This is a genomic window from Brevibacterium sp. UCMA 11752 (assembly GCF_021532235.1).
Taxonomy (GTDB): domain Bacteria; phylum Actinomycetota; class Actinomycetes; order Actinomycetales; family Brevibacteriaceae; genus Brevibacterium; species Brevibacterium antiquum.
On record NZ_JACBOS010000003.1, the window covers coordinates 3740096 to 3797230 of the forward strand.

At 63.4% G+C, this 57135-nt stretch carries 53 protein-coding genes, 4 tRNA genes and 1 pseudogene (2 of these 58 only partly in view); 17 read left to right on the forward strand and 41 right to left on the reverse strand.

Features of this window, described 5'->3' with window-relative positions:
- The 7 genes from HU144_RS16850 to HU144_RS16880 all read right to left on the reverse strand — a co-directional run.
- On the reverse strand, positions 1–199 hold the 5' portion of the coding sequence (locus HU144_RS16850; RefSeq protein WP_235352277.1) for a hypothetical protein. 149 nt of this gene lie to the left of the window's left edge; only the first 199 of its 348 coding nucleotides appear in the window; its start codon is at positions 197–199; the stop codon falls past the left edge of the window.
- A gap of 89 nt (positions 200–288) precedes the next feature.
- Complete coding sequence (locus HU144_RS16855) at positions 289–663, reverse strand: hypothetical protein (RefSeq protein ID WP_235352278.1); 375 nt, start codon at positions 661–663, stop codon at positions 289–291.
- Between the two features lie 253 nt (positions 664–916).
- Positions 917–1243: a hypothetical protein gene (locus HU144_RS16860; RefSeq protein WP_235352279.1), complete on the reverse strand. Its 327-nt coding sequence runs from the start codon at positions 1241–1243 to the stop codon at positions 917–919.
- Positions 1219–1758 (reverse strand): hypothetical protein, encoded by a 540-nt coding sequence (locus tag HU144_RS16865; RefSeq protein ID WP_235352280.1) that lies wholly within the window; start codon positions 1756–1758, stop codon positions 1219–1221. Before HU144_RS16865 ends, HU144_RS16860 begins: the two co-directional genes overlap by 25 nt.
- 280 nt (positions 1759–2038) lie before the next feature.
- Positions 2039–2112: transfer RNA gene (locus HU144_RS16870), tRNA-Met, on the reverse strand.
- A gap of 26 nt (positions 2113–2138) precedes the next feature.
- Positions 2139–2211: transfer RNA gene (locus HU144_RS16875), tRNA-Thr, on the reverse strand.
- Between the two features lie 78 nt (positions 2212–2289).
- Positions 2290–3090, reverse strand: a complete 801-nt coding sequence (locus HU144_RS16880) for a glycerophosphodiester phosphodiesterase (protein WP_235352281.1) — start codon at positions 3088–3090, stop codon at positions 2290–2292.
- Positions 3091–3325: 235 nt separating this feature from the next.
- Between HU144_RS16880 and HU144_RS16885 the strand changes: the two genes are divergently transcribed.
- Both HU144_RS16885 and HU144_RS16890 read left to right on the forward strand, forming a co-directional pair.
- Complete coding sequence (locus HU144_RS16885) at positions 3326–4498, forward strand: hypothetical protein (protein WP_235352282.1); 1173 nt, start codon at positions 3326–3328, stop codon at positions 4496–4498.
- Positions 4495–5700, forward strand: a complete 1206-nt coding sequence (locus tag HU144_RS16890) for a M20 metallopeptidase family protein (protein ID WP_235352283.1) — start codon at positions 4495–4497, stop codon at positions 5698–5700. Before HU144_RS16885 ends, HU144_RS16890 begins: the two co-directional genes overlap by 4 nt.
- Here HU144_RS16890 and HU144_RS16895 read toward each other — a convergent pair.
- Positions 5697–6212, reverse strand: a complete 516-nt coding sequence (locus HU144_RS16895) for a J-domain-containing protein (protein WP_235352284.1) — start codon at positions 6210–6212, stop codon at positions 5697–5699. The two genes, HU144_RS16890 and HU144_RS16895, sit on opposite strands and share 4 nt — an antisense overlap.
- 116 nt (positions 6213–6328) lie before the next feature.
- Positions 6329–6410, reverse strand: a tRNA-Tyr gene (locus tag HU144_RS16900).
- 145 nt (positions 6411–6555) lie between these two features.
- On the opposite strand from HU144_RS16900, the gene HU144_RS16905 reads away from it, so the two are divergent.
- On the forward strand, positions 6556–7047 hold the full coding sequence (locus tag HU144_RS16905) for a YajQ family cyclic di-GMP-binding protein (RefSeq protein ID WP_186293020.1): 492 nt from the start codon (positions 6556–6558) through the stop codon (positions 7045–7047).
- A 257-nt stretch (positions 7048–7304) separates the two neighbouring features.
- On the forward strand, positions 7305–8720 hold the full coding sequence (locus HU144_RS16910; RefSeq protein WP_235352285.1) for a hypothetical protein: 1416 nt from the start codon (positions 7305–7307) through the stop codon (positions 8718–8720).
- Positions 8721–8894: 174 nt separating this feature from the next.
- On the opposite strand, the pseudogene HU144_RS19500 reads toward HU144_RS16910, so the two are convergent.
- The 3 genes and pseudogenes from HU144_RS19500 to HU144_RS16925 form a co-directional block, all read right to left on the reverse strand.
- Positions 8895–9095, reverse strand: a pseudogene (locus tag HU144_RS19500) (TetR/AcrR family transcriptional regulator); the annotation flags it as partial.
- 51 nt (positions 9096–9146) lie between these two features.
- The gene (locus HU144_RS16920) at positions 9147–10061 is read right to left on the reverse strand and encodes a GTP pyrophosphokinase (protein ID WP_235352286.1); all 915 of its coding nucleotides are present in this window, start codon (positions 10059–10061) and stop codon (positions 9147–9149) included.
- A 135-nt stretch (positions 10062–10196) separates the two neighbouring features.
- A complete protein-coding gene (locus HU144_RS16925; RefSeq protein WP_235352287.1) occupies positions 10197–11615 on the reverse strand; it encodes an FAD-dependent oxidoreductase in 1419 nt (472 codons plus the stop codon).
- 151 nt (positions 11616–11766) lie between these two features.
- Here HU144_RS16925 and rarD (HU144_RS16930) point away from each other — a divergent pair, with 151 nt between their 5' ends.
- Positions 11767–12687 carry an EamA family transporter RarD gene (rarD, locus tag HU144_RS16930; protein ID WP_235352288.1) on the forward strand — a complete coding sequence of 307 codons (921 nt, stop codon included), beginning with the start codon at positions 11767–11769 and terminating at the stop codon, positions 12685–12687.
- Positions 12688–12773: 86 nt separating this feature from the next.
- Positions 12774–13688, forward strand: a complete 915-nt coding sequence (rarD, locus tag HU144_RS16935) for an EamA family transporter RarD (protein WP_235352289.1) — start codon at positions 12774–12776, stop codon at positions 13686–13688.
- Positions 13689–13717: 29 nt separating this feature from the next.
- Here rarD (HU144_RS16935) and HU144_RS16940 read toward each other — a convergent pair whose 3' ends face one another.
- Genes HU144_RS16940 through HU144_RS16955 form a run of 4 tightly spaced genes read right to left on the reverse strand, consistent with a single transcriptional unit; the run spans position 13718 to position 17857 of the window.
- The gene (locus HU144_RS16940; RefSeq protein ID WP_235352290.1) at positions 13718–14782 is read right to left on the reverse strand and encodes a permease; all 1065 of its coding nucleotides are present in this window, start codon (positions 14780–14782) and stop codon (positions 13718–13720) included.
- Positions 14783–14793: 11 nt separating this feature from the next.
- The gene (locus HU144_RS16945; protein ID WP_235352291.1) at positions 14794–15819 is read right to left on the reverse strand and encodes a polyprenyl synthetase family protein; all 1026 of its coding nucleotides are present in this window, start codon (positions 15817–15819) and stop codon (positions 14794–14796) included.
- 29 nt (positions 15820–15848) lie between these two features.
- Complete coding sequence (locus tag HU144_RS16950) at positions 15849–17150, reverse strand: geranylgeranyl reductase family protein (protein ID WP_235352292.1); 1302 nt, start codon at positions 17148–17150, stop codon at positions 15849–15851.
- A gap of 2 nt (positions 17151–17152) precedes the next feature.
- Entirely contained in the window at positions 17153–17857 is a 705-nt protein-coding gene (locus HU144_RS16955) for a demethylmenaquinone methyltransferase (RefSeq protein ID WP_235352293.1), read from the reverse strand.
- A 126-nt stretch (positions 17858–17983) separates the two neighbouring features.
- On the opposite strand from HU144_RS16955, the gene HU144_RS16960 reads away from it, so the two are divergent.
- Together HU144_RS16960 and HU144_RS16965 are read left to right on the forward strand one after the other, a co-directional pair.
- Positions 17984–19348 (forward strand): isochorismate synthase, encoded by a 1365-nt coding sequence (locus tag HU144_RS16960; protein WP_235352294.1) that lies wholly within the window; start codon positions 17984–17986, stop codon positions 19346–19348.
- 129 nt (positions 19349–19477) lie between these two features.
- The gene (locus HU144_RS16965; RefSeq protein ID WP_235352295.1) at positions 19478–20983 is read left to right on the forward strand and encodes an HNH endonuclease; all 1506 of its coding nucleotides are present in this window, start codon (positions 19478–19480) and stop codon (positions 20981–20983) included.
- A gap of 179 nt (positions 20984–21162) precedes the next feature.
- Here HU144_RS16965 and HU144_RS16970 read toward each other — a convergent pair whose 3' ends face one another.
- The gene (locus tag HU144_RS16970) at positions 21163–23121 is read right to left on the reverse strand and encodes a thiamine pyrophosphate-binding protein (protein ID WP_235352296.1); all 1959 of its coding nucleotides are present in this window, start codon (positions 23119–23121) and stop codon (positions 21163–21165) included.
- A 59-nt stretch (positions 23122–23180) separates the two neighbouring features.
- On the opposite strand from HU144_RS16970, the gene HU144_RS16975 reads away from it, so the two are divergent.
- Positions 23181–24824 (forward strand): alpha/beta hydrolase, encoded by a 1644-nt coding sequence (locus tag HU144_RS16975; RefSeq protein ID WP_235352297.1) that lies wholly within the window; start codon positions 23181–23183, stop codon positions 24822–24824.
- A gap of 23 nt (positions 24825–24847) precedes the next feature.
- Positions 24848–25558 (forward strand): hypothetical protein, encoded by a 711-nt coding sequence (locus HU144_RS16980; RefSeq protein ID WP_235352298.1) that lies wholly within the window; start codon positions 24848–24850, stop codon positions 25556–25558.
- A 6-nt stretch (positions 25559–25564) separates the two neighbouring features.
- Here HU144_RS16980 and HU144_RS16985 read toward each other — a convergent pair whose 3' ends face one another.
- On the reverse strand, positions 25565–26674 hold the full coding sequence (locus tag HU144_RS16985) for an o-succinylbenzoate synthase (RefSeq protein ID WP_235352299.1): 1110 nt from the start codon (positions 26672–26674) through the stop codon (positions 25565–25567).
- 44 nt (positions 26675–26718) lie between these two features.
- Here HU144_RS16985 and HU144_RS16990 point away from each other — a divergent pair, with 44 nt between their 5' ends.
- Genes HU144_RS16990 through HU144_RS17000 form a run of 3 tightly spaced genes read left to right on the forward strand, consistent with a single transcriptional unit; the run spans position 26719 to position 29880 of the window.
- Entirely contained in the window at positions 26719–27636 is a 918-nt protein-coding gene (locus HU144_RS16990; RefSeq protein ID WP_235352300.1) for a 1,4-dihydroxy-2-naphthoyl-CoA synthase, read from the forward strand.
- A 13-nt stretch (positions 27637–27649) separates the two neighbouring features.
- Positions 27650–28894, forward strand: a complete 1245-nt coding sequence (locus tag HU144_RS16995; RefSeq protein ID WP_235352301.1) for an AMP-binding protein — start codon at positions 27650–27652, stop codon at positions 28892–28894.
- 53 nt (positions 28895–28947) lie between these two features.
- Positions 28948–29880 carry a 1,4-dihydroxy-2-naphthoate polyprenyltransferase gene (locus HU144_RS17000; RefSeq protein ID WP_198397660.1) on the forward strand — a complete coding sequence of 311 codons (933 nt, stop codon included), beginning with the start codon at positions 28948–28950 and terminating at the stop codon, positions 29878–29880.
- Between the two features lie 23 nt (positions 29881–29903).
- Here HU144_RS17000 and HU144_RS17005 read toward each other — a convergent pair whose 3' ends face one another.
- Entirely contained in the window at positions 29904–30170 is a 267-nt protein-coding gene (locus HU144_RS17005; RefSeq protein ID WP_235352302.1) for a DUF4229 domain-containing protein, read from the reverse strand.
- A gap of 84 nt (positions 30171–30254) precedes the next feature.
- Here HU144_RS17005 and HU144_RS17010 point away from each other — a divergent pair, with 84 nt between their 5' ends.
- Complete coding sequence (locus tag HU144_RS17010; RefSeq protein ID WP_235352303.1) at positions 30255–30695, forward strand: PLD nuclease N-terminal domain-containing protein; 441 nt, start codon at positions 30255–30257, stop codon at positions 30693–30695.
- A gap of 391 nt (positions 30696–31086) precedes the next feature.
- Here the strand turns inward: HU144_RS17010 and ccsB are convergent, their stop codons facing one another.
- From ccsB to HU144_RS17080, 14 genes are all read right to left on the reverse strand, one after another.
- A complete protein-coding gene (gene ccsB, locus HU144_RS17015) occupies positions 31087–32094 on the reverse strand; it encodes a c-type cytochrome biogenesis protein CcsB (protein WP_235352304.1) in 1008 nt (335 codons plus the stop codon).
- 256 nt (positions 32095–32350) lie between these two features.
- Complete coding sequence (gene resB / locus HU144_RS17020; RefSeq protein WP_235352305.1) at positions 32351–34000, reverse strand: cytochrome c biogenesis protein ResB; 1650 nt, start codon at positions 33998–34000, stop codon at positions 32351–32353.
- Positions 34000–34755 carry a cytochrome c biogenesis CcdA family protein gene (locus HU144_RS17025; protein WP_235352725.1) on the reverse strand — a complete coding sequence of 252 codons (756 nt, stop codon included), beginning with the start codon at positions 34753–34755 and terminating at the stop codon, positions 34000–34002. The genes resB and HU144_RS17025 overlap by 1 nt, the downstream gene beginning before the upstream one ends.
- A 5-nt stretch (positions 34756–34760) precedes the next feature.
- A complete protein-coding gene (locus HU144_RS17030; protein ID WP_235352306.1) occupies positions 34761–35375 on the reverse strand; it encodes a TlpA family protein disulfide reductase in 615 nt (204 codons plus the stop codon).
- Positions 35372–36013, reverse strand: coding sequence for a histidine phosphatase family protein (locus HU144_RS17035; protein WP_235352307.1), 642 nt, complete (start codon positions 36011–36013; stop codon positions 35372–35374). The genes HU144_RS17030 and HU144_RS17035 overlap by 4 nt, the downstream gene beginning before the upstream one ends.
- Positions 36013–37350 (reverse strand): glutamate-1-semialdehyde 2,1-aminomutase, encoded by a 1338-nt coding sequence (gene hemL, locus HU144_RS17040; RefSeq protein WP_235352308.1) that lies wholly within the window; start codon positions 37348–37350, stop codon positions 36013–36015. Before hemL ends, HU144_RS17035 begins: the two co-directional genes overlap by 1 nt.
- 62 nt (positions 37351–37412) lie before the next feature.
- Positions 37413–37928 (reverse strand): MarR family winged helix-turn-helix transcriptional regulator, encoded by a 516-nt coding sequence (locus HU144_RS17045; protein ID WP_235352309.1) that lies wholly within the window; start codon positions 37926–37928, stop codon positions 37413–37415.
- The gene (hemB, locus tag HU144_RS17050; protein ID WP_235352310.1) at positions 37928–38932 is read right to left on the reverse strand and encodes a porphobilinogen synthase; all 1005 of its coding nucleotides are present in this window, start codon (positions 38930–38932) and stop codon (positions 37928–37930) included. Before hemB ends, HU144_RS17045 begins: the two co-directional genes overlap by 1 nt.
- Before the next feature lies 1 nt (position 38933).
- Entirely contained in the window at positions 38934–40526 is a 1593-nt protein-coding gene (locus HU144_RS17055; protein ID WP_235352311.1) for a uroporphyrinogen-III synthase, read from the reverse strand.
- Positions 40523–43000, reverse strand: coding sequence for a glutamyl-tRNA reductase (hemA, locus tag HU144_RS17060; RefSeq protein WP_235352312.1), 2478 nt, complete (start codon positions 42998–43000; stop codon positions 40523–40525). The genes HU144_RS17055 and hemA overlap by 4 nt, the downstream gene beginning before the upstream one ends.
- On the reverse strand, positions 42997–43692 hold the full coding sequence (locus HU144_RS17065) for a redox-sensing transcriptional repressor Rex (protein ID WP_235352313.1): 696 nt from the start codon (positions 43690–43692) through the stop codon (positions 42997–42999). Before HU144_RS17065 ends, hemA begins: the two co-directional genes overlap by 4 nt.
- Positions 43693–43719: 27 nt before the next feature.
- Complete coding sequence (locus tag HU144_RS17070; RefSeq protein WP_143922017.1) at positions 43720–43965, reverse strand: glutaredoxin family protein; 246 nt, start codon at positions 43963–43965, stop codon at positions 43720–43722.
- 75 nt (positions 43966–44040) lie between these two features.
- Positions 44041–44139 (reverse strand): 30S ribosomal protein bS22, encoded by a 99-nt coding sequence (locus HU144_RS17075; protein WP_009882927.1) that lies wholly within the window; start codon positions 44137–44139, stop codon positions 44041–44043.
- Positions 44140–44357: 218 nt separating this feature from the next.
- On the reverse strand, positions 44358–45563 hold the full coding sequence (locus tag HU144_RS17080) for an acetoin utilization protein AcuC (protein ID WP_235352726.1): 1206 nt from the start codon (positions 45561–45563) through the stop codon (positions 44358–44360).
- A gap of 59 nt (positions 45564–45622) precedes the next feature.
- Between HU144_RS17080 and HU144_RS17085 the strand changes: the two genes are divergently transcribed.
- Together HU144_RS17085 and HU144_RS17090 are read left to right on the forward strand one after the other, a co-directional pair.
- A complete protein-coding gene (locus HU144_RS17085) occupies positions 45623–47032 on the forward strand; it encodes a TrkH family potassium uptake protein (protein ID WP_235352314.1) in 1410 nt (469 codons plus the stop codon).
- Positions 47025–47687: a potassium channel family protein gene (locus HU144_RS17090; RefSeq protein WP_193072196.1), complete on the forward strand. Its 663-nt coding sequence runs from the start codon at positions 47025–47027 to the stop codon at positions 47685–47687. Before HU144_RS17085 ends, HU144_RS17090 begins: the two co-directional genes overlap by 8 nt.
- 206 nt (positions 47688–47893) lie before the next feature.
- Here HU144_RS17090 and HU144_RS17095 read toward each other — a convergent pair whose 3' ends face one another.
- The 4 genes from HU144_RS17095 to HU144_RS17110 all read right to left on the reverse strand — a co-directional run bounded on the left by HU144_RS17095 (position 47894) and on the right by HU144_RS17110 (position 51706).
- On the reverse strand, positions 47894–48949 hold the full coding sequence (locus HU144_RS17095) for a hypothetical protein (RefSeq protein WP_235352315.1): 1056 nt from the start codon (positions 48947–48949) through the stop codon (positions 47894–47896).
- 436 nt (positions 48950–49385) lie between these two features.
- Positions 49386–49456 (reverse strand) — tRNA-Gly (locus tag HU144_RS17100).
- A 265-nt stretch (positions 49457–49721) separates the two neighbouring features.
- On the reverse strand, positions 49722–51368 hold the full coding sequence (locus HU144_RS17105) for a solute symporter family protein (protein WP_235352316.1): 1647 nt from the start codon (positions 51366–51368) through the stop codon (positions 49722–49724).
- Positions 51365–51706 carry a DUF485 domain-containing protein gene (locus HU144_RS17110; RefSeq protein WP_101583976.1) on the reverse strand — a complete coding sequence of 114 codons (342 nt, stop codon included), beginning with the start codon at positions 51704–51706 and terminating at the stop codon, positions 51365–51367. Before HU144_RS17110 ends, HU144_RS17105 begins: the two co-directional genes overlap by 4 nt.
- Before the next feature lie 111 nt (positions 51707–51817).
- Between HU144_RS17110 and HU144_RS17115 the strand changes: the two genes are divergently transcribed.
- Positions 51818–52699 (forward strand): LuxR C-terminal-related transcriptional regulator, encoded by an 882-nt coding sequence (locus HU144_RS17115; protein ID WP_235352317.1) that lies wholly within the window; start codon positions 51818–51820, stop codon positions 52697–52699.
- A gap of 45 nt (positions 52700–52744) precedes the next feature.
- On the opposite strand, the gene proC is transcribed toward HU144_RS17115, so the two are convergent.
- The 4 genes from proC to HU144_RS17135 form a co-directional block, all read right to left on the reverse strand.
- Positions 52745–53581 (reverse strand): pyrroline-5-carboxylate reductase, encoded by an 837-nt coding sequence (proC, locus tag HU144_RS17120; protein ID WP_235352318.1) that lies wholly within the window; start codon positions 53579–53581, stop codon positions 52745–52747.
- A 47-nt stretch (positions 53582–53628) separates the two neighbouring features.
- Positions 53629–54627, reverse strand: coding sequence for a sugar phosphate isomerase/epimerase family protein (locus HU144_RS17125; protein ID WP_235352319.1), 999 nt, complete (start codon positions 54625–54627; stop codon positions 53629–53631).
- 253 nt (positions 54628–54880) lie between these two features.
- Positions 54881–56413 (reverse strand): glycerol kinase GlpK, encoded by a 1533-nt coding sequence (gene glpK / locus HU144_RS17130; RefSeq protein WP_235352320.1) that lies wholly within the window; start codon positions 56411–56413, stop codon positions 54881–54883.
- A gap of 103 nt (positions 56414–56516) precedes the next feature.
- Positions 56517–57135, reverse strand: partial view of an MIP/aquaporin family protein gene (locus tag HU144_RS17135; protein ID WP_235352321.1) — the 3' portion only. Its footprint extends 104 nt past the window's final position; 619 of the gene's 723 nt are visible here — the last part of the coding sequence; its start codon lies beyond the right edge, outside the window; it ends in the stop codon at positions 56517–56519.

The window sequence follows — 57135 nt, forward strand, 5'->3', positions numbered from 1 at the left end:
TTGCGAGAACGTTCTCGCCGTCGAGGGGGTCACAGCAGGCGTGCGCAGGGTCGGAGTCCCACGCCTCGCCTACCCTTTGGATGGACAGACTTGCGTAGGTGTCTCCCCACGCTTCGTCCTCTTCTTTCGCCCAGGGCCCTTCTGTTGCTGCGTCGTGGATGCGTCGGCGTTCCTTGATCCACTCGGTCAGGTCAGTCATCGTTCTCGCCTCCGAACGCCCAGTGGCACCAGCATTCGCAATCGTCGTGGTGCACATAGTTTCCGTTCTTGTCGTACTCGATGCATTCGTCAGCAGTCATCGCTCTCGCCTCCCGGTGCCTTCACGCCAGCCCGCACTAGAGCTTCAGCCAATGCCTGCGGTTCGGAGTTGTAGGTGTACTCGCTGATGATCTCCGCCAGCTTCTCAGCCTCAGTCGGCTCCGGGACGACGGTGATGCCGAGGCGTTTAGCGAAGTTGTCAATGTAAACAACCGCCGTGTCATCGATCCTGCATTCGTCAGCGATCTTGTCTAGCTCGCCCTCCGTGATTGTTCGTCCGGGCACATGTTCGGGGTGACTATCCAGGAACCGCAGTGCATCACAGATCCCTGCACGGCGTTCTTGTCCCGGGATCGTGCCGTAGTAGTCGGAGATTTGCGGTTCCAGGTCGATGTAGTTGCTCATGGTCATAGCTTCCTTTCACTTACGGGACTTTTCCCAGCCCTGACACGCGGTTGGTGAGGTTCAGTTTCTACCCCAACGTTTGGTGAGGTTGCGTGAGGTTCGGGCTTAGGATTGCTGGTGTTTGAGGTTCCGCCGGAGTCTCTGTGCGCCTCGCTGAGCCGTTTTCGTGTCGCCCATGACTCCACGTGTGGTTCGAGGATGATTGCGGCCACGACGGCGACCGGAATGAGCGCGGCGGTGACGATGAGGGCGATCATGATGCCCTCCTGTTCTGGAATCGCAGTTCCGGTGGGCACGGCACCCGCTGGGGATTCGCTTCGAGTTGCACACGGTTGGCTCCGATGCGTCGGTCGCGGATCCGCTTGGCTTCGGCGAGGATGTCGCCGGGCCGCGCTCGTGTTGCTCCTTCTGCGGCGTAGTGCTTGGAGATGGCTGCTCGCCAGTCGTCGGCGAGGATCGTCGGGTTATCCGCGACGGGGAACACCCATGCGTCGAGGTCGTCCTCGGTGAGTGTGCGGCCGTCGTGTGCGGCGATGAACCGTAGCAGGTCCATGGTCAGGCTCCGAGCTGTCTTTGCCATGGGTCGTCTCCTTCTTCTTCAGCTTTGACTCGTGACCAGAGTTCAAGGTTCTGGTCGTGGCGCATTTGGTCGAACGTGCGGGGTGAGTCCCGCTTCGCTGGTCGGTTGGTGGTTGGGGTGCCGAACTTGAGTGCGTTGTTGAGCCAGGTGTGGAAGCCGCGGGACCAATCGACGAAGGTTTTGCCGTTGGCGATGGCGTGGTTTCGGAATCGTTCGGCTTCGGCGTCAAGGTCGATGCCGAGCTCTCGAGCCTTCTCCCTGTGGGAGTCGTTCGGTACCCAGTCGTCTGGGATTCGGGACTTGCGAGCGGGTTTTGGTTTGGCGGGCGCGTCCCCCACACCGTTAGGTGTGGGTTGGGGACGGGCCGGGACGGTGGGACCGTGTGGGGACACGTCCGGGGCTCCCCCGTTTGTCCCTCGGGAGTCCCCATAATGTCCCTCGGGGACATGCCCCTGACCTGCGAATTTGCCCGTCGTGTCTCGGCGCTGCTTGCGCTTCTTCTCACGCTCATACACGCGCCGTTCCTCGACTTCGGCCTTCGTGGGCTGGTATTCGGGACTGGCGACGACGATCTACGGTGCCGATGGCCTCGATAACGCGTCTAAGCAGCTCGGGCATTCGGAGGTTGGAGTGACGGCGAGCACTACGTGCAGAAGCTCAACATTGGGCCGACTTGCGTGGTGGGCGTGCTCGATAAGTGGTTCCAAAGCGCATCGTAACCGCATTATTGGTCCGGTTTAGGGCATGAAAAAGTCCCCCACCATGACCGTTTGGCCTGGTGAGGGACTTAGAGCGTAGCGGGAGGGGGGCTCGATCCCCCGACCTCACGATTATGAGTCGTGCGCTCTAACCAGCTGAGCTACCCCGCCCCAGCACCGCATTTAAGCGGCACGAGAGCCCCGAAAGGGATTCGAACCCTTGACCTTCTCCTTACCATGGAGATGCTCTACCGACTGAGCTATCGGGGCAACAGGTAAGAATTTACACGGCTTCGCGCAGCGAGGGCAAATCGGCGTTCAGTGACGTCACTCACAGACTGCAGGAGTTCACTTCACCGGGTCGAATCGACCCGCCAGGAATCCCTGCAGACGGCCGGGCTGGTTGGTGATGATGCCATCGACCTCGGCATCGAGGAGCTCACGCCATTCGTCCATGGAATCAGCCGTCCACACGAATACGCCCAGGTCATTGTCACGGAACTCGGTGACAACGGATCTGCGCATGGAGAAGCCCTTGAAGGAGGGATTGATCGCGACGGCGCCCAGGGCCCGTGCCACCTCGATGTCTTCAGGGCGCGGGACCATGCGCAGAAGGAACCGTGAGACCATCGGCAGCATGTCTCTGCAGGCTGCCAGAGTCTCGGTGTTGAAGGACTGTACGACCATCCGGTCAGCGGTCCCGGTCGCAACGACGAGTTCGGAGATCTGAGCCACCGCACCGGAGGACCACTCCCCTTTGAGTTCGAGCAGGAGTTCACCGCCTCGGTGCTGGATATCTCGCATCACGGCTGCCAGTGTGGGAATCCGGACACCGGTGAATCCCGGACCCATCCAGGAGCCGGCGTCGACGAAGGAGAGTTCCTCCGCCGTCAGGTTCGCCACCGGCCCTTTCCGATTCGTGGTCCGATCCAGATCCGGATCATGGAGGATGACAGGGACCCCATCGGCGCTCGTCGAGGTGTCGACTTCGATGAAGTCCACGTCGAGGGCACGTGCCGCATCCACTGCGGCGAGGCTGTTCTCCGGGGCCACTGCGGAATAGCCGCGGTGCGCGATCACCAGTGGACGCTTCGAGGAACCAGGTCGCTCGGCGATGCCTCGTTCGTGCAGGAACTGCAGAAAACTCATACGCCCAGACTATGCCCTGCCCCGGCCCTCGCCTCAATCCGGGCACACTCCGTCTCCCCTCATCGCACGGTCACACTGGACCTGAATCGTCTTCATTATCTTGAATGCTGAGAAAGGCATAGGCACTATCCGAAAACAGGCAATAACGTACTCTCTGTGAGCTGCTTCATATCCTCGCCGTTGTGGATGTGACGACCGAGCCCACACGACACTCACCACCTTCGAAAGGATCGCTATGGAAGGCATCTATGCTGCCGCGATCGTGCTCGGCTTCATCGCCATCGGCGAATTGGTCTCGATCTGGTCCAAGGCCCGCGTCCCCAGCCTCCTCGTGGCGATGCTGGGGATCTTCATCTTCGCCAAGATCGGCATCGTCCCGGAGACCGTCATCGATGACTCGATGCTTGTCCAGGTCTACACGATTCTCGTCGCTCCGCTGCTCTTCCACATGGGCACGCTCATTCCGCTCCGAGTGATGCTCAAGCAATGGCGTTCGGTCGTCATCGCGCTCTCCGGGATGGTCGTCGCCGTCGGACTCGTCTTCCTCATCATCGCGCCCATCTTCGGGTTCGAGACCTCCGTGGCAGGCTCCGGCCCTCTGGCCGGCGGCATCGTCGCCACCAGCCTCACAACCGAGGGTCTGACAGCGTCCGGAGCCGCCTCGGCGATCATCGTACTTCCGGCTCTCGTGCTCATGCTGCAGTCGCTGCCGTCGATGCCGATGACGAATTTCCTGCTCCGCCGCTACGCCAAGAACCTGCGCGACAGCGGAGAGCTCCATGAACTCGCCGCCGCTCACACCGAGGACGAGGCAGAAGCCGCCACGAAGAAAAAGCTCGTGACGCTTCCGGCGTTCCTGGTCGACAACCAGCTGTTCATGCTCTTCCTCATCCTCGTCGGCGGTTCCATCGCGACTCTGTTGGCCGTCCCGACGCACATTCCGTCGTCGATCCTCGCGCTCATCCTCGGTATCGCCGCCACCGCGATCGGCCTGTCGCCCGACAAAGCGATGGAACGGTCGAACTCCTTCGGCGTCGCCATGTCCGGCGTGATCGCGATCGTCATGGCTCCCCTGGTCTCGGCCTCGGTTCAGGACGTCATCAACGCGTTCCTGCCCACCATCTCGATCCTCATCGTCGGCGGCATCGGCATCGTCGCCGGCGGCTACATCGCCACGAAGCTGCTGAGGTGGAAGGCCCCGCTGGGAATGTCGGTGGCACTGACGGCCATGTACGGCTTCCCCGCCGACTACCTGCTGACCAACGAGGTCGCTCGCTCCATCGCCCGTGACGAAGACGAGAAGGAAGCCCTTCTCAACGTCATGCTGCCACCGATGCTCGTCGGCGGCTTCACCTCGGTCAGCTCCGGCTCCGTCATCATCGCCAGCGTCCTCGTGGGAATGCTGTGAGCACCCTTCTGAGCGAGGCGAATGCCCTCCTGCCACAGCTGCAGGAATTCCGTCGTCGGCTCCATACCCACCCCGAGGTCGGGCTCGACCTGCCGCACACCCAGGTTGCGGTTCTCACCGCTTTGGAAGGGCTCGATCTGGAAGTGAGCACGGGCGTTGAGACCACCTCGGTGGTGGCAGTCCTGCGTGGAACCCACCCCGGGCGGCCCGCGCATGCTCCGGCTGTCCTCCTCCGCGGCGACATGGACGCGCTGCCCGTCGAAGAGCTCACCGACGAACCGTTCAGGTCAACGAATGGGAACATGCACGCCTGTGGCCATGATCTGCACACCGCGGGACTCGTGGGGGCTGTTCTGCTGCTCCATGCGCACCGGGAAGAGCTCGCAGGCGACGTCGTCTTCATGTTCCAGCCCGGCGAGGAGGGATACAACGGCGCCTCAGTGATGATCAACGAGGGTGTCCTCGACGCTGCGGGGCCCCGGGTGGTCGCCGCTTTCGGAGCCCATGTCCACATGGGCCCCAGAGGAGTCGTCTCGACGAAGCCCGGAACTCTGCAGGCCGGTTCCAATGTCCTCCACATCACCCTGCACGGACGCGGCGGCCACGGATCCCAGCCGCAGTCGGCGATCGACCCGGTCCCGGCCCTGGCCGAACTCGTGACCGCGCTGCAGAATATGGTCAGCCGACGCATCAGCACCTTCGACCCGATCGCCCTGTCCGTGACCCAGCTGACGGCGGGTGAGGCGATCAACGTCATCCCCGCCTCGGCGAGCCTCGGTGCCACGGTCCGCACCCTGTCCCAGGAGTCATTGGACACGGTGCGGGCGCAATCGAAGCAGTTGGCTCGAGGAATCGCGGAGGCCCACGGATGCACTGCCGAGGTGGACTTCCAGGTTCAGTATCCGGTGACCGTCAACGACGAAGCTGAGACCGCATGGACCATAGACCAGGTCCGCGGCCTGCTGGGCGAAGACCGGGTGGAGGTCTCACCGCACCCGATCATGCCCAGTGAGGACTTCTCGTTCGTCCTTCAGGAGGTTCCGGGCACCTACATGATGTTCGGCGCCAAACGCACGGATGTGCCCGAGGAACGGCAGGGCGACAACCACTCTCCGTTCGTCATCTTCGACGACACCGTGCTCGGCGATCAGGCGGCAATGCTGTCTCACCTGGCCCTCGAACGTCTGCGCGCGGAGATCTAACTCCGTTTCCTCTGCCACCACCGCCGAGGCTGTTCCCGCTCCTCGCCCTGACCTGCGGTCGGGGCCGGGGGCGGGTTTGTCGTCGGCGCAGCTTTCGCAGCTCGGCGCCGGCGCCAGGCCGCGACCTCATCCTCGACTTTCCGGGGCGGAGTGAACACGGGCGGCCCCTCGCGCAGATCCATGATGGCGTCACGGACACGATCGTTGAACCCGGCGAGATAGCTGCGCACGTCGGACTCCTTCGAAAAGGCATCGAGCGTGTCCTCGACGACGGCGTTCTCCTTGCGCAGCTGGAAGGCGGCGGGAGCTACGCCGCTCATGTCTTCCTGATCCATCTTCGCCTTGACCCACCAGTCGGGATCCTCCGAGTTGTGGAGACCGGACAGGGGCTTGCCCAGACCGGGCAGGTCGTCGAAATCGCCGCGTCTGATCGCCTTGTCCAGAGCGGATTCGACGATCGCGTTGCGATCCTCGAGCGAACCGATGCGGCGGGGAGGCTGTTCTTCGTTCATGACGACGATTCCATTCGGCTTTTCTTCCACAGTAGAGAAGCGCCGGGGGCCGCGCAATAGGGGTGGATGCGAAGAAGCCCCATGATCCGAAGATCACGGGGCTTCTCACTTCTGCGTGGCAGATGAAGGATTCGAACCTTCGAAGGCAATGCCGGCTGATTTACAGTCAGCTCCCTTTGGCCGCTCGGGCAATCTGCCGCAGTGTGTGCTCGATGAGCACTTGAAAATACTACAAGCACCCACCCCGAATCACCAACTCGATAGACGCAGGTCACAATTATGCGTCTCGACTACACTCGGTGACCAGATACTCGTCCATCTTCTCACCACACAAGGAGCATTCATGGCCAGCGAATCCTCATTCGACGTCGTCAGCAAGGTCGACCGGCAGGAGGCCGACAACGCGTTGAACCAGGCTGCCAAGGAGATCAACTCACGCTATGATTTCCGCGGCACCGACGCTTCGATCGCCTGGACCGGAGAAGCGATCCAGATGAAGGCCGTCAGCGAGGATCGCGTCAAGGCGATCCTCGACGTCTTCCAGTCGAAGCTGGTCAAGCGCGGCATCTCGCTGAAGTCCCTCGAAGACGGCGAACCTTATCCTTCGGGTAAGGAATACCGTATCGATGCCAGCCTCAAAGAGGGCATCGACAAGGACAATGCGAAGAAGATCTCGAAGTACATCCGAGACGAGGGCCCCAAGGGCGTCAAGGCACAGATCCAGGGCGAGGAGCTGCGGGTGAGCTCGAAGAAGCGCGACGACCTGCAGGAAGTCATCGCCCTACTCAAGGGCAAGGATCTCGACCTCGACCTGCAGTTCGTCAACTACCGCTGAGCCGCAACGATCGGTTCGCAGCACTCCCCTCACCCACATCCCCGCTTGCACCCGCCACCGGCCGTCGCTTCGGTCGGCATATCTCAATGAGACTCCGTCTGACAGTTCAAGACTTTGTCCGACGGTTCGAGGCGTTGTCTGACGGTTCGAGACGTTGCCTGACGGTTCGAGACGTTAACTGATCTGGTCATGACGGCAGGTGTCGGCGATAGTCGCCTGCCCCACCGCCTCCCCGAGGCCGACGGCAGGATGGCTGCATGTCCAGCACATTCCCCACAGCCACCGTTATCGGCTATCCGCACATCGGCCCGAATCGCGAGCAGGCGAAGGCCCTCGAGGACTATTGGGCAGGCCGCATCGATGCCGAGGCCTTCTCACAGTCCATGCGCTCCCTGCGGCTGAACACCTACAGTCGCCTGCGAGAGCTTGGCTTGGACGAGGACTATTCGATCCCTGCCTCCTACAGCCACTGCGACCATGTCCTCGACACTGCCCTGAGCATCGGACTCATCGAGTCGGAGCCCACCGGTACCGACTTCGACCTCGATGAATACTTCTCCGTGGCACGTGCCACTGGGCAGCGAACGCCTTTGGGCATCGACAGGTGGTTGGATGCCGACTACCGCCATCTGGTGCCGGAACTTAGGTATCCCACCCGGTTCAGGGCCCGCCCGCAGCACCTTCTCTCGCTGGTGTCGGAGGCACGAGCCGCCGGTCACACCATCCGACCTGTCCTCGTCGGCCCCGTGACCATGCTGGCACTGGCGAAGACCAGCCCCGATACAAGCACCTCGACGTTCGACCAGCTCGACGAACTCACTGTCGCCTACCTCGACGTCATCAGCATTCTCGCTGCGGCCGGAGTCGACTGGGTTCAGTTGGACGAACCTGCTCTCGTGACCGACTTCGACGAACACTCCGATTCCGAGCTCGCCGAGGCGGCCTCCCGTGCTTACACCGCACTGAGCGGGTCGAACACGCGACCACAGATCTTCGTCACCGCCCCCCGCGGAAGACTGCGAGCAGGGTTGTCCGCGCTGGCGCACTCTGGCATCGAGGCCCTCGGGGTCGATGTCTCCGCCGCCACCCGCGCGTCCGACCCGGGCTGCATTGCCCGCATTGCCGCGGAGACTCCAGCCTCGGTCCACCTCGTCGCCGGTGTCATCGACGGCCGCGATGCTATGGCCGACAACCTGTCCACCAGCTTGTCGGTTTTGCAGGACTGCGATCGCGAATCGCTCAGCGTCTCCACCTCGACGTCGGTGCTGGATACTCCTCACACGGTGTCGGCCGAGACCGATCTGAACGTACAGGAGGCTTCCTGGCCCTCTTTCGCGGAGGAGAAGGTGACCGCGGTGAAGACCCTCGCAATCGCGTTCGCCGACCGGCCCGATGACACAAGGTTGAGCTCACCTCGAGTATGTCGACCACATGGCCCTCTGGGAGAAATCGGAGATCCGCAGCAGCTCGTTGCGTCTGACACCGTGCTTCGCCTGGACAGCCAGACCATGCCAGATCGCCTGCACAAAGCCGGCGACGACATCGCCGTCGGTTCCGCCCAGGATCTCGCCCTCGTCGATCGCCCGGGTGAGGCGAGTTCGGAGAAGTCGTTCATTCGTCGTCAACATAGTGGATATGTCTCCGCGCGCCTTGCGCGTCGCCGGTACCTCTGACATGACTGCACTGGTGATGAGACAACCTGGGTGCGAATCCGGAGGTTGAGTGAACTCGATGACCGAGGATCTCAGCAGCTCATCGACGACGGTCCGGATGGACTGCGCGGCTACTGCCTTTTCGTACAGAGCGGTGTACCGCCGGGCGTAGACGCGAACGGTCTCGTCGAACAATCCGGACTTGCTGCCGAATGCCGCGTACAGGCTCGACGTCGAGATACCGATCACCGAGCTCAGGTGCCGAGTCGACGTTCCGCTGTAGCCGAGGCGCCAGAACAATCGGGCGGCGTCGAGCACGGCCCGAGATCGATCGAACTCGAGCGGCCGACCGCGGTTATTCGCTTCCACTCTCGCATTGTAGAGCGTCTGCTCCACAAATGTTTATAGAGCAGACGCTCCAGAAGTGAGCTGAGGCCGAATCTGGACTCAGGCCAGTTCCCTTGGGATGTAGTACAGGCCCTTTGAATCCTCTTCGACGGTGACTCGCAGGCGGTCGTCGACGCTGACGAAGTCGTTGACCTTGATCGTGCCCTTGGAGTCGCTGAGTTTGCGGACGGCGAAGGCGGGGATGAGACCTTGGCGACCATCGCCGTCGACCGCCAACGCGTACTTCGGGCCCGTGGCCCTGACCTTCACCTCGATCGTGTCGTCGGTGGCTGAGGGCACACCGGTGTCGAGGTCGGGGTTCGTCAGGGCAGAGAGTTCGACCGCGAGAGTATCGGCCATATCATCGACAGTTGCGAGCATGTTCGCCATCGCCCGTGCGAACTCACCGTGCAGCTCACTGGGCTTCATCGCCGCGCCGGGTTTGTACATATCCTCGTGAGTCAGCTCGCCCCAGGCGTCTTGGAGCCTGGTCTTGACTTGGATCTCTGCGAAGACCGGATCACCCTGGTCGGAGGGAATCTGCAGGGTCACGTGGCAGGCCCGGTACCCGCTGGGCTTGGGTGGGTCAACGTAGTTCTTCTGCTCGATGAGAACGAAGGCGCCCAGCTGCTCCGGATCTCTGAGCGAGTCGAACATCATCTTCTGGTCGCGCGGTGATTTGCACAGCACCTTGACTCCGACGATGTCTCGGATGTGATCCTCAACGTCATGTGGAGAGGAAATCCGCAGCTCCGGGTCGTCGGCGGTCTTTTCGACGAGCTTGGCGATGGTGCGAGCCGGATCCTTGATGCGATGCCCGTCGACGTCAAGGCGGGAGATGTCCTTGTCCTTCAGGAGACCCTTCTGCTGCTGTTTGAGCCAGTGTTTGATTCGCACGGCGGCAGATTCCCAGGCGTCGCGCCGTTGCGCATAGGCCTGCGAGACCACTTCCCTCATCGCCGAATCCGCGCTCACCGTACCTCCTCTGTCACAGGGTCCTCACTGCTCCCATCAAACCACGAGCGCGCCACCGATACGGTGACGCGCTCGCATATTTCTGGATTGAGTTGTCGAACTCAGTGCCTTGTCTGACTCAGTGGCTTGTCGAAGTCAGTGGCCCGATGCGGGCTGGCTGGCAGCTTCCGCCTGCAGGTGGCTGCGGGCCTCGGAGAGCATTCCCTCGCGAGTTGCGATCTTCACTCGCTCACGACCTTCGGCTTCGCCGAGCGCCTTCTCTGCTGTCTCCACGCGGTGGTAGCCTTCCCAATCCACGTAGTCGACGCCCTTGGACTCAAGCAGTTCGACGATCGCAGAGTCATCCGGATACACGGGCTCCGTCAGGACACCCGCGGCACGATCGTCGAGGATATGACTGATCGTCTCCAGGGCATCACCCTTCGTGTGACCGATCAGGCCGACAGGACCACGCTTGATCCAACCAGTCGCATACACGCCCTGCACCACGTCTGCATCGGCAGAGACCTTCTGGTCATCTGCGTCGACGACCCGACCCTCATGGTTCGGGATGACTCCCCGGCCGGAGTCGAAGGGCAGCTGCGGAAGTGCTGTGCCGGCATAGCCGACGGCGCGGTACACGGCGTCGATCTCCCAATCATGGAAGGTGCCGGTGCCGTTGACTCCACCGGACCCGTCGAGTTCCATCCGCTCCGTGCGCAGCCCCGTGACCTTGTCCTCGCCGAGGATGGCGACCGGGGAATGGAGGAAGTGCAGGTGCAGTCGGCGCTTGGCCCCCACCGGCTCACGCATAGTGAAGTCGGTCAGTGTCTTCGCAACCTGCTTGGTCTGATTGTTCGACTCGATCGCGGCCAGAGAGCCTTCGTCGAACTCATAGTCCTCGGGGTAGACGATGATGTCGACGTCCTTGACATGCCCCAGCTCACGCAGCTCCAAGGGGGTGAACTTCGCCTGCGCAGGACCACGCCGACCGAACACGTGCACGTCGGTGACCCGCGAGGACTTCAAACCCTCGTAGACATGATCAGGGATCTCGGTCGTGTGCATATCGTCAGGCTGCTTCGCCAGCACACGTGCCACATCCAAAGCGACGTTGCCGTTGCCGATGACCGCAACCTTCTCCGCATCCAACGGCCACGTCTGGGCAACATCCGGATGCGAGTCATACCAGTTGACGAAGTCAGCAGCACCGTAGGAGCCAGGCAGATCCACTCCGGGCAGGTTCAACGAGGCATCGATGAAACAGCCGGTGGAGAAGATCACCGCGTCATAGCGATCCGTCAGCTCGCCCAAAGCGATGTCCGCACCGTACTCGACGTTCGAGAACAGGCGGATGTCACCGCGATCGAGGACCTTAATGAGGGCATTGATGATGCCCTTGATGCGTGGGTGATCGGGAGCCACTCCGTACCGGACCAGTCCGAACGGTGTCGGCAAGCGCTCGAAGAGGTCAATGCTGACCTCGAAGTCACGCTCGGCTTTGGTCAGAAGGTCGGCCGCATAGATGCCGGCAGGGCCGGCACCCACAATAGCCACACGGAAGGGACGCGTCATTCTCACACCTCTCTAGTAAGTCATCTCCCATCATATCGGCAAAGAAGGCCCTCCTAACAAACACGTGACGAAGCTCGCATCCCCACCTTCGGCTTCATCTCAGGCATCAGTCGGAATCGCCAGCTTCCTGTGCGTTGCCTAGACTCGGCCTGTGAACGCCTCTGCACTCGAAGAATCTGCCTTCCGACGCGTCGGACTGGGATATGGAACCACTGCCTACATCATCTGGGGTCTCATTCCCCTGCTCTTCGCCGCTGCGGCTCCGACGGGCGCGCTCGAGATCGTCGCCCATCGGATCATCTGGTCGCTGATCTTCTGCGCCATCCTCCTCTTCTTCGCCAAGGGCTTTGTCCGCACCTGGCTGGTGATGCGCTCGGGGAAGGTCTTCTGGCTGCTTGCTCTGGCATCCGTGCTCATCGCAGTGAACTGGACAACCTACGTCTACGGCATCGAAACCGGCCGCCTCGTCGAAATCTCGCTTGGCTATTACCTCAACCCACTCATCTCGATCGGGCTGGGCGTCATCCTCCTCAAGGAGAAGCTGCGCCCGCTGCAGTGGGCCGCGGTGGGCTTCGGAGCGGCAGCAGTGATCGTGGTCGGCATCGGGATCGGCCGCTTTCCCTATCTTGCGCTCACGGTGGCGCTGTCCTTCGGCCTCTACGGCCTGGTGAAGAACAAGGTCGGCGGGAAGGTCGGTGCGCTCGAAGGCATGACCGTCGAAACCGCCGTACTCACCATTCCCAGCCTCGCCTTCCTCGCCTACCTCGCTGTGCAGGGCAATGGGACTTTCATCGGATTCGGGCCTTGGCACGTTATCCTGCTCCTGGCCACAGGACCGCTGACGGCGATCCCGCTCATCCTCTTCGGCGCAGCCGCCCGGAGAATTCCACTGTCCTGGGTGGGAATGCTGCAGTACATTGCACCGACGATGCAGTTCGTCCTCGGCGTCGCAATCTTCGGTGAGGCTATGTCGACGACAAGATGGATCGGGTTCCTCATCATCTGGATCGCCGTGATCCTGCTGTGCACGGACATGGTCCGGCAGAACCGACGACGACCGCATTTGGACTGAGTCCCGATCACTGGTGGTCCCACGTCACAGGCAGTCCGGCGCCACCAGTGGTCCGACAGGCTGCTGCGACTCACTAGACTCTGTGTGTGATCGCAGATTCAGCCCCCGATGAGAACGCCTTCCGCCGTGCAGGGCTGATCAACGGACTCTCCGCCTACCTTCTGTGGGGGCTCATCCCCCTGCTCTTCGCAGCTGCAGCCCCGACCGGGGCCCTGGAGCTCGTCTCGCATCGGGTCGTCTGGTCGCTGCTCTTCTGCGCAATCCTGCTGACGTTCACCGGCGGCTTCAGACGCACCTGGGTTGTGGTGCGTTCAGGTCGGACCTTCTGGCTGCTCACGCTGGCCTCGGTGCTCATCGCGATCAACTGGACGACGTTCATCTATGGAGTCGAGACGGGCCGCCTCGTCGAGGTGTCACTTGGCTACTACCTCAATCCGCTCATCTCGATCGGCCTGGGCGTGATCTTCCTCGGCGAGAAGCTGCGTCCGCTGCAATGGACTGCTGTGGGCTTCGGCCTCATCGCCGTCCTCATCGTCGGCATCGGCCTCGGTCGGATGCCCTACCTCTCCTTCACCGTTGCCATCTCATTCGGTCTCTACGGACTCGTGAAGAACAAGGTCGGCAATCGGGTCGGAGCCCTCGAAGGCATGACGATCGAGAGTGCCGTGCTGTCCGTGCCCAGTCTGATCTTCCTCATCGTCCTCGGCGCACAGGGCCTCTCCACGTTCACCGGGTTCGGTGCCAGCCACGTCATCATCATCCTCATCACCGGCCCGGCCACGGCGATTCCACTCATCCTCTTCAGCGCTGCGGCGAGAAGAATTCCGCTGTCGTGGGTCGGGATGCTGCAGTACATCACCCCGACGATGCAGTTCATCACCGGCGTCTTCATCCTCGGTGAGATGATGTCGACGACCCGTTGGATCGGATTCTTCGTCATCTGGATCGCCGTCGTCCTGCTGAGTATCGACATGATCCGCCACAGCCGCCGCAGACTCTAGCCGCGCCGGCGCCAGCCAGCAGGCCAGCCTCAGCCCACGAGCATGAGCACGACCCCGGAGAGCACCCCTCCAAGGGCGACAGCACAACCCATTGCGGTGGTGGTGCGCCAGCCGAGGGACTTTCCGACCATCACCATCGACGGGATGCTCAGTGCCGGAAGTGCGATCAGCAGGGCTCCGGTGACGCCCGCTCCCACCCCTGCTGCGAGCAGCGCAATGATGATGGGAATCTCGCCCCCGGTCGGGATCACCAGGAGTGTGCCCACAACAGCAGCGATGAGCACTGCGAGGGCACCGACCTGAGCCTCGAGCCCGTACACCCCCGACAGCCATGGACTGATGAGTCCGATGACGAAGACCAGGGCGAGGTGCTCGGGCACGAGGATGAGCGTGAATTTCGACAGCGATCGCAGGTAACGCTGGGAAAGAGACGACATCCTCGGCGGCTCCGGACTCTGCTCGGGAACCACCTCGGCGCGCCCCTTGATCCACCGGCCGATGAGCGCGCTGGCACCGACAGCGATGAGGATTCCGAACACAAGTCGGGTGAAAGCGTACTGCCAGGGCAGGACGAGCGCGAGGAAGATCAGAACTGCAGGGTTGAGGAGCGGATTGCCCACCCAGTAGGCCAAGGCGGCGCTTCGCATCACGCCCGAACTCCGCAGGCCTGCAGCCACCGGGGCCGCGCAGCAGGTGCACATCATCGACGGCAGCGACATCGCCGCGCCGACGAGTGACTGGCTGGTGTGGGTCCGACGATTCATCACCTGCAGCAGCCAATCTCGCGGCACCAGCGCATCGATGGCCGCAGCCACCACCAGAGCCACGAGCAGTGCCTTCCACACCGCGATGAAGTACACCAGTGTGAAGTCCCAGGCTCCGGCCAAGGAGAACGTGTCCCCCGCGGCTTCGAAGAGCGGACTGCCGTCCCAGACGGAAGTCTGGCTCATCGTCCAGGCCTTGTCCCAATAGGGCATCCACTTCGACCAGCTCAGGCCGATGATGAGGAAGACCACGAGCACGCCGAGTCCGACCCAGTCGACCGTGGTCAGTCGCCGTCGACGTCCTGCCTCAGCAGTCGCTTTGATCGTCAAGGATCAGATCCTCACGCTGTGCGTGAGACCACCGAATCGGCGAACGCGAACAGGGACTCCTTGACCAGTCCTTCGGGGACCGGAGCCAGCGCTGCCTTCGCGTCCTCGGCCCAGCGAGTCGCCTCGTCGCGTGCACGGGCCGTCACCGGGTGAGCGGCCAGAGCCGCACGGGCGGACTCGAGCGCTTCGTCGGAGGTCAGATCCGCGTCGAGGAGGTCGACAACCTCGGCGGCGGCTTTGTCACCGTCGGCCGCAGCGGCCCGGACATAGAGCACCGGCAAGGTCGGAACGCGTTCGCGCAAATCAGTGCCGGGGGTCTTGCCTGACACCGAGGAGGCCGCCGTCAGATCGATGATGTCATCGGCGAGCTGGAAGGCGATGCCGACACGTTCGCCGAATACCCGCACGGGCTCGGCCAGCGCCTGATCCGCGCGTGAGAACATGACCCCGAACTGCGCCGAGGTGGCGATGAGAGATCCTGTCTTGTCCGCGAGCACCTGGATGTAGTGATCGATCGCGTCCGCGTCCTCGGGCGGGCCTGCGAATTCGTTGAGCTGGCCCAGGACGAGCCGTTCGAAGGTCTCGGATTGAACCGTGACGGCATCGGGGCCGAGCTTCGCCGTCACTCCTGAAGCCTTCGAGAACAGGAGATCGCCGGTGAGGATGGCAACGGAATTGCCCCACACCTCGTGTGCGGCCGGAGCACCTCGGCGAACCGGGGCATCGTCCATCACATCATCGTGATACAGGGAGGCTAAGTGGATGAGTTCCACGGCGACGGCAGCGTCGATGATCTCCTCTCGATCGGCCTCACCGAGGCGGGCCGTGAGCAGCAGAAGATTGGGCCGGGCACGCTTGCCACCAGCTGCGAGGAGATGTTTGGACGTGGTGTCCGGCAGCTTCCGCGTCTGCGCGGTCACTTCGTAGAGCCTGCGCTCGACGGCTTCCAACTGAGTGGAGATATCCGCCGCGAGCTGGGCATCGGCACCGATAAAAGTCGCCGGAGAGGCTAGGTGGCTCATGTCCTCGTCATTCATCGTAGTCAGTGTTGTAGTCGCTGGTGAGCTCAGGCATTGCTGGTCGCCGGCACGATTCGGGTGAGAGCTGCAATCACCCGGTCGATGAGATCGGCCTCAGAGACCTTCGGGTCGCGGTAGAGGTTCGCCAGCAATTTCACGACGAACTCCATCACAACCTCAACACCCATACCGTACTTGATTCCGAACTGCATGAGTGCAGGGTGGCCGATAATGGCGGAGAAAACGCGCCCCAGGGTGAAGTAGCCGCCCAGGGACTCACCCACCAGCGCGGGGTATTCCTGCAGCTTCTCCCGCATCACGCGCTGCGGGTAGCGGGAATAGGTGGAGATCACCTCGGCGGCCAGTCGAGCGGACTCAAGGGCATAGTCGATGCCCTCCCCGTTGAAGGGATTGACCATCCCACCCGAATCGCCGACGAGCAGGAGCCCCTTGTGGAAGTGCGGGGTGCGGTTGAAGGCCATCGGCAGCGCCGCGGATTTGATCGGGCCCAACGAGGTGGACTCGTCGATTCCCCATTCGTGTCCCATATCCGCAATCCACTGCCCCATCATCGCTCGGAAGTCCACGGAACCGAACTGAGGTGAGGAGTCCAGCAGGCCGGCACCGATGTTGATCGTGCCGTCGCCCAGCGGGAAGAGCCATCCGTACCCGGGCAGAACCTCGGATTCGCCCGCCGAATTGCTCGAACGCATCTCGACCCAGCTCTCGATGTAGTCATCGGCATGCCTCGGCGAGGAATGGTAGGCGCGCACGGCCACACCCATCGGGCGATCATCGCGCTTCTCCAACCCCATCGCCACGGCCAGGCGTGAAGACACACCGTCGGCGGCGATGACGATCGGGGCACTGAAATGAGCCTCAGGTCCGATCCGACGGCCACGATGGTCGGTTCCGGAGGCGTGGATGCCTTTGATCCAGCCATCCTCGCCGACGTCCGGGGACATGGCCTTGACCTGCTCGAACAGCCTGGCACCGCTGCGCTGAGCGTGGCGGGCGAAGGCCTCGTCCATACCCATCCGCGGCTTTGTGAGCCCATAGTTCGGAGTGCCACCGATGTCGGGCCAATCGAGCTCCAAGCGGTGCCCGCCGCCGATGAGGCGCAGTCCTCTGTTCTTGTGCCACCCCTCGGATTCGGGGGTCTCCATCCCCAGGAACCCGACTTCCTTGACCGCACGCGGGGTCAGCGCATCGCCGCAGATCTTATCCCGAGGGAACCCGGACTTCTCCAGGATGATGACCTCATGGCCGGCCTGCGCCAGGTAGGTGCCGATGGCCGATCCGGCAGGGCCGGCCCCGACGACGATTACCTCGGCCTCGAAGTTATTCATGGTCAGCGTTCGGCGCCCGGCTTGAGCGCGTGGTGGACGGCGACGATTCCGCCCGTGAGGTTGCGGTGCTTGACCTGGTCGAAGCCGGCGCCGAGGATCTGGTGGGCGAATTCGTCCTGGTCAGGCCAGGCACGGATCGATTCGGCCAGGTAGACGTAGGCCTCGGGGTTCGAGGACACGGCTTTGGCCACGGCGGGCAGTGCCCGCATCAGGTATTCCTTGTAGACGAGGCTGAAGGGGTCGAACGTCGGTGTCGAGAACTCGCAGATGATGAGTCGGCCACCGGGTTTGAGCACGCGCAGCATCTCTGCCAACGCGATGTCGACGTCGTTGACGTTGCGGATGCCGAAGGAGATGGTGACGACGTCGAAGCTGGCGTCGGAGAACGGCAGATCCATCGCATCGGCGTAGATGAAGTCGATCTTCGGGTGGCGACGACGCCCCTCGGTGAGCATGCCCTGTGAGATGTCACCGGCGACCACCTCGGCGCCGTGATGGGTGAACGTCATCGACGACGTCCCCGTACCAGCAGCGAGATCGAGGACGCGTTCGCCGGGTCCGGCAGCCACGGAGTGCGCAACCGTCCGGCGCCAGGTGCGCGCCAGACCGAAGGTGAGCACGTCGTTGGTGAGGTCGTAACGGGAGGCGACGTCATCGAACATCGATGCGACATCGTCGGGCTGCTTGTCCAGCTGAGCACGGTTCATGCCACTATTCTCTCAACACCTGATGCCGGGGGCGAATTCGCGGACTCGTTTCCAAGCTCTTCACGGTGTGGAACTGGCCACAGTCATCATCGTCGTGTCGAAATCCTCGACTAGAGTGGGCCTGAAATGACTACGACCTTCGATACCTCTGACATCCGCACAGCGCCCCCGCGCCTGCACGTGCGATCTCGCTTCGTCGACGACGTCGAACCAGGGCCCGGATTCCCCTTCGAATCCGGACTGCCCACGACCGTCGAGCAGACGCTGGAGCTTTTGCCCACCTCGGCGTTCTCCTGCTGGGTCCGCGACACCTCGGGCCTCATCGGCTTCGGTCGCACGCTGCGCATCCGTGCCCGCGGCCGCGATCGCTTCACCGAGCTCTCCGACGCATGGAAGGCCATCACGGGCGCCGCGACCATCGAGGACGAGGTCGATCTGCTCGGCTCCGGGCTGATGTGCTTCGCCACCGTCGCCTACTCGGGCGAATCAGAGGTCGATTCCCTTATCCACGTCCCCGAATTCGTGCTCGGACGCCGAGGCGGTCGCGTGTGGATGACGTCGATCATCGCCGAGGGCACCACCCCAACCCCGCCCGTGCTGAAGTCCGAACCGCTGCGCCGCGTCACCTCGGCGACGGCCTCCCCCGGTGACCTCGACAGCGATTCCTGGGCGGATCTGGTCGCGAAGGTCTCGCATATGCTCACGCCCGTCGGAGACTCCGCCGAGGTGGACGCCTTCGCCGACGATTCCACGCTGCGCAAGATCGTGCTGGCCCGTGACGAGCTTGTCACCACCGACGATGACATCGATGTTCGGTCCGTGCTCGGTGCACTCAACCGCAGCTACCCCAGCTGCTGGACCTTCGATGTCGCCGGCCTGATCGGTTCCACGCCGGAGCTGCTCATCGGCGTCGAGAACAACCGGGTGACCTCGCGTGTGCTCGCGGGCACGTATCGGGTGGAGAACGACCCGACGGCCGAGATGCCCGCTGCCAGGAAGCTGTTGAGCGCGCACAAGGACAGCACCGAACATGCCTTCGCGATCGCCTCGCTCCAACGCAGCCTCGGACTCGTCGCTGATGATGTCACCGTCGACGAGCGGCCGCACCTGCTGCCCCTGGCCAACGTCATCCACTCGGCATCTGATGCTTCGGCCCACCTGCCGGGGGACTCGTGCCTCAATGCCCTCGACATCGCGGCCGCTGTGCATCCGACCGCGGCCGTCGGCGGATACCCGCAGGCCAGCGCGGTTGCCCACGTGGACGAGTTGGAGCCGCTGGATCGTGGCCGGTATTCGGGCCCCGTGGGCTGGATGGACGACCGCGGCAACGGTCAGTTCGGAATCGCCCTGCGCTGCGGACAGCTCGAGGACCGCAATCGGATCCGCCTGTTCGCCGGCGCCGGCATCATGCCCGATTCGGATCCCCTCGCCGAGGTGGCCGAGACCGAAGCCAAATTCGCTCCGATGCGCCGTGCGCTGGGGTTGGAATAGGACTTGGGCGCGATGCCCCTGAGCTGAGCCTCGTAGCCCCTGAGCTGAGCCTCGTAGCCTTGACACGTTGTCAAGGTCTTCAAGGCTCGTGTCAGTGGCTGTGTCAGTGGCTCGGCATAGTCTCTTCACATGTTCACGCATCCCGCGGATGACCCGGACCACCCCGATTATCGGGGTCCCGGATCGTGGGCCCGGCTTCCGGGCATCACCACCGATATCGATCGGTGGTGCACGACTCTGCGTGACCTCGAACCAGCAGAAAATGCGTGGGAGGCCCAGACCCGCATCCGTGCCCTGGAGGAGCTCACGTCTGCTGCCGCCGCCGCTCAGGCCCGTGAAGCCGTCGCCTTCCATGGGCACCGCCAGCGCGAAGATGCTGCCAACGACGTGCCCAAACGCGAACAGGGAAAGTACGCAGGCAACGAGATCGCATTGGCCAAACGGGTCTCGCCGGCGACGGGGCGCAAGTTTCTCTCAACTTCCAAAGCCGTCGTCAACGATCTGCCTCGCACCTACGAGGCGCTGGCCGACGGTTCCATCTCCGAAGCCAAAGCTCGCATCATCGCCGATGAGACGGCCTGGCTCACTCCCGACGAGCGTCTCTTCGTCGACGAGGAGCTCAAAGACCGTGCCTCCGTTGCCGGCAGTCGCCGGTTACGCACCGAGGCCCGCTCCCTGGCGGCCAATGTGTCCTCCGACAATGCGCATGAAAGGGCCGAAGCCGCGAGTGCGAATCGCCATGTGTCCTTGAGCGCACTGAACAACGGCATGGCGATGCTCAGCGCCACGCTGCCATTGCAGCAAGCCGTTGCTGCGTATGAAAGTCTGGACGCCGCTGCCGCCGAGCACAAGCTCAACGGCCAGGACTTCGACCGCGGCCGCAACCAGCTGATGGCCGATATCTTCGTCGAACGGCTTACGGGACAGGACTCTGCCGGTGATGTGCCCACTGAGGTCCATCTAGTGATGGAGGCCGAAAGCCTGTTCTCTGACGGACAGGTTCCTGCGTGGATTCCGAGCTATGGGCCATTACCGGCCAAGACGGCCCGGAATTTCCTTGCGGCAGATCGGGCCCGGTCCTTCATCCGCCGCATGTTCACTTCACCGGACACAGGGCAGTTAGTCGGTATGGACTCACGCAGGCGAACATTCGGCGGCCTGCTGCGACGAATGGTCGTCTTCCGCGACGACGTGTGTCGGACCCCGTGGTGTGACGCCCCGATCAAGCACGCCGACCATGCGAACCCTGTAGCCGAAGGCGGAGAGACCCAGTGGTCCAACGCCTCCGGACTGTGCGCGGCCTGCAACTATGCCAAGGAGCACCCCGGTTGGAAGCACGAGGGGACTGCCGACGACCTCACCGTCTCTACCCCCACCGGTGAAGAGTACGAGACGGCCACTCCCCCGTTCGTCACCAAGCTCAGTCATCCACCGCCGAGAAAGTACACCGCTTCGGGAGACGCTGATGAACCCGCAGACTCTGACGAACCAGGCTGCTGCGGCAGTTCCGGCGCAGCAGGTAGTCACCCCGGCGGCGAATCCGCGCCGGAAGCGAACGAAGACGTCGTCGACTTCCCCCGGCTGAGCTCGGTAGAAGCACTCTTCGAGGAGCTGATGCTGCGGGACACCGGGTGACTAACCGCCGCGGCAACTGAGCCGCCGATGGTTGCGATGGCTGAAGTTCTTTCCCCTGAACGGTCCCCGGGTCAGTCCCTCTGCGCTATCCCTCTGTCTTGTCCTTCCGCTCAGGTCCTTCTGCTCAGGTCCGATTGCTCTGGTGAATTGCTCAGGTCACAGTGCTCAAATCAGATTGATCAGGCCAGATCCACTTCGATGATCCGACGGCCGTGCGTCCTCGTTTGTGGGCTGTCCGCTACTTTGTCGCCCTCTACGCCGCAGACAGCTTTCTCAAACTCTGCGATGAAGTCGTTGAGCAGGCTTGACTCGTCATGAGGTCCCACCCATGAATATTCCCACCCATAGGCTGTCGCGAGATCGTTGAAGTCCCGACCGTGAGGAACCGTGAAGTATCTTTCGAGATACGGTGCCACGTGCTCCTGCGAGTGTTCGAGCCCGGAGAAGATCGCACCCCCATCGTCGTTGAGGACGACGATGAGTACGTTCCCGGCCTCTTCGGCGCTCGGCGTGAGCAGGCCACCCACGTCGTGGAGCATTGCAACGTCACCGATGACCAGTACGACCTGTTCTTCGAGTGCAAGGGAGAGCCCCGTGGCGGTCGAAATCAGACCGTCGATGCCGGCCAGCCCGCGTGAGGCGTGGATTCGCGCTCGCACGTCGGTGGCCTCACTGAGATAACGGATCGTATTTGAACTCGCCGCAAAAAGGTTGATTGTGCGGGCGGCCAGATGTTCAGTGATCGCCCGGGCGATCGTCGGCTTCGACACGCCTGCACGCTCGCGCTCACGCCGAGACGCGGCAATGATCGCTTCGCCGGCTTTCACCCACTCGTCGCGCCACGTCGTGTCTTCGCTCGCGGGCGAGAATGTATCGCTGGGGCCGTCCTCGCCGCCGACCCGATCTCCGTGGCGGGTGCTGTCGTTGGTTTCCTTGACTTCCGGCCCGGAGAGCAACACGGATAGCGGCACCGCGTCGACGTCATCGGGCAACCGCTGAACCAACACCTTAGAATCGGCAAGGAGCGCGGCAACAGGCCTGGTCAGAGTCGGCTTCCCGTGCACGATCACAGTGCGGATCGCTGATCGCAGGTCCTCGCGTTCGCTGAGCACACTGGCATGCGCCGGAACCGCAGCAGGTGAGTTCCGCATCGCAGAGGTGAGAGGGCTCGAGGGCTCAGCCAGGACTGGGATTGCGTAAGCCTCAGCCAAGGACTTCAGAGCCTGGGCCGAGCAGCCGCCGGCATCTCCGGCCACGATGACCGTGCCAGGAAGAATTCGGACCAACGAGCTCCTCAAAGCATTCGTGGCGCGGCGCGCAGCATCCGCGGGGCTGCTCGCGGCATCGCGTGCCTCCGCAGGGATGAGATGATCTGCGGAGGCGGGCTCCGTCGTGTTGCTCGCTGACTCCAGTGACTCCAGTGACTCCGCTGACTCCGCTGCCAGCGTCTGCACCGTGGCTTTCCAATCGGCGAGCTCCGTCACAGTCGGCACGAGCGGCACATCGAATTGCACGTTGAATTGGACAGGGCCGGCTCTACCGGTGTCCGTGCCCAGCGAGAGCTCAACCGCCTCGGCGAGCAAGTGCTGTGCATCGGCACTTCCGGCAGGCACATCGACTCGAGCGCGCACATCGCTGAGCACCTGCGACTGGTCGTCGATGGTCTGATTTGCACCAGTCCCCCGCATCCGAGCAGGACGATCTGCCGTGATCGCCACGAGCGGAAGGTGACCGTAGGAGGCCTCAAGCACCGCAGGATGCAGGTTGGCCACAGCCGAACCCGATGTTGTCACCAGCGCCACGGCGCCGGCAGCAGCACCCTCGGTGCCAGCCGTACCGTCACCAGTGCCAGCCGTACCGTCACCAGTGCCAGCGGTACCGTCACCAGCGCCTGCAGCAGCACCGGCACCTGCAGCGGCCTGTTTACTGCGCAGTCCTCGTGCCAGGCCAAGCGCCAGGAACCCGGCATCACGCTCATCGATGCGCACGTGCGTACGGATCACGCCCGCCTCGGCGAGAGGGGCGAGCGCATAGATCAACGGTGCGGAACGGGACCCGGGTGCGATGACGACCTCGGTGACTCCCGACGACGCCAACCCACAGGCAATCTGCTGCGCCACTGCGCTCGAATTCAACATCACCTGATATTCAACCACTAACCCACCTGCGGTTCACATTGACTCCCTACGATTGACCCATGCGCCGATCGATTCTCTTCGCGGTTGGGGCGCGTGCAATCCGTTCGCTGACCGCCGCGCGCTCCCACAGAGGACGCTTCCCCACCCTCGACCAGAACAGCTCATTCCTCGGCCCTGAACCTCGCGGCAAGGACGCGAGGAAATGGCACATCCGAGACAAACGCAAACTCTCGAACCGACTGCGGGAGTTCTTCATCTACTCCCCCGCGCTCGGTCGAACCGTCGGAGTACGCGTGCTGCTGCCGGGAATTCCGCAGGAGGTCAGCCCGGTCATCCATCTCTATCACGGCGGCGGGGACGACTTCCGATCATGGACGGATTTCGGGTCCGCCGAGGAGCTCACACTCGACTCGCCCTACCTGGTCGTCATGCCGGATGCGGGGGCCGGCACCTACTCTCGCGTGGCAGTCGGCAGCGAGGTCCACGACTGGCCGACCTTCCACACCAAGGAGATCCCGGACTTCCTGCGCAAGAACTTCTCCGTGGACTTCGCACCGGAGAACCAACTCCTGGCGGGACTGTCCATGGGCGGATACGGGGCGATGAAATACGCAGCCTGGCACCCGGACCGCTACAGCTGGGCAGCGGCCTTCTCCTCCCCACTCGACCCTCTGTCTGCGATCCCTGCCTTCGACATCATCGCCATGCGGGAGGGCGCGAAGTCGATGACGCTGTTCGGCGATCCCGTCACCGACCGCAGCGAATGGATCGCCAACTCCCCCTACGGCCTCGCGGAGAACCTGCACGGCCTGAACCTGTGGCTCAGTGCAGGGTCCGGAAGTCTCGAAGAGTCAAAAGATCGTGACCTCCTCGAATCGATGGTCAACCAGCAGGGCGAGCGCTTCTCCGCGCGATTGAACTCGCTGGGCATCCGCCATTCGTGGTTTCCCCGCACGACGGGCCTGCACAACTGGAACAGTTGGGAGCGAGAGCTGGGCGCTTGGCTGAAGACCCTGCGACGTCAGCGTGACTATGCCAGCTCCAATCACCGCAGCATCGAGCGCCGAAGTGGCAACGTCGAAGGCCGCCGAGGTGGTCCCCGCGTCGCGGACGGTGGTGAATTCTCATATCTCACCGGGCACGCCCTCTTCGACATCCACGGATGGCGGGTCGAGATCTCGCGACGCAGAGCTCAGATCGTGTGTTTCGGCTCTGTCAGCACAGCTGGCTTCTCCCTGACTGGAACCGGAAGCTTCCGGGTACGCACACCGGGCCTGTACGAACCCGGTCGCCGATACGACATCTCCGTCACCGGGCCGACAGGCACGAACGACTATCCGCAGCGGGCCGACAAGAAGGGGCGTCTGACGTTCACCGGGCGCTTGGCTGCAGCCATGCACGACCCGATCATTCCGGGCAAGCGCACTCAGCACTTCACGACGGTGGGGCAGTCCGAGATCACGACGGTGCGCATCGCGTCGACGCCGGATGAATCGTCCGCACCGGCACGAGCCACCGAATCAGACGCCTCCCCACGAGTTGCCTCAGCCGACGTCCAGCTGCGAGCCGCAAGGTCATCCGAAGACGCAGAGGAAACAACAGATGTGTCGGAATCGGCACATGTCGATGACGGATCTCAGACGGCTGTTATCTATGGTTATAAAGGTCACACCATCGTGACCGACTTTCCTCCATCTGATTGAACCTTGACTTCGAGAGGTCACCCATGAAACGCGTACTCCCAGCCATCGCTCTCATCGCCGGACTGGCACTGACTGGCTGCTCAGGAGCTGACTCCCAGGACAGTCAGGCCAAGGAAGCAGGCGGCGCACAGCCCGCCGCAGAAGAGACTCCCGAAGTACAGCAGCTCGACGAGAATCAGCTCAAGAAGATCATCGAATCCACAGATGTCGATGGTCAGTCGTTCAAGTCCGTCGATATCGGAGCGGCCTCCGGCAGCGAAGCGATCAAGGCCCTCGAAAGCGCCGAATACGAACCTGCTGAGTGCAAGGACCTCGCAATGTCTGCTCTCAACGCCACCGAGGCGAGCAACGGCACCACACTCGCTGGAACCTCAGCGGACAACACTATGAGCGTCGCGCTCATGAGCCTGGCCGACGAAGATGCCGCCGGTTCACAGCTGAGGAACTCGACCAAGGTCGCCGAGAAGTGCAGCGACGTGACCATCAAGTCACAGGGCATCGAGATGACGATGTCCTACGAGTCCTTCGATGCCACCGTCGAAGGCGCTGACGAGACCGTGGGAGTCCACGCCAAGATCGGTGCCGGCGGTCAGACCGTCCTCGACACCGACACCGTCACCAGCCGCGTCGGCAACAACATCGTCACCGCTGCCAACATCGCCGACACCGGGGATGAAGAAGCGGTGCCCAAAACCGCGAAGACGTTCGTCGACGCCGTCAAGAACGCGAACTGAGCAGCCTCAAGACCGCGAACTGAGCAGCGACGGTCGCAGAACCCTCCAGCACGCCTGCAGTCTCATCGACCACCAGTCGAATCGTCCCTGATCCACCGCCAGCCTCTCCAGGCGCTGTGGGCCCGGGACGATTCGCGTCACCGGGATCTGACCGTTGACAGGACGCAGGCTGAGGTCCGTGCTCACCACGTCCTCGGCGAAGAGCCTCCCAGTACCCAGACCGCAGGCCGGGTGCTCACCGAGGAGTTCCCGGCTCGCCGGTGTGCGCGGCAGCGTGGCCGCCAGCTGGGCACCGGCAGCCAATCCGACAGATGATTCCAATGCCGAAGACACAACAGCCGGCAGACCGCAGGCTTCGATGATCGATCGTGCGGCAGCGATCCCACCCAGCGGCTGAACCTTGACGATGACGACCTCGGCGGCTCCCAGCTCTGCCACTCGCAGGGGGTCCTCGGCCTTGCGAATCGACTCATCAGCGGCCAGAACCACAGGCAGTCCATCGAGCTGCTCGCGCAGCCGCGCCATGTCTTCAACGGCCGCGACTGGCTGTTCGAAGTACTGCAGGTCGAATTCCGCGAACTCGGCGCAGGCTCTGAGCGCCTCGGGCAGCGTATAGCCGGCGTTCGCATCGAGTCTCAGCGACGTTGAAGGAAACAGGCGCCGAAACTCTCGCAGCCGCTCCAAGTCATCCGGCAGGGAGTCGATCCCGTGTTCAGCCACCTTAGCCTTGACTGTACCGACGGGGCCGTAACGGGCCAATATCGACTCGACCTCGGAGGTTGCACACGCGGGCAGGGTCGCATTGACGGCCACGGATCGGACGGCGGCAGCCGACTGACCTGCGCTGTCAGCCGACTGACCGACGGCACTGGGGCCAGCCTCGGCGGCTCCCGGCAGCAGACCGGCGAAGTCGAGAGCGGCTCGCAGCCAGCGTGAGGATTCGGCTGCATCGTATTCGGTGAATGGGGAGAACTCCGCCCACCCGTCGGGGCCTTCGAAGAGCATGATCTCGCGCTCGGTGATCCCCCGGAACCGGGTGACCATGGGGAGTTTGAGAACCTTGAAATTCGGCACGAGTTCAGCGATCGACTCGGGGATCTGCTCCGTATCAGCCATGGAGCAACCATATCGGTCGGGTGACAGGCGATAGGGTTGGGGCCATGACGGTTTCTGAAATCTTTGACCCCTCCCAGTGGCGTGAAGTCTCCGGATTCGACTTCACCGATATCACCTACCACCGCGCGGTCAATCCCGACGGCACCGACCTGGGCTGCGTACGCATCGCCTTCGACCGTCCCGACATCCGCAACGCCTTTCGCCCGCATACCGTCGACGAGCTCTTCCGAGCCCTCGACCACGCGCGTCAGACCTCCGACGTCGGCGCGGTCCTGCTCACCGGCAACGGCCCCAGCTCACGCGACGGCGGCTGGGCCTTCTGCTCCGGCGGCGACCAGCGCATCCGCGGCCGTTCCGGCTACCAGTACGCTTCCGGGGAGACCCGCGAGTCCGTGGACCCGGCCCGTGCCGGTCGCCTCCACATCCTCGAGGTCCAACGACTCATCCGCACCATGCCCAAGGTCGTCATCGCCGTCGTCCCGGGTTGGGCTGCGGGCGGTGGCCACAGCCTCCATGTCGTCTGTGACATGACGATTGCCTCGCGCCAGCATGCGAAGTTCAAACAGACCGACGCCGATGTCGGCTCCTATGACGCCGGCTACGGCTCCGCCTACCTGTCGAAGATGGTCGGTCAGAAGAAGGCGCGCGAGATCTTCTTCCTCGGCCGCACCTACTCGGCGCAGGACATGGCCGACATGGGTGCCGTCAACGAGGTCGTCGACCATGAGAACCTCGAGACCGCCGCGCTGACCATGGCCAGGGAGATCCTCGGCAAGTCCCCCAACGCCCAGCGGATGCTGAAATTCGCATTCAACCTCGTTGACGACGGGCTCATGGGACAGCAGGTCTTCGCAGGTGAGGCCACCCGTCTGGGCTACATGACCGACGAAGCGGTCGAAGGCCGTGACTCCTTCCTGGAGAAGCGCGACCCCGACTGGTCCCCCTACCCCTGGTACTACTGAGCGCCTCCGCCACATGAACGCACAGTCCGTTGCGGATCTGCCCAGTGCGATCGATCGTGCCTTGGACGGCCGCTCGATCCTCGTCCTGCCCCGTACGCGTGATGCCGCCATCACCGAGGTGGCTCCCAGTCAGTGGATGGGTGTTGGCCGGGCGCCGGCGCTGGTGCTCTTCACCTCTGGTTCGACGGGCACGGCCAAGGCCGTCGCTCTGTCCGCCGAGGCGCTGACCACCTCGGCGCGGGCCACCGAACGATCCCTGTCCGGACCCGGAGATTGGCACCTGAGTCTGCCCATCAACCACATTGCCGGGTTCCAGGTGGAGCTGCGCGCCCGGCTCGCGGGACGGGAACCGATCAGGACCACCTCGGCGACATTCACCGCAGGTTCCTTCGCCGACGAGGCCCAGCAGCTGTTCGCACAATCCGGCGAGCGACCGTCCTACACCTCACTTGTGCCCACTCAGCTGCACCGGATCCTTGCCGATGACCGGGCCACTTTCGCTGCGGCGAAGTTCGACGCCATCCTCCTCGGCGGTTCCGCGATCTCGCCAGCCCTGCTCGAACGCGCCGACGCACGAGGCCTGCACATCGTGCGGACCTACGGGATGAGTGAGACCGCAGGTGGGTGCGTGTACAACGGGGCCCCCTTCGATGGTGTCGAGATCACGATCACCGAGTCCTCGACGATCGACCTGCGCGGTCGCGTCGTGGCCGATTCCTACGTCGAGATCACTGCTGAGGGCCGCATCTGCCCCGTCGACAACCCGGGCCTGACCACCGACGATGACGGCACACGGACCATTCACACGAGCGATCTGGGTCGGCTCGACGAAGGGGTGCTCACGGTGCTCGGCCGCTCCGATGACATCATCGTCTCCGGGGGCACGAACGTCTCGCCGCATGCCCTTGAGACCGGACTGCTGCCCACCTGGCAGCACCATGGGATCGCCGAGGTGCTCGTGACCTGGGTGCCCGATGAGGAGTGGGGCAAACTGCTCGTCGCCCTCGTCCGCATCGATGGTCAGGTGCCCGACACCGTGGCCGGCTCGATGGGCTCACCGCGTGAGTTCGCGCGGAGTCTGGGCGGACTCGACCATGGAATGAACGGGCAGCTGCTGCCTCGGCTGGTCTTTCCCGTCACTGAGATCCCCAATCGGTCGATCGGCAAACCCGACCGACAGGCTGCGGCCAGGCTTGCCGCCGAGCTGGCTGAGACTGAGCACCACAGAGCTCCGCCGCCCGAATACCCTAACAAGTGAACAATCGGTAATATGAGACGGTTCCAATTTTTATGAGGAAGGTATCCCGCCCAATGGCAACTGCCGCGCAGTGGATCTCCGGAGCCCGACTACGAACATTGCCGCTGGCTGTAGCCCCTGTTCTCATCGGGACCGGCGCTGCCATCGGCTCCGTCGGCGGCTTCACCTCCTTCATCATCGGCGACTACACGCGCAACGGCCACGACCATTCGCTGTTGCAGATCTTCCTCCGAGCGGTGCTCGCCCTCCTCGTCTCCCTCTGCCTGCAGATCGGGTCGAACTTCGCCAACGACTACTCCGACGGTGTCCGCGGCACCGATGATGTCCGCGTCGGTCCCGTGCGTCTCACAGCGACGGGCCTCGCCGAGCCGAACGCGGTCAAACGTGCGGCTTTCCTGTTCTTCGGCATCGCCGGGGTCGCCGGAATCGTGCTCATCCTCATCTCGCAGGCATGGTGGTTCCTCATCGTCGGCGCCGCCGCTGTGGCAGCCGCCTGGTTCTACACGGGCGGCAAGAAGCCCTACGGATACATGGGGCTGGGCGAGGTCTTCGTCTTCGTCTTCTTCGGCCTGGTGGCCACGCTGGGCACGATGTGGATGCAGGTCGGCGGACTCAGCCTCAGCGGCTGGGCCGGTGCGATTGCCATCGGTTCGCTCGCCTCGGCGGTGCTCATGGTCAACAACCTGCGCGACATCCCCACCGACATCGAAGCCGATAAGATCACCCTGGCTGTCCGCCTCGGCGACAACCGCTCACGGATCGCATTTGCGAGCCTCGTGCTCGTGCCCTTCGCACTGCTGGTCCTGGCGATCCTCGACGGTCATCCGGCCGTAGCATTGGCCGTCCTCGCGCTGGTGCCCGCTCTCAACCCGTTGAAGACGGTGCTGCGTGGAACCACCGGCCCCGGGCTCATCCCACCGATCAAATCGACGGGCCTCACCGCTCTGGCCTTCGCCGCCCTGATGGGCCTGGGCCTGGCGCTGTAGCCTGGTCGGCGCTGTAGCCTGCCTCAGTTCCCTTCGTCGACGATACGGTCTTCGGCATCCTCGTCGACGCTCTTGCGCTTCGGCGCCGTTTTCCGCTTCGCAACTCGCTTCTCGATATCCTCGGCCACCTTGGCGCGCATGCCGCCCAGGAAGAGGTAGCTGAGGATGGCTCCGATGACGATTGCAGCCATCGCCATCACGAGGTTGAACCCGAGGAATGGCTGCAGAATCAGCCCTACGGCGACGATGATGCCCAGACGAGCCAATGTATAGATCCAGAAGTTGCGCATTTCACCTATTTTAGTCCGTCCACATCAGTGATTCATCACCGCCCGTGTGGGCGGGTGCTCAGGTTAGTGGACTATCCTGGGTGCATGGCTCGAATACTCATTGCCGCGATCGTCCTGGCGGCAGCGGTCACACTGTACGGACTCTTCGATTGCCTTCTGCGCGATCGTGGTCTGATCCGAGTCCTGCCCAAACCCGTGTGGGCGATCATCATTCTGCTGATCCCCGTGATCGGCTTCGTCCTCTGGTACCTCTTCGGCCGCGGTACTGAGGACAAGCCCTCAGCAGCGCCTCGTCAGCGCGGCCCCAGCGCCCCAGACGATGACGATGACTATCTGCGCAAAGTCGATCGCGACGTCAAGTTGGGAAAGCACGCTCCCGAAGCGCAGAAGCCCGAGGACAAGACCCCCGACGCAGCAGATGACATCGGCGACGATGCTTCTGCCGATTCCGACACTCATTCCGCCGACACCGACGAACACGGTTCGGGCGGCTCCACCGGCGACGGACGCGGCCACTCGAACTGAGCGCTGGCCCTCACTCTCGTCTGACCGACGCTGAGCGGGCTCTGCTCCTGCGCTGAGGCTCACACAGCTCCATTGAGGCTCACGCAGTCCGTTGGACGCTTATTGACTGCGCACAGACCTTGGACCGCGCGAGTGGGCGAGGGGACTCCTCTGCAGTCGATTGGAACCTCGGCGGCACACAAGAGCACAAGAGCATCGTGCAACCAGCAATAGGCTGGTGCTGGTGCGCAGTCCAAAGACTGTGCTCGGACTGCAGAGCGTCGTGATCAGGCGCATCGCCCGGAGATCAGCCCTAGAACGTCGTGACGTAGCTGTGCTCTGCCTCGTCGCCGGCCGTTACTCGACGCTGGCTGCAGCTCGGCTCAGGCTGCTGTGCAGCCCTGACCGCAGATCAGCCGAGCCCCGAGTACGAGTGAAGGCCGTTGAAGTACATGTTGACGACGGTGAAGTTGAAGATCACCGTGGCGATGCCGATGAGGTTGAGCACTGCGACCTTTGTCGGTCCCCAACCGCGTGTGGCGCGGGCATGCAGGTACGCGGCGTAGATGACCCAGACGACGAACGTCCAGATCTCCTTCGAGTCCCAGCCCCAGTAGCGGCTCCACGCCACCTCGGCCCAGATGGCGCCGGCGATGAGGGTGAACGTCCACGTGATGAATCCGACTGCGGCAATCGTGTAGGAGAACCGTTCCAGGTCGATGCTCGCGGGCATCCGACGCATGAACCGCAGCCACTTCGGGTTCTTGGTCTCCTGCGCGTTCTTCAGGATCTGGAACACGGCGAGGATCGCGGAGATGTAGAGCAGCGACGTCGACAGGATTGCGATGGGTACGTGGATGGCGATCCAGTACGAGTCGAGTGCCGGGATGAGCTTCGCGGCTGGTGTGTAGAAGACCGTAATGGCCAGGCCCAAGCACAGGAGCACTCCCCCGGCCACGATCGTTCCCAGGTAGCGGATGTCCTTCTTCACATTGACGATGAGGAAGACGATGACGGTGATCACCGTGGCAGTGAGGACGTATTCCATCATGTTGCCCCACGGCACACGCATCACCGACAGCGCCCGAGTGAGCACAGCGGCCACGTGAAGAAGGGCAGCAAGGACGAGGAGCGAGGTGCCGATCCTTGCCCCGCGCCGAGGCTTCTCCTTGCCTGATCCGGCCGAGATCTCAGCCGAAACGTCGGTCTGCGGCGGGTCGAGGAGTGCCGTGGTGGCCTTCCTGTTCGTGCGTCGCACATTCGAGGGCTTGGCGGCACTCGTCGCACCGGCTTCAGTCTGCTTGAGTTCGCGCCCGCCGAACAGGTCGAAGGCATAGAAGATCATGGCGACGGCGTAGACGACCATCGCCGAGATGATGAGCTGATTCGACCACATTGCGAGGTCAGTGTTGACGTCCATACATCCTCCGCACCAGCGGTGCTCTTCCATTGCGTCGTGGGTGTTGCTGTGCTGTTGCTGTGCCAGGACAGCTGTTGCTGCGTCAGGACAGCCCTCATCGGGGCCGACCCGCGACAATTCTACTCCGCGTAGTACCTAAAGCGAATCATTCGTCTCCCCTGGCGTTCCGATCTCGGGCCTCGCGACCCTGAGCGTTCCGATCTCGGGCCTCCGATCTCGAGCGCTCCGAACCGGGCCCTTCCGTTCGTCAGGATCGTCAGATCCTTTCCTCGGAATCATCGTCAGGATCATCGTCCGGTTCATCGGCGAGATCCTTCGCGAGGTCCTTCGCGAGGTCCTTCGCAGCCCGTTCGACCATCTGGTCCTCACCACGGGCCAGAGCCGCAACTTCGGCCTGGCCATCCTTGATGCGCACCCACATGCGTCGACGTGGGATGAACAGGGACAGACCCAGACCCAGCAGCACGGCGATCGCGCTGACGAGCATCAGACCCTGTGTCGGGTCCTGCGAGATGTCGACGGCGATATAGCGTTTGACCCCATCGAACGTCACCGACCCGCCATCGGGCAGCTTCTGAGTCTCTCCCTCGGCGAGTTGGATGAGCAGAGGGTTGCCCGTGGCATCGGTCATCTCCGTCATGTTTTCGGCATCGATCGTGTACACCGACTGCGGCGTTCCGTTGTCAAGGCCGAGGTCACCGGTGTACCCGCTCATCACGAGGTAGGGATTGCGCAGTTCGGCGAAGCTCGAGACGAGTTCGCCGTTCTCGTTCTGAGTGGCGGTCGGCAGGAATACGCCGACGAAGCCCATCTGAGTCCCAGCAGAATCGGGTACCTTGATGACGCCTTCGGAGGTGTAGCCGGGGTCTCCGCCGTCGGGGATGAACACCTGCGGCCCGGACTGCACGACCTGGCCCTTGGCGTCCTTGACCGTGACCTCCGGAGCGTAGCCGTTTCCGGTCAGGTAGACGCCCGTCCCGCCCACGCGCACGGGTTCGTTGACGCGCAGCGTGTGCTTCTCGCTCTTCCCATCAGCGGTGGCCGTGACCTTCGCATCGAAGGTCCGGGGCTGGCCGAACTGACTCCCCGGAGCCTGGTCGTCGAAGGTGGATTCGAAGCTGTCGAGTTTGAGCCGGAAATCCGGCAGGTTGTTGGCGTCGTAATAGGAGCCCGGTTCGAACGAGTCGTAGGCCACCAGGGAGTTCGTGAATGTCTCCCCCTCGACGAGGATCCGCTGGCCCTGATACCCGAACAGGGATCCGATCGCCATCGTCAGCGTCGCCACGAGAAGGGCGATATGGAAGACCAGGTTGCCGGTCTCGCGCAGGTAGCCTCGTTCGGCGGCCACGTGATCATCGTGGCGCACGGTGCGGTAGCCGAGCTTCTTCAGCCGGGTTTGGGCGGTGTCGAGGAATCCCTGGTCTGCGGCTTCGCGGGATTCGGCTGATCCGGTCGCCGAGGTGAAGGATTCGTATCCGGGCATCCGACCCAACCGCCTCGGCGCCTTGGGTGGGGCCGAACGCATGGCCTTCCAATGCTGGGCCGAGCGTGGGATCACGCAGCCGATCAGCGAGATCATGAGGAGGAGGTAGATCGCGGAGAACCAGATCGAGGAGTACACGTCGAACATCTGGATCGTGTCGAGGAACTGCCCCCACGCCCCGTTGGCTTCGAGGAATGTGGTGACTCGGCCCGGATCCTGAATGCGCTGCGGCAGCAGGGAGCCCGGGATCGCGGCCAGGGCCAAGACGAGGAGGAGGATCAGTGCCACCCGCATCGTCGTCAGCTGACGCCACGCCCACCGGCACATGCCGATGAATCCCAACTGCGGCTGGGTCACACCGGACTTGTGGCTGCCAACCTGCTTGCTGTTGTCAGCGTTCTTGTCAGCGGTCTTCTTCGCCACTAGATCACCACTTCGAAATCATAGATCAGACCCTGCAGAGAGGTCATCCACGCGTTCCACAGCCCCGAGGCCATGAGAACGCCCAACACGATGAGCATGATGCCCCCGGCACGGACGATCGCCGTCTGGTGCCTGCGCACCCAGGTCAGGCGGCCTGCACCCTTGTGGATCGCCACCGCCAGGAGAATGAAGGGAATGCCCAGCCCCAGGCAGTAGACGAACGCCAACAGTGCGCCGCGCCAGATCGTTCCATCGCCGCCGAAGCTGACCGACATCGACAGTACTGCCGACAGTGTCGGGCCCACGCATGGGGCCCAGCCGAGGGCGAAGGTCGCGCCGAGCACGGGCGCGCCCCAGAGCCCTGCCTGAGGACGAGCCCGGATCCGGTGCTCGGTCTGGAGCAGGCCGAAGCCGCCCATGAACACGAAGCCGGCGATGATGACAACGACGCCGAGGATCCGGATGAGCAGTCCCTGCCACTGTGAGAACAGTGCGCCCAGGGCCGAGAACCCCGTCCCCAGCAGGACGAAGACGACGGTGAACCCGAGAACGAACAGTGCGATCCCGACGACGACCCGCCAGGTCTCCTTGTCTTTGAGGGAGGACCCGCTCAGCCCGGTGACATAGCCGACATAGCCGGGGACCAGCGGCAGCACGCAGGGTGAGGCGAAGGACACGAGTCCGGCCAGTGCGGCCGCGCCGGCGGCCAGAAGCAGCGGCCCGTCGAGAACCGTCTGGGCGAAGTCCGCCCCGATTCCACTCACTCCGCCTGCACGTCCTCGATGAGTCCTTTGAGCGTCGACTCATCGACCTCTCCGACGACTCGAGCTGCGGCGCGACCCTTCGCGTCGAGGACAACTGTGGAGGGTGTGGCCTGCGGCGGGAGGACACCCGAGAGCAGAGCCACCATGTCGCCGTTGGTGTCGAGCATGTTCGCATAGGGAATCTGGTAGTTCGAGATGAACGCGTTGGCTGCGGCTTCCTGGTCGCGGACATTGACGCCGAGGAACTGGACCTCGTCACCGAATTCCTCGGCCAGGGACTTCAGCGCCGGGGCTTCCTTCCGGCAGGGTGGGCAGGCCGCGTACCAGAGGTTGATGACGACCGGGGTGGGCCGGAGGTCGGCCAGTGACATCGACTTCCCGTCGAGTGTCTCGAAGTTCAGCTCCAGAGGCTCCCCGCGTTTGTCCTTGGCCACCTGGGAGACGACACCGGAGCCGGACACATATCCCTGATCGGATCCGGCCTGATCGGCCAGTTCGTCATTCTCACTGCACGCGCTGAGAACCACAGCGGTGCCGGCGACCAGTCCGGTCAGGAGCGTGCGACGGTTCATCGGATTGGTGCGGTTGAACGGATCGGGGCGGGCATTCATGCTCCCGCCACCGCTTGCCCAGGCTGCAGATCTGCACAGATGCTCTCGTAACTCACGGATACAAGTGTGGACGATTCGAATGTGAAACTGGTGATAGATGCCAGGTCACACTCCCTGCGTCGGGGGTCGTGGACGAGTGAACGCTGCTCCCCCGCCCGGCGTGTCATCCAGATCGGAAGCTGATGGGAGACGATGACGCCTTCGGCCTCAGGTCCGTGCTTACTCAGCTTGGCGCGCAGGCTGGCCATGGCCGCCTGCATCCGCAGAACGATCTGCCTGTAGGGCTCACCCCAGGACGGTGTCAGCGGGTTGTACAGCCGCAGCAGATTGCGCGGTTCGGCCAACCTGCGACCGTTGACCTTCTGGCCCTCGAAGGAGTTCGCGGCTTCGATCACGCGGTCATCGGTGAAGACCGGCAACTCGAGTCGCTGGCGCAGCGGGGTGATCGTCTGCTGCGCCCGCAGCAACGGGGAGCACACGAGCTCGACCGGGGGCGCCGAGGCTGCGGCGAAGTGCTCGCCGACCCGTCGGGCCATCTCATGGCCGCGTTCGGTCAGACCGAAGTTCGGCAGCCGTCCGTAGAGGATGCCCTCCGGATTGTCGACCTCCCCGTGCCTGACCAGGTGGATCGTCGTCATCAGTTCCCCTGCGTGTTCGGTACACCCGCTGCCGCCTTGGCTGCGGCCGGCAGTGCCGTGATGATCCGATCGAGGATCTCATCGGTGTGTGCGTAGGAGAGGAACCAGGCTTCGAAGGCGCTCGGCGGCATGTGGATGCCGGCCTCCAGCATGGCGTTGAAGAACGCGGAGTAGCGCTCGACGTTCTGTCTCCGGGCGTCGTCGTAGTTGATGACCTCATGGTCGGTGAAGAAGACGGAGAACATCGAATTCGCCGACTGAATGGTGTGTGCCACACCTTCAGCCTCCAGCGCAGAGGCGACTGCGGGCCGCAGAATGTCCGCAGCGCGGGAGATGTGTGAGTACACATCGAGTTCGGTCGTCAGCTTCAGCGTGGCCAGGCCGGCGGCAGTGGCCACAGGGTTTCCGGACAGGGTTCCCGCCTGGTAGACCGGTCCTGTCGGTGCCAGATGCTCCATCACGTCGGCACGTCCGCCGAAGGCCGCGGCAGGGAAGCCGCCGCCCATGACCTTGCCGAAGGTGAACAGGTCGGCAGGCCCCTCCGGGTAGCCGAGTGATTCTGCCTCATAGCCGTACCATCCTGCGGCCGAGACGCGGAAGCCTGTCATCACCTCGTCGCTGATCATCAGAGCACCGTGGGCCTTGGTCAGGCGGCGGATGGTGTTGGTGAAGCCGTCGCGAGGAGGCACGACGCCCATGTTGCCCGGGCTGGCCTCTGTGATGACGCAGGCGATCTCATCACCGTGTTCGGCGAAGACGGCCTCCAATCCTGCCGCATCATTGTAGTCGACGACGATGGTGTCCGAAGCCTGAGCACCGGTCACGCCCGGGGTGTCGGGCAGGGAGAAGGTGGCCAGTCCGGATCCGGCTTGGGCCAGAAGCGCGTCGACGTGTCCGTGGTAGCACCCGGCGAACTTCACAATCTTCGCCCGACCCGTGTAGCCGCGGGCCAACCGGATGGCGCTCATGGTCGCCTCTGTGCCCGAGGACACGAGCCGGACCTGGTCCACGGGCTCGACGCGGGCGACGATCTCCTCGGCGAGTTCGACCTCACCGGTCGACGGGGTGCCGAAGGAGAAGCCCTTGACGGCGGCTTCCTGCACGGCGGCGACCACCTCGGGGCGGGAGTGGCCCATGATCATGGGGCCCCACGATCCGATGAGGTCGATATAGTCATTGCCGTCGGCGTCGCGCAGCCATGCTCCGGTCGCCGAGGTGATGAAGCGCGGGGTGCCTCCGACGGCTTTGAAGGCCCGCACCGGTGAGTTCACTCCACCGGGGATGACATGTTCGGCGCGCTCGAACAGCGCGGCCGACTTCGCAGTCTCGTGTTTCATGGGTTCTCCTGAAGAAGTCGCCGGATCGGTGGTCGGTTCAGATGGTAGTGGAGTCGGTGAGCTCAGTTCGCAGACGTCGAAGGTTCGACATCGGCCGGTGGAGAATCAACGGGCCCCTCGCCGATCTCACGCATGTGGGCGGTGACCTTGCCGAACACGCGCCCCAGAGTCGCCATCTCCTCTGGCTCGAGCAGGTCGACGAGGTGGTCGCGGACGCTTTCCACATGTGTGGGAGCCATGGTCACGAGCAGCTCCCAGCCTGCATCGGTCATCTGGCAGTTGACTCCGCGTCCGTCTTCGGGAATCGAGAAGCGCTCGAGAAGGCCCTTCTTCTCCATCCGAGCCACGCTGTGCGTCAGACGCGAACGCGACATCGTCGTGTCCATCGCGAGCAGAGCCATGCGCATCGTCCGGCTCTCATGTTCGCTCAGCCGGACCAGGATCTCGTATTCGGGCATGCCGATGTTGTGATGCTCCCGCAGTTCCTTGTCCAGCTGCGTGGTCAGCAGCTGCGACCCGGTGAGATAGCTTCTCCAGGCTTTCTGATCGGGGCCGCTGAGCCAGCGTGGTTCGCTCATCAGAGTGCCCCGTCCTGCGTCGGCGAGGTCAGTCGCTGCGCGACCTCTGTGGCCCAGTAGGTGAGGATCGCGTCGGCTCCGGCACGCTTGAAGGCGATGAGGGATTCCTCGATGGCGCGTTCGCGTTCGATGGCTCCGGCAGAGGCCGCGAATTCGATCATCGCGTACTCCCCCGACACCTGGTAGGCCCACACGGGCACCGGCGACTCACAGGCCACCTCGGCGAGGACGTCAAGGTAGGGCATGCCGGGCTTGACCATGACGATGTCGGCACCTTCGGCCAGGTCGAGGTCGAGTTCGCGCATGGCCTCGCGGCCGTTCGCGGGATCCTGCTGGTAGGTCTTGCGGTCGCCCTGAAGCTCCGAATCCACGGCTTCGCGGAACGGACCGAAGAACGCCGAAGCGTATTTTGCGGAATAGGCCATCACGACCACGTCGGTGAAGCCTTCCAGGTCCAATGCCTCCCGGCAGGCCGCGACCTGACCGTCCATCATCCCGGACAGTCCCACCACGTGGGCTCCGGCGCGAGCCTGCGCCACGGCCATCGAGGCGTAGCGCGTCAGGGTTGCGTCGTTGTCGACGCCGCCCGCGGAATCGAGGACTCCGCAGTGTCCGTGAGAGGTGAATTCGTCGAGGCACAGATCGGCCATGATGACCGTCGAATCGCCGAGGTTGTCCCGCAGCAGCGTCAACGCTCGGTTGAGGATGCCCTCGGGATCATCAGCCTGGGAGCCTTCATTGTCCTTGTGTTCCGGAATTCCGAACAGCATCAGTCCGCCGACACCGGCGTCCACAGCCTCGTTGGCTGCCTCGAGCAGGGAATCCAGGGTGTGCTGGACGACGCCGGGCATGCTGGTCAGCGGTGCCGGTTCGCTCAGCGTCTCCTTGACGAACATGGGCAGGATGAGATCGGCCGGGTGCAGGCGCGACTCGGAGACGAGCCGGCGCAGGGCCGGTGTCGTCCGCAGGCGGCGGGGCCGAACGGTTCCGGGGACCAATGTCATATCAGGCCTTCTTTCTGCGGCGCTTCTGGCTGGGGCGCGTCGGGGTGGTTCCCGCCGCCAGGTCGTCTTCGCGTGCGGACATCGCGAATTCGACCAATCCGTCGATGAGGGAGGTGAGGTTGGCTTCCTCGGCGAGGACGTCGACTCGCAGGCCGTGTTCGGCCGCGGTGTTCGCCGTGGCAGGTCCGATGCAGCAGATCACCGAGGTGGCTGCCGGTTTTCCGGCAATCCCGACGAGGTTGCGCACCGTGGAGGAGGACGTGAAGAGGAAGGCGTCGAAGTCACCGGCTTTGATGGCCTCCCGGATGGGAGCCGGAGGCGGCGAGGCGCGCACGGTGCGGTAAGCCGTGACGTCGTCCGGGTCCCAGCCCTTCTCCAGGAGCCCGGCCACGAGCACCTCGGTGGCGATGTCGGCGCGCGGCAGGAGCACCGTGTTCATGGGGTCGATGTCGTCGACGTAGTCCGGCCAGGCCGCAGCGAGGCCACGTGCCGAGTGCTCTCCGTCGGGGACGAGATCGGGGGTGATGCCCCAGTCGATGAGTGAAGCGGCGGTGCGACCCCCGACGGCCGCAACCTTCACACCGGAGAGTGAACGGGAGTCGAGACCGAAGTCCTCGAACCACATGCGCACCGCGCGGACGGCATTGACCGAGGTGAAGCCCACCCATTCGTAGGACCCGTCGACGAGGCCCCGGATCGCCTTCTCCATCTGCGTCGGCGTGCGCGGGGGCTGAACGGCGATCGTGGGGACAACGGTGCCGACAGCACCCAGCTCTCCCAGCGCCTCGGCGGTGGAGGTGCCCTGTTCCTTCGTCCGCGGGATGAGGACCTGCCATCCGAAGAGCGGTTTGGTCTCGAACCAGCTGAGTGCGCCTCGCGATTCCACTCCCTGTCCCATGATGACCACCATACGATCTCCGCCGGACTGCGCCATCGTCAGGGCCTGCCCCAGGGTGGTCTCCACACTCGTCTGATCGGTGGTGGAGATGCCCCAGCCCAGCAGCACCTTCGTGTTCTCATCCCAGCCGTCGTCGAGCAGAGCGCGGATCGCCTGTTCGTGATCGGCTGTCGTGCCCGTGAGCACGTGGGTGGTGTTGCGGTGCCGGGAGACGTCGACGTGGGTCTGCGGGCCTGCCTCGATGAAGCGGACCGAACGCACGCGATTCGTCGTCAACGCGGTTCCGGTGTAGGCGGAGGTGGCCGCGGAGAGTCCGACTCCGGGCACGATCTCGACGTCGACGTCGGCCTTGCGGCACACGGCGGCCTCGGCAGTCGTCGTCGTGAACAGAATGCCGTCATCGGAACTCAGCCGCACCACGGTCTTGTCTGGGCGAGCCAGCTCGGCGAGCTTGCGTCCCCGTGTCGAGGCCGTCGCACCGAGCTCAGCAGCCTCGATGATCTCAGTGGCCTGCGGCACGTAGGCGGTGACGATCTCAGAATGCACGTGGGTGTCGTAGACGACGATCTCGGCGTTTGCGAGGATGTCGGCGCCGCGGATCGTCATCAGACCCGACTCACCTGGACCGCTGCCGATGAAGACGACGCGGGGTGAGACGGGCAGAAGACGTCGGGGCTGAACCTGGCCGGTAGTCATACCTGCTCCTGGACTTTGACAGGGGTGAGGTGATCCGCGGACTGGGCGGGATCGATGCCGAGCTGCCCCAGCAGATCTTCTGCCGCTGCGGTGCCGAGTTCGTCGGCGAGCCGAGCGAACTCCTTGCCTGTGATCGACAGCTGATTCGCGCTGCCCGAGTCCAGATCCACGTCCGGAGTCATGGGCAGCGGGGCGCTCTGGCGAGTGCGGGCGAGGTTTCCGTCGTCATCGGCCATGACCGCGTCGACGACGAAGTCCGAGCCCTGGATTGTGGCCAGCGCACCGATGGGGGCCGAACATCCGGCCTCCGCACGGGACAGGATCGCCCGCTCGCAGGTCACGGCCAGGTCGGTGGTCTCATCGTGGAGGAGCTTGAGCTGATCGCGGACCTCGGCATCGGCAGCCATGACCTCGTTGTCGAGGGCGAAGGGACTGTCTGCTCCCCGCGTCTCAACGGCCAGGGCTCCCTGCCCGGGGGCGGGAAGCATCGTGTCGAAGTCGAGGGAATCGGTGGCCTCGGCCAAGCGGCCGATGCGGCGGACTCCGGCCGCGGCCAGCACGACTGCGTCGAGCCGTCCGTCACGGACGTGGGCGATGCGTGTATCGACGTTTCCGCGCACCCCGCGGACCTCGATATCGGGTCTCGCGGCGCGCAGCTGCACGGCACGGCGCGGGGAACCGGTGCCGACGACGCTGCCTGCGGGCAGATCCGCAAAGCTCAGACCGTCCCGGCCGATGAGGACATCGGCGGGATCGACCCGGGGCGGGATCGCAGCCATCTGGATGCCAGCCTCGGGGGTGGTGGGCAGGTCCTTGAGCGAATGCACTGCGATGTCGATCTTGCCCTGGTGCAGTGCCTGCCGGACGGCGGAGACGAAGACGCCGGTGCCGCCGAATCCGGTCAGGGGCGACATGTTGACGTCGCCCTCGGTCACAACCTCGACGATCTCGACGCGCCAGCCGGTCAGTGCCGCCAGCTGGTGGGCGATCGCCGTGGACTGGGAGCGTGCGAGCTTCGAGCGGCGAGTGCCCAAGCGGATCGTGCGACCGGAGAAGTGCTCGGGTTCGACGATGTCGAGAGTGTGGTCGGCCACGGGACGCACGCCGTCGGCCTCAACATGATTCGCACTCGAGGCCGTGGCGATCTTGGTCTCTGGCTTCGCGATCGAGTGGGCGACCTTGTTCGTCGGCAGATCGAAGAGCTGCATCAGCGCCTGCGCGTAGTCGACGTCGGAGTCCGTGACGGCCAGTTCCTTGACCTTGACCGTCGGCGTGTGGATCAGCTTCTCCGCCACACGGTGCAGGGACTTGCGGATCTCAGCGAAGGCCTTGTCATCGACATCGGCGCCGATCTTCTTCTCCAGACGCTTCGTCTCCGCGGCGAGAACATCCTTGGCGTGGCTGCGCAGCGCCGTGACTGTGGGGGCGACCGATCGTTCCTTGGCACCGGTCTCGAGCTTGGCCAGCTCTTCCTGAATGATCGCACGCACCGATTCGACGGTTTCGACGACCGCAGCGTCACGCTGGTTCGCAGAGCTGGTGAGCATGGTTCGGATCTCGGCGAGACCGAAGAGCGCGACGTGTTCGAACTCGCGCACCGTGGGGTCGATGTCGTGGGGCAGGGCGAGATCGACGAAGGCCTTGTTCGCTGCGCCCTTGGGGTTCTGGGACAGACCGGCCTGGATGTCCTCACGGGTGACCACGACTTCCCGGGCACCGGTGCAGGAGATGATGAGGTCGGCGTCGGCGATCTCCTCGGCGAGGATCCGGGAGGTCAGTTCGCGGGCACGGCCGCCCACCTCGGCGACGAGGCGCTCTGCCTTGTCCACGGTGCGGTTGAGCACCGTGGTCTGCGCCACGCCTTCCTTGTGCAGGCCCGAGACGACGAGGCCCGACATAGCGCCGGCACCGATGACCAGCGCATTCGCGGCCCGCAGGGATCCGATGTGGGCTTGGGCGGCTTCGAGGGCGGCGCTGAAGAGTGAGCGGGCGACCTCATCGAGTCCGGTCTCCGAATGGGCGCGCTTGCCCACCCGCAGGCTCTGCTGCAGTGCATGCGAGAGGTCGGAAGTCAGTGCGCCCGCCGACAGCGACTCGGTGAATGTCGAGCGCAGCTGTCCCAGGATCTGGGCTTCGCCGATCGCCATCGAATCAAGACCGCAGGAGACCTTGAGCAGGTGCTCCAGGGCCTGAGCATCGTAGTGGGCGTAGAAGTGCCCGGCGATGTCCTGCCATTCCTTGTCGATGGAGGAGACGAGGGCATTGCCGAGATCGGCGAGGCCCCCGTGGAAGGCGGTGACATCGGCGATGAGCTCCAGGCGGTTGCACGTCGAGAGAACCGCGAGTCCCTCCACATTGTCGCCGGCCAAAGCGTCGGTGCGCAGTGCTCCGACCTCACCGGTGCCGAATGCGAGGGCGTCCAACATGTCGATCGGGGCCGACTGATGGGAAATGCCGAGAACCAAGAGAGTCAATTCCTGTGCTCCTCAAAACCTGGGTTGAGCGGTGCCGAATCTAGCGCCGAATAGTATGCGAGTACTTGCAGCTCACTGGCCAGATCGACTTGATGCACGCGGATCGAATCCGGGGCGTCGAGCACGGTGGGTGCGAAGTTCAGGATCCCGCGCACGCCTGCCTCGGCGGCCATATGAGCCGCCGCCGGTGCCGCGGATGCGGGTACTGCCATGACGACGAGGTCGATGTCCTCGGGCCAGGTGGCAAGTTCGGTGAGGTCTGAGACCGGCAGAGTGCCGATCACGGTTCCGATCTTGGCCTCATCGGTGTCGAAGATTGCGGTGAGTGAAAGTCCGCGGCGTTTGAATCCTGCGTAGTCTGCCAGGGCTGAGCCCAGGCGACCGGCGCCGATGATGGCAACGGTGCGCGACCGGTCGAGACCGAGGAATGTGCGCAGAGTCGAGGCGAGATCCTCACAGGAGTAGCCGACCCCGCGCCGACCCGAGCGTCCCAGCTGGGACAGGTCCTTGCGCAGAATCGACGACGACACACCGCTGCGGGCCGCCAACGCCTCCGAGGAGATCGTTGACTGACCCGTTGCAGCGATCGTCTCAACCGTCTGCAGGTAGATCGGGAGTCGGGAGATGACGCGTTCGGGCACGTCCTTTCGGACGACACCCTCAATGCTGTTGGCGGACAGAATCTCGCCCACGAAAACGCGTCACTCCTTCAAACGATCTCATGCGCCCAGAGCCTCAAGTGCTCTCGACAGCCGGCCCGAATCGACCCGATGGAAGCTGTGCTGCCGGCCGTTGAGCAGGACCACTGGGACATCCCAGCCGTACTGTCCGGCAAGATCATCATCGGTATCGATGTCGATCTCACTGACACTGACGTCTCTGCCAGCCACAGCCTCGGCGATGGCATCCCTTGCGGTCTCGCACAGGTGGCAGTCGGCGCGTGTCAGGAAGGTCAATGTGACCACTGCACACTCCTCATCGGGCGACAACAAACCCCGCCGAATTCAGATTCGAGCGGGGGCGTAGGACCGTGTCCGGTCTTACTTCTTGTTGCGACGCTGGTGACGTGTCTTGCGAAGCTGCTTACGGTGCTTCTTCTTCGACATACGCTTGCGGCGCTTCTTGATGACTGAGCCCACGCGGGTACCCCTTGTGATCGTCGGTGGAGGTGAACATCTGGTGCCCACCCTTTGAACTAACCGTGCAATTCTATCGCTTGGGCCTCTGCTTTCCCAAAACTGTGTCCAGATCCACAGCGCCGCTGGCACGATCCGCGGATTGGCGGTCTCGCGATCCCGGGGGAGGTGAGCCACAGTCGACGTAGGCGGCCGACTTCAGTCGAAGTAGGCGACTGGCTTCAGTCGAAGTAGGCGTCGAGGCCGAAGAACGGGAACAGATTCTTGCGGGTGCCCATCACGGCGCGGTCGAGTTCGGATTCGGGGTCGAACCCGTTCGACCAGCGAGTGAATGTGCCGTCGAAGCCGTCGGTCATCGACAGGGGCGCTTCCCGCCCGGTCTTCGTCTGCGCGTAGTTGGCCCAGCGGCCCGGGATGCGGACACCTGGATCGATGTCGAGCCCGGCGGAGATCGCGAGCACATTGGTCCAGGCTCGGGGCACCACGTCGATGATCGAGTAGCCCCCTCCCCCGGTCGCCAGCCATTTTCCGTCGGTGTGTTCGGCGGCCAGGTCGCGGACCCATTCGGTGGCCACCCGCATCGCATCGACGCTCAGTCGCATGTGTGTCAGTGGGTCGCTGCGATGTCCGTCGCAGCCGTGCTGGGAGACGATGATCTGCGGTTCGAATCCGCCGATGATCGCGGGGATCGTGGCGTCGAAGGCCCGCAGCCATTCCGCGTCGAGTGTGCGCGGCGGCAGTGCGATGTTCGCCGCCGAGGCGGCCGCGCGCAGTCCCCCGATGTCGGCAGGGAAGCCGGAGCCGGGGAACAGGAACTTCCCCGATTCGTGCATCGAGACCGTGAGCACCCGAGGGTCGTCCCAGAAGAACTTCTCGACGCCGTCCCCGTGGTGGGCATCGAGGTCGATGTAGGCGATGCGCACGTATCCCGCTTTGAGGAATTCGGTGATGGCACCGGCGATGTCGTTGTACACGCAGAACCCGCTCGCGTGATCGGGCATCGCATGGTGCATTCCGCCGGTGAAGTTCACGGCGTGGGAGTAGTCCCCGGAGATGATGGCCCGCGCCGAGTCCACCGAGCCCTGGAACAGCATCGCCGAGGCGGCATGCATGTTGTCGAACCCGGGCACATCCTCGGTGCCGATGCCGTACTTCTTCCCATCCTCATCGCTGAGTTCGGCACCGGCGCCGACCTTCTTCACCGCGGCGATGAAGTCCGCATCGTGGAGATTCGCCAGCGTGTCCTCTTCGACCTCACCGACGCCGTGGATATGGACGTTGTCGGCATCGAAGAGGCCGAAGTCGATGGCCAATTTCGCAGTCAGATCAAGCCTGAGAGGGTGCATGGGATGGCTGGGACCGAAGTTGTACCCGGTCACCGCGTCGTCCCAGACGACATATACATCGCTATCGGCCATGGGCACCATGCTATATGGCACAGCTCACCTACGGAGATTCGCACGCTTCGGGATCTACCATAGAGTCTGTGTCCAAGAATTCCCCGCAGCGCTTCGACCGGATCCTGCGCCCCGGCCGGTGGGTCCGCGACTTCGTCGACGACCTCGCCGTTGCCTCGCCGGCTCGTCTGGCGATCGGATCCTTCATCGCGGTGGTGGCATTCTTCGCGATTCTTCTGATGCTGCCTGCGAGCATGCGCGATCCCGGTTCGGTGCCCCAGGCCGAGCACATTGCGAACGCCGTATTCGTGGCCGTCTCCTCCGTCTGCGTCACGGGCCTGACTCCGGTGGTGACGGAGAACTACTGGTCAGACTTCGGGATCTCGGTCATCACCGCCGGTATCCAGGTGGGTGGCCTGGGCATCCTCACCCTCGCTTCTGTGCTGGGCATGGCGGTCTCTCGGAGGCTGGGAGTCAGGCAGCGCCTCATCGCCCAGCAGGCCACCTCGGCGCTCAATCTGGGCCAGGTCGGCACACTGCTGAAGACCGTGGTCATCACCATCGTCACCGCCGAGGCGATTCTTGCGGTGCTGATGTTCCCGCGGTTCCTCATCCGCGGCGAGAACATCGGCGACGCTCTCTGGTATTCGGTGTTCTACTCGATCTCGGCGTTCAACAACGCCGGTTTCACGATCCACCCCGGCGGCGGTGCCTATTTCGCATCCGACCCATGGATCCTCTCGCTGCTCATGCTCGGCGTCTTCGTCGGCGCGCTGGGATTCCCCGTTGTGCTCATGATCGCCATGCAGTGGAATCATCCGAAGAAGTGGGACCTGCACACGAAGCTGACGCTGACGACGACGACCGCAGTCCTGGCTATCGGCCTCCTGTTCCTCCTCATCTTCGAATCAGCCAACCCCGACACTCTGGGTGACAAGAACGCGGGCCACACGTTCGTCGAAATCCTATTCATGGCGGTGATGCCGCGTTCGGGCGGGTTCTCGACCATGGACATTGCGGATATGAACCAATCCTCACACCTGCTCATGGACCTGATGATGTTCATCGGCGGCGGATCGTCGTCAACGGCCGGCGGCATCAAGGTCACGACCGTAGCTGTGCTGGTGCTGGCCGCCTATGCCGAGGCCCGCGGTCTGCAGGACGTGCATGTCTTCGGACGGCGCCTGACCTCGTCGACGATCAAGCTCTCGATCTCTGTTCTCCTCACGGGTGCGATCATCGTCTTCATCGGCACTCTGGCGATGCTGCAGATCTCCGCCGAGCCGCTGGACAAGGTGCTGTTCGAGGTGATCTCCGCATTCGGCACCGTGGGATTGAGCTCCGGGGTCTCTGCCACGGTCAATGAGGCAGGCCTGTACTGTTTGTCCGTGATCATGCTCATCGGCCGTCTCGGTACGATTACACTGGCGGCAGCCCTGTCCATGCAGGACTCGGTGCGCCTGTACCGCTACCCCGAAGAAAGGCCTGTCGTTGGCTAACGAACACACCTCAATCCTGGTCATCGGACTCGGACGCTTCGGGTCATCGACCGCTGCCACGCTGGCGAAGCTGGGACGTGAGGTCATGGCGATCGAGCACAGTGCCGAGCTCGTCAAGGACTGGAGCGGAAAGCTCACCCATGTCGTCGAGGCCGATGCCACCAACATCGATGCGCTGCGGCAGGTCGGTGCCGGTGATTTCTCCACGGCTGTGGTCGGCATCGGCACCTCGATCGAGGACAGTGTGCTGACGACGGCCAACCTCGTCGATCTGGGCGTGGGTCAGGTGTGGGCGAAGGCCATCTCCCCCTCACACGGCAAGATCCTCCACCGCATCGGCGCCCACCATGTCCTCTACCCCGAATCCGATGCCGGCCGGCGGGTGGCGCACCTGGTGAGTTCGCGGATGATGGAGTACATCGAATTCGACGAAGGCCACTTCGCAGTCGTGAAGATGCGTCCCCCGCGTGAGATCCAGGGCTTCACCCTCAGCGAGTCCGGCGTGCGCGACAAGTACGGGGTCACGATCGTGGGCATCAAGAGCCCCGGTCGCGACTTCACATACGCCGAGCCCACGACCCGCGTCGGCAAGCAGGACCTGCTCATCGTCGCCGGCCACGTGGAGCTGCTGGGGCGCTTCGCCGGACGCCCGTAGGACAACTGAGCGAAGAGCGACCTCAGCCGCAGGCGAGGTGCGAGCCGGCGGGGAGCAGTGCGGGCCAGCGGGGAGCAGTGCGGGCCGGTGCCCTATCGGCTGGCGAACAGCACCAGCTTGCTGAAAGTGCATAGGTAGAGCACTTGTGCACTACGTGGGCACTTATGCCAAGTGGTTGCTTCGTAGCGGCGTCATAATGCTTGGATTCAGACGCGCTCAGCCCCGCGTAGCCACGGTGCCTGGCCGTACAGTTTGGTCGCGAGGGATTCCAAGTCGACTGCCTCGACGAAACTGAGCCGGACGATCCGGTAGCCCATTGCGATGAGGCGATTGTATTGCGCAGACTCCTTCCGCATCAGGGAGAACCCGCTGTCGACGTATTTCGTCACGCCGTCCACAAAGATGATCGTCTTCGAGGCCCTGTGCATGAAATCAACCCGCGCGATACGTCGGTGGCCATCGAACACATCGACCTGCTGTTCGAAGCCCGAGATCTTGAGAATTGAGAGGTTGTAGGCACATAGACTTTCGGCATAGCTCTCCGACAATGGACTGATGGAGGCAAGCAGCCGTTCTGCCCGCCGGTGCCCTTTCGGAAGCCGACCAACGACCGGAGCAAAGCCCTCATCGATACACGTTCGCGCAAGCTGACCGGTGTTCTTAGGATATCCGAAACGTGCCGCATCGTCTGCACGGAGCTCAGAGCCGAACACCGCTCTCCGCAGAACCTTCTCCAGCGCAGCGAATGCCGCTGGCTCCCCCAAGTGCCCAATGAGGTCAAGGGCCGTTCTCACGGGTGAGGTGAGCGTCATCTTGCCGATGTGAACCGAATCCTCGTCCGGTATCGATCTGGTCGTGCGGGACAGGTCGTTGCTCTTCCACCGTCGGGACGGATTCGCCACATGGATCAGTCCACGTGGCGGTCGGTACAACGGCAGATCGTGAATGTAAGCCGCCGAGACTCCGCACACCACATCGTCGGACCGGTACAGCGGATAAGACGCAACTCTGAGTTTCTCGATAGTATCCAGCAGGGCGTAGCTCTTCCGTCCCGTGGCATCCGTCTGTTCGCCAACCGTCTTGATCCACGCTTCATCAGTGATGAGGTCCATGATTCTGCCGTGACGAGGGCTTTGACACCTAGCGACAATCGAATACATGCCAAACGTAAGTTTGAGCAGACAGCAGCCGACCGCACTGCCGATTCTGCGGCTGTGGATCCCGTTGGCGTGCAATTCTCGAGTTCGCACAATGTTGTACATGGGCCAATGCTCAGGTGCAGGTGCGACGCGATTCAATGGACTCACTCAACCCTGTGGAAGCTGGTTTCTCCTCCACAGGGTTCACGCACTTGAGTCACGGCATCGTCCACAACGAAACGAGCCTGAGTCGCCAACGGATGCGGCGGCGACCGACGTGACTTTTGCTGTGGCTGACAAGGGACGACGAGGAACATGGACTTCACCCATGCGCGCTCCGCCGCTGACATTCACCCGTCAGCAAACTGCAAAGGCGCAGATCCCTGGTGGTCGCGTACACAACCGCTGGGAACAAGTGCGCAGGTAGAGCACAAGTGACGTACCTGTGCACTTTGGGCAAGCGAGCAGCGGGTTCGCGGTGACTAAGGCGCAGGAAAGAGCGCAGGAAGGAGCGCAGGAACGGCAATGAGGGAAACTGGACCCCACCAACGTGCACGAGAGCGGGCGACGGGAATCGAACCCGCGTCATCGGCTTGGGAAGCCGAGGCTCTACCATTAAGCTACGCCCGCGTTTGACCGGCGAAACATGTTCTCACCAGCGAATATACCCTGAAGCGGCGAGAGTGTTCCCGCTGAGACTCCCTCAGTGTATATCGACTCCCCCAGTGTATATCGACCCACCCAGTGTATATCGGTATGTCTTCGGGATGGAGTTCCCTGCAGGGGCATGCAGCAACAACGTCTGAGGGGGCGGCCGCAGCCACCCCCTCAGCATCCTGACTCACGAGCATCAAGCCGCACGAGCATCATGTCGTACGAGGACCATGTCTCGCGCTCAGTGCTCGACGGCCTCCTCGGCGCCGAACCCGGTGTGGGCGCGAACGTCCATCTCCGCTGCCAGCTCGGGGCTCTCGACTGTCTTGTCGGTGATCGACGCGATCCAGCCGAGGAGGAAGCCGAGCGGAATCGAGATGATTCCGGGATTCGACAGTGGGAAGAGCACGAAGTCTGCTCCAGGGATCATCGCTGTCTCGGAACCGGAGACGACCGGCGAGAACGCGATCAGCAGGATCGCCGATCCCAGACCGCCGTAGATCGACCACACCGCACCGCGAGTGGTGAAGCGCTTCCAGAACAGCGAGTAGACGATCGTCGGCAGGTTCGCGCTGGCCGCGACTGCGAAGGCGAGCGCCACGAGGAATGCGATGTTCTGCCCTTGCACTCCGATGCCGCCGATGATCGCCACGGCACCGATGACGATGACCGTGCGACGCGCGATCTTGACTTCGGCATCGGGATCTTCGACCTTGCCCTTCTTGATCACGCTCGCATAGATGTCGTGAGCGAAGGACGCTGCCGCGGTGATCGCGAGACCGGCGACCACAGCGAGGATCGTCGCGAAGGCCACTGCCGAGATGAAGCCCATGAGCACGGGCCCGCCTAGGTGGAGCGCCAGCAGCGGTGCCGCCGAATTCACTCCGCCCGGTGCGTTCTCAATCGCATCGGCACCCACGAGTGCTGCCGCACCGTATCCGAGGATCAGGGTGAACAGGTAGAACGCACCGATGAGCCAGATAGCCCAGACGACCGAACGACGAGCTTCCTTCGCAGAGGGGACCGTGTAGAAGCGCATCAGAACGTGCGGCAGGCCAGCGGTGCCGAGCACCAGGGCCAAGGCCAGGGAGATGAAGTCGAGCGGGTTCTCACCGTACTTCTGACCCGGCTCGAGGATTGCCTCCCCGACGCCCGAGTTGTTGACCGCAGAGGCGAGAAGGGTCGAGAGGTTGAACCCGTTGAGGGCGAGCACCCAGATGGTCATGGCGAAGGCACCGAGGATAAGCAGGACCGCCTTGACGATCTGGACCCAGGTGGTTCCCTTCATGCCTCCGACGAGGACGTAGATGATCATGAGCGCGCCGACGACAGCAACGACCAATGATTGGCCGAGCTTGCCGTCGATACCCATGAGCAATGACACGAGGCCACCGGCTCCGGCCATCTGAGCCAGGAGGTAGAAGAAGCAGACTGCCAGCGTCGACAGCGCTGCGGCCATGCGTACAGGGCGCTGTTTGAGACGGAAGGACAGCACGTCGGCCATCGTGAACTTGCCGGTGTTGCGCATCAGCTCTGCGACGATGAGCAGGGCGACGAGCCAGGCGACAAGGAAGCCGATGGAGTACAGGAAGCCGTCGTAGCCGTTGACCGCGATGGCGCCGCAGATGCCCAAGAACGAAGCCGCAGACAGGTAGTCACCTGAGATCGCGAATCCGTTCTGCGGGCCCGTGAAGGACCTGCCGCCCGCGTAGTAGTCGGAAGCCGACTTATTGTTCTTGCTGGCCCGCAGGACGATGAACATCGTCACCGCGACGAAGGCGGCGAAGATCGTGATGTTGAGGATCGGGTTGTTCTCGACCTCGGTCACGCCTTGGGACACTTTGTCGAGACTGGAAGCGAAGAGGTCTCCTATGGCGACTGTGCTCATGGGGTGGTTCCTTCCGACTGCTGCTGGAGGCGTTCACGGATCGCCGAGGCCGGCGGATCGAGCTTCTTGTTCGCGAACGAGACATAGAACATCGTGATCGCGAAGGTCGTCACGAACTGCAGGAGCCCGAGGATCAGCCCGAGGTTGATCTCACCGATGACCTTCGTGGACATGAAATCGTGCGCGTAGGTGCTCAGGATGACGTAGAGGAAGTACCACGCCATGAATCCGATCGACAGTGGTATCACCACCGAGAACCTTTTGCGCTTAAGTGCTTTGAATTCGGGATTCTCCTCTTCGACGAGGAAATCGACCCGAGTACTCACGGGATCGGTCATTGCTTCTCCATTCGAAACGTGCGTCGAGCATCAGTGGTCTGAATCACACAACTTTAAACTAACGGTCAGTTGGCGCTGGGGAATACCACCGAAAGTTGGTAGCTTGTTCACATGAATGCCAAAACCAGAGAATCTCGGGCGCTGAAGGCCGAGACTCGCCGACTCTTCATCGAAGCCATCGACTCTCTGCACCGCAGCGGGACCGGTGATGTGGTCTTCGGCGGAACGGTCGACGAGGGCGAGGTCACCGTCGAGGCGGTGGCCGGAGGCGGCAAGGACCGCCTATCCTCGCTCATCGTCAGCACCGGACGCGGGCTCGGTGGGCGTGCGCTCACCGAAGGCACTCCCCAGCTGACGAAGGACTACGGACTCGACCCCTTCATCACCCATCACTACGACGAAGAGATCCTCGGCGAGGGAATCAAGGTGCTCATCGCCGTCCCGACGCTGCGCGGCGGTGACGTCACGGGCATGATCTACTGCGGTCATCGCACAAACTACAACTCTGCGGCGCCGCAGACGAGCGACCTGGTCAAACGTGTCCGGCAGCTGTCAGTGGATCTGGGTCGGCTCGGTCGGCCCCCACAACCCGAGGAACCGGCAGAACCCGAGCGCCTTTACTCCGATCTCGAGTCCTCGAGCAGGGAAGCTCTGCGCCGCACCTATGCGGAACTGCGCTCGATCCGTTCAGGCGTCGACGAGAACGAGATGCGCCAGAGACTGACCGTCGTGGAGAACCGCCTGGCCGACATCCTCTCCGGCCACAATTCGGATCTGTTCCCGAACCCGACACCCACTGTCAGCCTCTCCCCCAGGGAAACCGACATTCTCTCGCATGTGGCATTGGGATGGTCGAATGTCCGGATCGCCGAGGGGCTGGGACTGCGGGAGTCGACCGTGAAGTCCTACCTGAATACGGCCATGGTCAAACTTTCGGCCGGCACCCGGCATGAGGCAGTGTCCATCGCACGCTCGGCCGGGGCCCTTCCCTGATTCGGACAGCCCTGGTGACCCGGGCTGCCGGGTCGGCCTTGGCTATCAGCCGTTGATGACTTCGGAGTTCTCCTTCTCCATTTCAAGGGACCGGTCACTTGCGGCCTGGGCAGCCGCCTCGGCGATATCGAAGAGCCCTGCGTCGATGAAGGTCTGCAGTCCGGCGAGTGTGGTGCCACCCTTGCTGCTCACTGCCTGACGCTGTGCGCTCGGGTCCGGCTTCTCGCTCAGGAGTCGGCCTGCTCCGTCCGCAGTGGCCACGACCATCTGCTTGGCCGTCTCCTCGCTCAGTCCCATCTTCACACCGGCGGCGATCATCGTCTCGGCCAGGAGGAAGAAGTAGGCCACTCCGGAGCCGGAGATTCCGGTCATGGCGGGGATCTCGGATTCGTCCAGTTCCACGACGAGTCCGGCTCCTGACAGCAGAGTCCGCAGTGTGTCCACTGTGGTCCCGTCCACCTCGGTGGAGGGGGCGAGGGCGATGACTCCGTGTCCGATGGAGCTGGGGGTGTTGGGCATGATCCGCACGATCGGGTTCTTCGGCGCCAGCGTGGCCAGATCGTCCATGGCGACACCGGCGGCCATCGAGACGAGGACGGTCTCCGCATCCAGGCTCGGGGCGAGCTCGCGCAGCGTGTCGGCCATCATCCACGGTTTGACTCCGAGGAAGACGAAGTCCGCCCCTGCAGCGGCCTTCTGGTTGGCCTCGGCATCGTCTTCCAACGAGATGATGGTCGCGCTCGGGAGCTCCGCAGCGAGTCGTTTCGCCGAGGCGGCCGAATTGGTCGTCGCTCGAACCTCGAGCTTCTCCTCGGCGCTCAGGATTCCCTTGATCAGTGCCGAGCCCATGTTTCCCGTGCCGATGGAGGCGATGGTGGTCAAATCAGACCTGCCTTTCTGTGGTGGTTCAGTCGGTGTGCGTGCTGTGTTCAGGTGTTCGACTGTCTCTCGCTCGTGCGCTGCTCACTGGTGCGCACGTGGCTCGAGGCATTGCGGTGGCGGTCCTCGGTCTCAAGGCCGAGGTGGGTGCGGGCGAAGGCAAGGGAGTCGGCGAGCATCTGCTCTCGAGTGGACTTCTTCGTCACGAAGCGTGTATTGACTTCGACGACGACGTCGCCGGACCAGTTGCGTTTGGCCAGGAGCTGCAGGGTTTCGGCCACGGGCATGGTGCCGGCGCCGGGGATCAGATGTTCGTCCTTGAGGGATCCGGAGCCGTCGGTGAGATGGACGTGGCGGAGTTTGTCGAAGATCTCCGACACGGTCTCGACAGCGTTCATGCCGGCCGTCGAGGCATGGGAGAAGTCGAAGGTGAGGGCATCGTAGTCCTCGTCGAGGGGGTTCCAGTCGGGATAGTAGACGAGGACCTCGCGCACGCCTGCGCGCCAGGGGTACATGTTCTCCACGGCGAGGACGACTCCGGTCTCCTCCGACACCTGCCGCACACCGTCGACGAAGCCCAGCGCGTACTCCCCCTGCCACCGAAACGGCGGATGCAGGACCACAGTCTTGGCACCGACCTCCTTGGCGAGGTTCGCAGTGATGCGCAGCTTCTCCCAGTGGTCCTTGTGCAGGACGCGAGGCAGGAAGAGCAGGGTCGGTGCGTGCAGGGACATGACTTCGAGTCCGGTCTCCGCGGCCAGGCCGTTGATGAGGTCGACGTCGCGGGTTTCGGCATTGTGGGTGACCATGATCTCGACACCGTCGTAGCCGAGTTCGGCTGCTTGGGAGAAGGTCTCGGCAACGGTCATCGGCGACACCGAGGAGCTGGAGAGTCCGATCCGGATCTGGTGGTCCGAACTGTGCTGGGTCTCGTGGTCGTAGACCTGATGACTGTCGAAGTACTCACGGTGCCGTCGCGAATTGGACCGCGCGGAATTCTTTGCGGTGTAGACCTTACGTGCTGACTTCGACCGTTTCGCCCTGCTCATCTCACCCAGTTTAGTCCTCGAAGATTCCATATTCCCTCAGAAAGCATATGCCCTGAAGTCGCGAGGCCGGATCAGTAGTTGATTTTCGAGTTCGCCGTGCTTGCGTCGACAATGCGCTCTATGCCAAACACGGCTGGCACCGCACAGAGATCACCCACGTCCTCGACGCAGTGTCCCCGGCGGTGCCAGAGCGCATGTTCACGATCAACCTCGGCTGAGGCCCACCTCGGCGAGGGCCGGCCTCGGCCGGATGTCAGCCTTGGAGGGCTTCGACGTCCTCGTCGACCCAGTTCTTCGACTTCTCGACTGCCTTGTTCCACAGTCGGTAGGCGCGAGCGACCGTGTCCTCGTCCATCGACGGCAGCCAGCGCTTGTCCTCACGCCAGTTGCTCTTCACGTCCTCCTCGCCGTTCCAGAACTTCACGGCGATGCCTGCGGCGTAGGCCGCACCCAGAGCCGTGGTCTCGACGACCTCGGGGCGGATGACGGGCACGCCGAGGAGGTCGGCCTGGAACTGCATGAGCGTTTCGTTGGCGACCATGCCGCCATCGACCTTGAGCTCGGTGAGTTTGACTCCCGAATCGAGGTCCATCGCATCGAGGACCTCGCGGGATTGGAATGCCACCGATTCGAGAGCCGCCCGGGCGATGTGGTTCTTATTGACGAAGCGTGTCAGTCCCACCATCACTCCGCGTGCGTCAGACTCCCAGTGCGGGGCGAAGAGTCCCGAGAAAGCCGGCACGATGTAGCAGCCGCCGTTGTCGTCGACCTGTTTCGCGAGTGTCTCGACCTCGGGGGCCTCGGAGATGATGCCGAAGTTGTCGCGCAACCACTGCACGAGGGAACCAGTCACGGCCACGGAGCCTTCGAGTGCGTAGACGGCCGCGTTGTCGCCGATCTTGTAGGCGACAGTCGTCAGCAGTCCGTTCTTGCTGGCCACGGGCTCGTTGCCGGTGTTGATGAGCATGAAGTTGCCGGTGCCGTAGGTGTTCTTGGCCTGGCCCTTCTCAAAGCACGCCTGACCGAAGGTCGCCGCCTGCTGGTCGCCGACGATGCCGCAGATCGGAGTGTCGATGATGAGGCCGTTCTTGGCGCCGTAGCCGTAGACCTCCGAACAGGACTTGATCTCTGGGAGCATCGCGACAGGAATGCCCATGTCGCCGGCGATCTCCTCGTTCCAGTCGAGGCTCTTGATGTTCATGAGCATCGTGCGCGAGGCGTTCGTGACGTCGGTGACGTGGACTCCGCCGTTGACGCCGCCGGTGAGGTTCCAGAGAACCCAGGTGTCCATGGTGCCGAAGAGCAGTTCGCCGGCTTCAGCAGACTCCTTGACGCCCTCGACGTTGTCGAAGACCCACTTGGCCTTCGGTCCCGCGAAGTACGTCGCCAGGGGCAGGCCGACGCGCTCCTTGTACTTGTCGGGCCCTTCGTCTCCGGCGAGTTCATCGCAGATCTTCTGGGTCCGTGTGTCCTGCCAGACGATCGCGTTGTAGACGGGCTTGCCGGTGTTCTTGTTCCAGATGACCGTGGTCTCACGCTGATTCGTGATGCCCACACCCTCGAGCTGGTGGCGGTTGATGCCGGCGCGGGTCAGAGCCTGACCGATCGCCTCGTTCGTGTTCCTGATGATCTCCAACGGGTCGTGTTCGACCCAGCCGGCCCGCGGGAAGATCTGCTCGTGCTCAAGCTGGCCCGAGGACACGATCTGTCCGTCGTGGTTGAAGACGATGGCCCGCGACGAGGTGGTGCCCTGGTCGATGGCGAGGATGAATTTTTCCTGACTCATGCTGACTCCTATGGCGATGTGATGCTGTGGATTGCTGGTGACTCAGACGAAGGTTCGACCGGCTCAGACGGCGGTTCGCTGTCTCAGACGGCGGTTCGCTGTCTCAGACGAAGGCCCGGGAGAGCAGTCCGGCGATGATGGCGCCGACAAGTGGTCCTGCGATCGGCACCCACGAGTACGCCCAGTCCGATTTGCCCTTGTTCGGGATCGGCAGCAGGGCGTGGACGATGCGGGGTCCGAGGTCACGGGCCGGGTTGATCGCGTAGCCCGTGGGACCGCCCAAGGAGGCGCCGATGGCGACGACGAGGAGACCGACGGCCAGTGGTCCCAGCTTGTCCGGGGTTCCGCCGAAGAGCAGGATGACGAACACGAGGACGAATGTGGCGATGACCTCGGTGACGAAGTTCCAGCCGTAGCTGCGGATCTCAGGACCGGTCGAGAAGGTGCCGAGGATGTTGCCGGCGTCCTTCTCCTCGTCGTAGTGCTTCTTGTACACGGCCCAGGCGAGGACCGCACCGATCATGGCACCGATCATCTCGGCCGCAAGGTAGGCGACGGTGTTGACGAAGTTGACCGGAATGCCGTCCGCGTATTCCGCAGCTCCGCTCGACATGATGCCGAAGGTCACTGCCGGGTTGAGGTGCGCTCCGGTCTTGAAGGCGACGAAGACACCGGCGAAGACTGCCAGGCCCCATCCGAACGAGATGAGGAGCCAGCCTCCC

Excerpts from the sequence above, each read along its gene's own strand:
- HU144_RS16855 (WP_235352278.1), bottom strand. The coding sequence starts at position 663 with ATGAGCAACTACATCGACCTGGAACCGCAAATCTCCGACTACTACGGC.
- HU144_RS16860 (WP_235352279.1), bottom strand. The coding sequence starts at position 1,243 with ATGGCAAAGACAGCTCGGAGCCTGACCATGGACCTGCTACGGTTCATC.
- HU144_RS16880 (WP_235352281.1), bottom strand. The coding sequence starts at position 3,090 with ATGAGTTTTCTGCAGTTCCTGCACGAACGAGGCATCGCCGAGCGACCT.
- HU144_RS16885 (WP_235352282.1), top strand. The coding sequence starts at position 3,326 with ATGGAAGGCATCTATGCTGCCGCGATCGTGCTCGGCTTCATCGCCATC.
- HU144_RS16895 (WP_235352284.1), bottom strand. The coding sequence starts at position 6,212 with ATGAACGAAGAACAGCCTCCCCGCCGCATCGGTTCGCTCGAGGATCGC.
- HU144_RS16905 (WP_186293020.1), top strand. The coding sequence starts at position 6,556 with ATGGCCAGCGAATCCTCATTCGACGTCGTCAGCAAGGTCGACCGGCAG.
- HU144_RS16910 (WP_235352285.1), top strand. The coding sequence starts at position 7,305 with ATGTCCAGCACATTCCCCACAGCCACCGTTATCGGCTATCCGCACATC.
- HU144_RS16925 (WP_235352287.1), bottom strand. The coding sequence starts at position 11,615 with ATGACGCGTCCCTTCCGTGTGGCTATTGTGGGTGCCGGCCCTGCCGGC.
- HU144_RS16945 (WP_235352291.1), bottom strand. The coding sequence starts at position 15,819 with ATGAATGACGAGGACATGAGCCACCTAGCCTCTCCGGCGACTTTTATC.
- HU144_RS16950 (WP_235352292.1), bottom strand. The coding sequence starts at position 17,150 with ATGAATAACTTCGAGGCCGAGGTAATCGTCGTCGGGGCCGGCCCTGCC.
- HU144_RS16955 (WP_235352293.1), bottom strand. The coding sequence starts at position 17,857 with ATGAACCGTGCTCAGCTGGACAAGCAGCCCGACGATGTCGCATCGATG.
- HU144_RS16960 (WP_235352294.1), top strand. The coding sequence starts at position 17,984 with ATGACTACGACCTTCGATACCTCTGACATCCGCACAGCGCCCCCGCGC.
- HU144_RS16965 (WP_235352295.1), top strand. The coding sequence starts at position 19,478 with ATGTTCACGCATCCCGCGGATGACCCGGACCACCCCGATTATCGGGGT.
- HU144_RS16970 (WP_235352296.1), bottom strand. The coding sequence starts at position 23,121 with ATGTTGAATTCGAGCGCAGTGGCGCAGCAGATTGCCTGTGGGTTGGCG.
- HU144_RS16975 (WP_235352297.1), top strand. The coding sequence starts at position 23,181 with ATGCGCCGATCGATTCTCTTCGCGGTTGGGGCGCGTGCAATCCGTTCG.
- HU144_RS16980 (WP_235352298.1), top strand. The coding sequence starts at position 24,848 with ATGAAACGCGTACTCCCAGCCATCGCTCTCATCGCCGGACTGGCACTG.
- HU144_RS16985 (WP_235352299.1), bottom strand. The coding sequence starts at position 26,674 with ATGGCTGATACGGAGCAGATCCCCGAGTCGATCGCTGAACTCGTGCCG.
- HU144_RS16990 (WP_235352300.1), top strand. The coding sequence starts at position 26,719 with ATGACGGTTTCTGAAATCTTTGACCCCTCCCAGTGGCGTGAAGTCTCC.
- HU144_RS16995 (WP_235352301.1), top strand. The coding sequence starts at position 27,650 with ATGAACGCACAGTCCGTTGCGGATCTGCCCAGTGCGATCGATCGTGCC.
- HU144_RS17000 (WP_198397660.1), top strand. The coding sequence starts at position 28,948 with ATGGCAACTGCCGCGCAGTGGATCTCCGGAGCCCGACTACGAACATTG.
- HU144_RS17005 (WP_235352302.1), bottom strand. The coding sequence starts at position 30,170 with ATGCGCAACTTCTGGATCTATACATTGGCTCGTCTGGGCATCATCGTC.
- HU144_RS17010 (WP_235352303.1), top strand. The coding sequence starts at position 30,255 with ATGGCTCGAATACTCATTGCCGCGATCGTCCTGGCGGCAGCGGTCACA.
- ccsB (WP_235352304.1), bottom strand. The coding sequence starts at position 32,094 with ATGGACGTCAACACTGACCTCGCAATGTGGTCGAATCAGCTCATCATC.
- HU144_RS17030 (WP_235352306.1), bottom strand. The coding sequence starts at position 35,375 with ATGAATGCCCGCCCCGATCCGTTCAACCGCACCAATCCGATGAACCGT.
- HU144_RS17035 (WP_235352307.1), bottom strand. The coding sequence starts at position 36,013 with ATGACGACGATCCACCTGGTCAGGCACGGGGAGGTCGACAATCCGGAG.
- hemL (WP_235352308.1), bottom strand. The coding sequence starts at position 37,350 with ATGAAACACGAGACTGCGAAGTCGGCCGCGCTGTTCGAGCGCGCCGAA.
- HU144_RS17045 (WP_235352309.1), bottom strand. The coding sequence starts at position 37,928 with ATGAGCGAACCACGCTGGCTCAGCGGCCCCGATCAGAAAGCCTGGAGA.
- hemB (WP_235352310.1), bottom strand. The coding sequence starts at position 38,932 with ATGACATTGGTCCCCGGAACCGTTCGGCCCCGCCGCCTGCGGACGACA.
- HU144_RS17055 (WP_235352311.1), bottom strand. The coding sequence starts at position 40,526 with ATGACTACCGGCCAGGTTCAGCCCCGACGTCTTCTGCCCGTCTCACCC.
- HU144_RS17080 (WP_235352726.1), bottom strand. The coding sequence starts at position 45,563 with ATGGTGCCCATGGCCGATAGCGATGTATATGTCGTCTGGGACGACGCG.
- HU144_RS17095 (WP_235352315.1), bottom strand. The coding sequence starts at position 48,949 with ATGTACAACATTGTGCGAACTCGAGAATTGCACGCCAACGGGATCCAC.
- HU144_RS17105 (WP_235352316.1), bottom strand. The coding sequence starts at position 51,368 with ATGAGCACAGTCGCCATAGGAGACCTCTTCGCTTCCAGTCTCGACAAA.
- HU144_RS17110 (WP_101583976.1), bottom strand. The coding sequence starts at position 51,706 with ATGACCGATCCCGTGAGTACTCGGGTCGATTTCCTCGTCGAAGAGGAG.
- HU144_RS17115 (WP_235352317.1), top strand. The coding sequence starts at position 51,818 with ATGAATGCCAAAACCAGAGAATCTCGGGCGCTGAAGGCCGAGACTCGC.
- HU144_RS17125 (WP_235352319.1), bottom strand. The coding sequence starts at position 54,627 with ATGAGCAGGGCGAAACGGTCGAAGTCAGCACGTAAGGTCTACACCGCA.
- glpK (WP_235352320.1), bottom strand. The coding sequence starts at position 56,413 with ATGAGTCAGGAAAAATTCATCCTCGCCATCGACCAGGGCACCACCTCG.